Annotated in this window: 58 protein-coding genes and 3 tRNA genes (1 of these 61 only partly in view); 15 read left to right on the top strand and 46 right to left on the bottom strand. The window is 45.4% G+C overall.

All coding sequences use genetic code 11. The features are described 5' to 3' along the window. The first annotated feature begins 226 nt into the window (after positions 1-226). Both HBAL_RS06585 and HBAL_RS06580 read left to right on the top strand, forming a co-directional pair. Positions 227-300: transfer RNA gene (locus tag HBAL_RS06585), tRNA-Cys, on the top strand. A gap of 434 nt (positions 301-734) precedes the next feature. Continuing rightward, a tRNA-Asn gene (locus HBAL_RS06580) sits at positions 735-810 on the top strand. 45 nt (positions 811-855) lie between these two features. Here the strand turns inward: HBAL_RS06580 and HBAL_RS06575 are convergent. Continuing rightward, the gene (locus tag HBAL_RS06575) at positions 856-1,332 is read right to left on the bottom strand and encodes a GtrA family protein (protein WP_041301457.1); all 477 of its coding nucleotides are present in this window, start codon (positions 1,330-1,332) and stop codon (positions 856-858) included. Between the two features lie 197 nt (positions 1,333-1,529). Between HBAL_RS06575 and HBAL_RS06570 the strand changes: the two genes are divergently transcribed. Next, on the top strand, positions 1,530-2,807 hold the full coding sequence (locus tag HBAL_RS06570) for a dipeptidase (protein WP_015827158.1): 1,278 nt from the start codon (positions 1,530-1,532) through the stop codon (positions 2,805-2,807). Positions 2,808-2,869: 62 nt separating this feature from the next. Here the strand turns inward: HBAL_RS06570 and HBAL_RS06565 are convergent, their stop codons facing one another. Then, positions 2,870-4,426, bottom strand: coding sequence for an HAL/PAL/TAL family ammonia-lyase (locus HBAL_RS06565; protein WP_015827157.1), 1,557 nt, complete (start codon positions 4,424-4,426; stop codon positions 2,870-2,872). A 302-nt stretch (positions 4,427-4,728) separates the two neighbouring features. On the opposite strand from HBAL_RS06565, the gene HBAL_RS06560 reads away from it, so the two are divergent. After that, complete coding sequence (locus tag HBAL_RS06560) at positions 4,729-5,172, top strand: rhodanese-like domain-containing protein (RefSeq protein ID WP_015827156.1); 444 nt, start codon at positions 4,729-4,731, stop codon at positions 5,170-5,172. Positions 5,173-5,178: 6 nt separating this feature from the next. On the opposite strand, the gene HBAL_RS06555 is transcribed toward HBAL_RS06560, so the two are convergent. The 6 genes from HBAL_RS06555 to HBAL_RS06530 all read right to left on the bottom strand — a co-directional run bounded on the left by HBAL_RS06555 (position 5,179) and on the right by HBAL_RS06530 (position 9,464). Then, positions 5,179-6,846: an ApeI family dehydratase gene (locus tag HBAL_RS06555; protein WP_015827155.1), complete on the bottom strand. Its 1,668-nt coding sequence runs from the start codon at positions 6,844-6,846 to the stop codon at positions 5,179-5,181. An 18-nt stretch (positions 6,847-6,864) separates the two neighbouring features. Further along, on the bottom strand, positions 6,865-7,416 hold the full coding sequence (locus tag HBAL_RS06550; protein WP_015827154.1) for a COG4648 family protein: 552 nt from the start codon (positions 7,414-7,416) through the stop codon (positions 6,865-6,867). Positions 7,417-7,512: 96 nt separating this feature from the next. Further along, entirely contained in the window at positions 7,513-7,758 is a 246-nt protein-coding gene (locus HBAL_RS06545) for an acyl carrier protein (RefSeq protein ID WP_015827153.1), read from the bottom strand. Between the two features lie 13 nt (positions 7,759-7,771). Continuing rightward, positions 7,772-8,029: a phosphopantetheine-binding protein gene (locus tag HBAL_RS06540; RefSeq protein WP_015827152.1), complete on the bottom strand. Its 258-nt coding sequence runs from the start codon at positions 8,027-8,029 to the stop codon at positions 7,772-7,774. After that, on the bottom strand, positions 8,026-8,829 hold the full coding sequence (locus HBAL_RS06535; protein ID WP_015827151.1) for a lysophospholipid acyltransferase family protein: 804 nt from the start codon (positions 8,827-8,829) through the stop codon (positions 8,026-8,028). Before HBAL_RS06535 ends, HBAL_RS06540 begins: the two co-directional genes overlap by 4 nt. Beyond that, positions 8,817-9,464, bottom strand: a complete 648-nt coding sequence (locus HBAL_RS06530; protein ID WP_015827150.1) for a beta-ketoacyl synthase chain length factor — start codon at positions 9,462-9,464, stop codon at positions 8,817-8,819. Before HBAL_RS06530 ends, HBAL_RS06535 begins: the two co-directional genes overlap by 13 nt. Positions 9,465-9,619: 155 nt before the next feature. Between HBAL_RS06530 and HBAL_RS06525 the strand changes: the two genes are divergently transcribed. Beyond that, positions 9,620-10,156, top strand: a complete 537-nt coding sequence (locus tag HBAL_RS06525; protein ID WP_015827149.1) for a 4'-phosphopantetheinyl transferase superfamily protein — start codon at positions 9,620-9,622, stop codon at positions 10,154-10,156. Here the strand turns inward: HBAL_RS06525 and HBAL_RS06520 are convergent. Beyond that, complete coding sequence (locus tag HBAL_RS06520) at positions 10,143-10,910, bottom strand: glycosyltransferase family 2 protein (RefSeq protein ID WP_015827148.1); 768 nt, start codon at positions 10,908-10,910, stop codon at positions 10,143-10,145. The genes HBAL_RS06525 and HBAL_RS06520 overlap by 14 nt on opposite strands. A gap of 130 nt (positions 10,911-11,040) precedes the next feature. On the opposite strand from HBAL_RS06520, the gene HBAL_RS06515 reads away from it, so the two are divergent. Beyond that, positions 11,041-11,490, top strand: coding sequence for a hypothetical protein (locus tag HBAL_RS06515; RefSeq protein ID WP_015827147.1), 450 nt, complete (start codon positions 11,041-11,043; stop codon positions 11,488-11,490). A 103-nt stretch (positions 11,491-11,593) separates the two neighbouring features. After that, positions 11,594-12,022: a hypothetical protein gene (locus HBAL_RS06510; protein ID WP_015827146.1), complete on the top strand. Its 429-nt coding sequence runs from the start codon at positions 11,594-11,596 to the stop codon at positions 12,020-12,022. A gap of 68 nt (positions 12,023-12,090) precedes the next feature. Here HBAL_RS06510 and HBAL_RS06505 read toward each other — a convergent pair whose 3' ends face one another. Genes HBAL_RS06505 through HBAL_RS06455 form a run of 11 tightly spaced genes read right to left on the bottom strand, consistent with a single transcriptional unit; the run spans position 12,091 to position 22,613 of the window. After that, the gene (locus HBAL_RS06505) at positions 12,091-12,993 is read right to left on the bottom strand and encodes a MipA/OmpV family protein (protein WP_015827145.1); all 903 of its coding nucleotides are present in this window, start codon (positions 12,991-12,993) and stop codon (positions 12,091-12,093) included. 27 nt (positions 12,994-13,020) lie between these two features. After that, the gene (locus tag HBAL_RS06500; RefSeq protein WP_015827144.1) at positions 13,021-14,247 is read right to left on the bottom strand and encodes a beta-ketoacyl-ACP synthase; all 1,227 of its coding nucleotides are present in this window, start codon (positions 14,245-14,247) and stop codon (positions 13,021-13,023) included. Further along, positions 14,247-14,990 carry a 3-oxoacyl-ACP reductase FabG gene (gene fabG, locus HBAL_RS06495; protein WP_015827143.1) on the bottom strand — a complete coding sequence of 248 codons (744 nt, stop codon included), beginning with the start codon at positions 14,988-14,990 and terminating at the stop codon, positions 14,247-14,249. Before fabG ends, HBAL_RS06500 begins: the two co-directional genes overlap by 1 nt. Beyond that, complete coding sequence (locus HBAL_RS06490) at positions 14,990-15,460, bottom strand: ApeP family dehydratase (RefSeq protein WP_015827142.1); 471 nt, start codon at positions 15,458-15,460, stop codon at positions 14,990-14,992. Before HBAL_RS06490 ends, fabG begins: the two co-directional genes overlap by 1 nt. A gap of 2 nt (positions 15,461-15,462) precedes the next feature. After that, positions 15,463-16,623: a beta-ketoacyl-ACP synthase gene (locus HBAL_RS06485; RefSeq protein ID WP_015827141.1), complete on the bottom strand. Its 1,161-nt coding sequence runs from the start codon at positions 16,621-16,623 to the stop codon at positions 15,463-15,465. After that, positions 16,620-17,231, bottom strand: coding sequence for a DUF3261 domain-containing protein (locus HBAL_RS06480; protein ID WP_015827140.1), 612 nt, complete (start codon positions 17,229-17,231; stop codon positions 16,620-16,622). Before HBAL_RS06480 ends, HBAL_RS06485 begins: the two co-directional genes overlap by 4 nt. Further along, entirely contained in the window at positions 17,231-18,475 is a 1,245-nt protein-coding gene (locus tag HBAL_RS06475) for an NAD(P)/FAD-dependent oxidoreductase (protein ID WP_015827139.1), read from the bottom strand. The genes HBAL_RS06480 and HBAL_RS06475 overlap by 1 nt, the downstream gene beginning before the upstream one ends. Further along, on the bottom strand, positions 18,465-20,705 hold the full coding sequence (locus HBAL_RS06470) for an MMPL family transporter (protein WP_015827138.1): 2,241 nt from the start codon (positions 20,703-20,705) through the stop codon (positions 18,465-18,467). Before HBAL_RS06470 ends, HBAL_RS06475 begins: the two co-directional genes overlap by 11 nt. A 2-nt stretch (positions 20,706-20,707) precedes the next feature. Further along, positions 20,708-21,262, bottom strand: coding sequence for an outer membrane lipoprotein carrier protein LolA (locus HBAL_RS06465; RefSeq protein ID WP_015827137.1), 555 nt, complete (start codon positions 21,260-21,262; stop codon positions 20,708-20,710). Beyond that, positions 21,259-21,681, bottom strand: a complete 423-nt coding sequence (locus tag HBAL_RS06460) for an acyl-CoA thioesterase (protein WP_015827136.1) — start codon at positions 21,679-21,681, stop codon at positions 21,259-21,261. Before HBAL_RS06460 ends, HBAL_RS06465 begins: the two co-directional genes overlap by 4 nt. Before the next feature lie 26 nt (positions 21,682-21,707). After that, on the bottom strand, positions 21,708-22,613 hold the full coding sequence (locus HBAL_RS06455) for an LpxL/LpxP family acyltransferase (RefSeq protein WP_233356758.1): 906 nt from the start codon (positions 22,611-22,613) through the stop codon (positions 21,708-21,710). A gap of 420 nt (positions 22,614-23,033) precedes the next feature. Here HBAL_RS06455 and HBAL_RS06450 point away from each other — a divergent pair, with 420 nt between their 5' ends. After that, positions 23,034-23,537: a hypothetical protein gene (locus HBAL_RS06450; RefSeq protein ID WP_015827134.1), complete on the top strand. Its 504-nt coding sequence runs from the start codon at positions 23,034-23,036 to the stop codon at positions 23,535-23,537. Between the two features lie 80 nt (positions 23,538-23,617). Here HBAL_RS06450 and HBAL_RS06445 read toward each other — a convergent pair. Next, positions 23,618-23,694: transfer RNA gene (locus HBAL_RS06445), tRNA-His, on the bottom strand. Between the two features lie 85 nt (positions 23,695-23,779). After that, positions 23,780-24,631 (bottom strand): M48 family metallopeptidase, encoded by an 852-nt coding sequence (locus HBAL_RS06440; protein WP_049763129.1) that lies wholly within the window; start codon positions 24,629-24,631, stop codon positions 23,780-23,782. Between the two features lie 221 nt (positions 24,632-24,852). On the opposite strand from HBAL_RS06440, the gene HBAL_RS16695 reads away from it, so the two are divergent. From HBAL_RS16695 to HBAL_RS06415, 6 genes are all read left to right on the top strand, one after another. Continuing rightward, positions 24,853-25,074 carry a hypothetical protein gene (locus HBAL_RS16695; protein WP_015827132.1) on the top strand — a complete coding sequence of 74 codons (222 nt, stop codon included), beginning with the start codon at positions 24,853-24,855 and terminating at the stop codon, positions 25,072-25,074. A gap of 98 nt (positions 25,075-25,172) precedes the next feature. After that, positions 25,173-25,739, top strand: a complete 567-nt coding sequence (locus HBAL_RS06435; protein ID WP_015827131.1) for a hypothetical protein — start codon at positions 25,173-25,175, stop codon at positions 25,737-25,739. A 271-nt stretch (positions 25,740-26,010) separates the two neighbouring features. Further along, positions 26,011-28,653: an aminopeptidase N gene (pepN, locus tag HBAL_RS06430; protein ID WP_015827130.1), complete on the top strand. Its 2,643-nt coding sequence runs from the start codon at positions 26,011-26,013 to the stop codon at positions 28,651-28,653. A gap of 271 nt (positions 28,654-28,924) precedes the next feature. Then, positions 28,925-30,049: an EAL domain-containing protein gene (locus HBAL_RS06425; RefSeq protein ID WP_015827129.1), complete on the top strand. Its 1,125-nt coding sequence runs from the start codon at positions 28,925-28,927 to the stop codon at positions 30,047-30,049. Between the two features lie 17 nt (positions 30,050-30,066). Continuing rightward, positions 30,067-30,588, top strand: a complete 522-nt coding sequence (locus tag HBAL_RS06420) for a response regulator (RefSeq protein ID WP_015827128.1) — start codon at positions 30,067-30,069, stop codon at positions 30,586-30,588. 125 nt (positions 30,589-30,713) lie between these two features. Further along, positions 30,714-32,972 carry a PAS domain-containing sensor histidine kinase gene (locus HBAL_RS06415; protein WP_015827127.1) on the top strand — a complete coding sequence of 753 codons (2,259 nt, stop codon included), beginning with the start codon at positions 30,714-30,716 and terminating at the stop codon, positions 32,970-32,972. Position 32,973: 1 nt separating this feature from the next. Here HBAL_RS06415 and HBAL_RS06410 read toward each other — a convergent pair whose 3' ends face one another. The 23 genes from HBAL_RS06410 to HBAL_RS06300 form a co-directional block, all read right to left on the bottom strand. Further along, positions 32,974-33,588 (bottom strand): periplasmic heavy metal sensor, encoded by a 615-nt coding sequence (locus tag HBAL_RS06410; protein WP_015827126.1) that lies wholly within the window; start codon positions 33,586-33,588, stop codon positions 32,974-32,976. Between the two features lie 4 nt (positions 33,589-33,592). After that, positions 33,593-34,066: a hypothetical protein gene (locus tag HBAL_RS06405; protein WP_015827125.1), complete on the bottom strand. Its 474-nt coding sequence runs from the start codon at positions 34,064-34,066 to the stop codon at positions 33,593-33,595. A 15-nt stretch (positions 34,067-34,081) separates the two neighbouring features. Then, positions 34,082-34,678: an RNA polymerase sigma factor gene (locus tag HBAL_RS06400; protein WP_015827124.1), complete on the bottom strand. Its 597-nt coding sequence runs from the start codon at positions 34,676-34,678 to the stop codon at positions 34,082-34,084. Between the two features lie 68 nt (positions 34,679-34,746). Continuing rightward, complete coding sequence (locus HBAL_RS06395) at positions 34,747-35,523, bottom strand: EF-hand domain-containing protein (protein ID WP_015827123.1); 777 nt, start codon at positions 35,521-35,523, stop codon at positions 34,747-34,749. Between the two features lie 49 nt (positions 35,524-35,572). Beyond that, entirely contained in the window at positions 35,573-38,407 is a 2,835-nt protein-coding gene (locus tag HBAL_RS06390; RefSeq protein WP_015827122.1) for a bifunctional [glutamine synthetase] adenylyltransferase/[glutamine synthetase]-adenylyl-L-tyrosine phosphorylase, read from the bottom strand. Positions 38,408-38,461: 54 nt separating this feature from the next. Continuing rightward, positions 38,462-39,859 (bottom strand): sensor histidine kinase, encoded by a 1,398-nt coding sequence (locus tag HBAL_RS06385; RefSeq protein ID WP_015827121.1) that lies wholly within the window; start codon positions 39,857-39,859, stop codon positions 38,462-38,464. 5 nt (positions 39,860-39,864) lie between these two features. Beyond that, positions 39,865-40,536, bottom strand: a complete 672-nt coding sequence (locus tag HBAL_RS06380; protein ID WP_015827120.1) for a response regulator transcription factor — start codon at positions 40,534-40,536, stop codon at positions 39,865-39,867. Positions 40,537-40,559: 23 nt separating this feature from the next. Next, positions 40,560-42,119, bottom strand: a complete 1,560-nt coding sequence (locus HBAL_RS06375) for a Do family serine endopeptidase (RefSeq protein ID WP_015827119.1) — start codon at positions 42,117-42,119, stop codon at positions 40,560-40,562. Positions 42,120-42,201: 82 nt separating this feature from the next. Further along, positions 42,202-43,413 (bottom strand): bifunctional alpha/beta hydrolase/OsmC family protein, encoded by a 1,212-nt coding sequence (locus HBAL_RS06370; RefSeq protein WP_015827118.1) that lies wholly within the window; start codon positions 43,411-43,413, stop codon positions 42,202-42,204. Positions 43,414-43,490: 77 nt separating this feature from the next. Further along, complete coding sequence (locus HBAL_RS06365; protein ID WP_015827117.1) at positions 43,491-43,910, bottom strand: cytochrome c-type biogenesis protein; 420 nt, start codon at positions 43,908-43,910, stop codon at positions 43,491-43,493. After that, positions 43,907-45,853 (bottom strand): heme lyase CcmF/NrfE family subunit, encoded by a 1,947-nt coding sequence (locus tag HBAL_RS06360; protein WP_015827116.1) that lies wholly within the window; start codon positions 45,851-45,853, stop codon positions 43,907-43,909. Before HBAL_RS06360 ends, HBAL_RS06365 begins: the two co-directional genes overlap by 4 nt. Then, positions 45,853-46,320 carry a cytochrome c maturation protein CcmE gene (locus HBAL_RS06355; protein ID WP_015827115.1) on the bottom strand — a complete coding sequence of 156 codons (468 nt, stop codon included), beginning with the start codon at positions 46,318-46,320 and terminating at the stop codon, positions 45,853-45,855. The genes HBAL_RS06360 and HBAL_RS06355 overlap by 1 nt, the downstream gene beginning before the upstream one ends. A gap of 80 nt (positions 46,321-46,400) precedes the next feature. After that, complete coding sequence (locus HBAL_RS06350; RefSeq protein WP_015827114.1) at positions 46,401-47,108, bottom strand: tetratricopeptide repeat protein; 708 nt, start codon at positions 47,106-47,108, stop codon at positions 46,401-46,403. Positions 47,109-47,120: 12 nt separating this feature from the next. Further along, entirely contained in the window at positions 47,121-48,536 is a 1,416-nt protein-coding gene (locus HBAL_RS06345) for an ATP-binding protein (RefSeq protein ID WP_233356757.1), read from the bottom strand. Between the two features lie 49 nt (positions 48,537-48,585). Continuing rightward, the gene (locus HBAL_RS06340) at positions 48,586-49,257 is read right to left on the bottom strand and encodes a response regulator transcription factor (protein WP_015827112.1); all 672 of its coding nucleotides are present in this window, start codon (positions 49,255-49,257) and stop codon (positions 48,586-48,588) included. 3 nt (positions 49,258-49,260) lie between these two features. After that, complete coding sequence (locus tag HBAL_RS06335; protein WP_233356756.1) at positions 49,261-49,548, bottom strand: PepSY domain-containing protein; 288 nt, start codon at positions 49,546-49,548, stop codon at positions 49,261-49,263. A 151-nt stretch (positions 49,549-49,699) separates the two neighbouring features. After that, entirely contained in the window at positions 49,700-50,662 is a 963-nt protein-coding gene (locus HBAL_RS06330; RefSeq protein WP_015827110.1) for a DnaJ C-terminal domain-containing protein, read from the bottom strand. A 70-nt stretch (positions 50,663-50,732) separates the two neighbouring features. Then, positions 50,733-54,539 carry a baseplate multidomain protein megatron gene (locus tag HBAL_RS06325; protein ID WP_015827109.1) on the bottom strand — a complete coding sequence of 1,269 codons (3,807 nt, stop codon included), beginning with the start codon at positions 54,537-54,539 and terminating at the stop codon, positions 50,733-50,735. Positions 54,540-54,566: 27 nt separating this feature from the next. Then, complete coding sequence (locus HBAL_RS06320) at positions 54,567-55,010, bottom strand: C40 family peptidase (protein WP_015827108.1); 444 nt, start codon at positions 55,008-55,010, stop codon at positions 54,567-54,569. Next, a complete protein-coding gene (locus HBAL_RS06315; protein ID WP_015827107.1) occupies positions 55,010-55,663 on the bottom strand; it encodes a DUF2163 domain-containing protein in 654 nt (217 codons plus the stop codon). The genes HBAL_RS06320 and HBAL_RS06315 overlap by 1 nt, the downstream gene beginning before the upstream one ends. Before the next feature lie 11 nt (positions 55,664-55,674). Further along, positions 55,675-56,304 (bottom strand): DUF2460 domain-containing protein, encoded by a 630-nt coding sequence (locus HBAL_RS06310; RefSeq protein WP_015827106.1) that lies wholly within the window; start codon positions 56,302-56,304, stop codon positions 55,675-55,677. Next, complete coding sequence (locus tag HBAL_RS06305; protein WP_015827105.1) at positions 56,301-56,597, bottom strand: hypothetical protein; 297 nt, start codon at positions 56,595-56,597, stop codon at positions 56,301-56,303. The genes HBAL_RS06310 and HBAL_RS06305 overlap by 4 nt, the downstream gene beginning before the upstream one ends. A 1-nt stretch (position 56,598) precedes the next feature. Continuing rightward, a complete protein-coding gene (locus HBAL_RS06300) occupies positions 56,599-57,015 on the bottom strand; it encodes a phage major tail protein, TP901-1 family (RefSeq protein WP_015827104.1) in 417 nt (138 codons plus the stop codon). A gap of 120 nt (positions 57,016-57,135) precedes the next feature. On the opposite strand from HBAL_RS06300, the gene HBAL_RS06295 reads away from it, so the two are divergent. After that, positions 57,136-57,648 (top strand): SRPBCC family protein, encoded by a 513-nt coding sequence (locus HBAL_RS06295; protein ID WP_015827103.1) that lies wholly within the window; start codon positions 57,136-57,138, stop codon positions 57,646-57,648. A 6-nt stretch (positions 57,649-57,654) separates the two neighbouring features. Here HBAL_RS06295 and HBAL_RS06290 read toward each other — a convergent pair whose 3' ends face one another. After that, positions 57,655-57,671, bottom strand: the end of a protein-coding gene (locus HBAL_RS06290) for a DUF3168 domain-containing protein (RefSeq protein ID WP_015827102.1). The gene runs 415 nt beyond the window's last position; the window shows 17 of its 432 coding nt (coding positions 416-432); its start codon lies off the right edge, out of view; the stop codon is at positions 57,655-57,657.

Here is a 57,671-nt window from a genome sequence, read left to right as displayed (position 1 = left end):
AGCCACACTGCACAAACGCAGAAAATCAACACAACCCCCTCACAAATTCCACAATGGATAGAGACTGGTTCGACACAGATTTAGCAATTTTCAGTATAAAACTGGATAAAAAGCCTTCACTAATTAGTAAAAGCTGATAAGTAAGCTCCCTCACTATCGATAGCTTCTGTTGTCGAATCTTGATTGGCAACTAAGCTGCTGGTCAATATAATGATTTCAATGGTTAGGCCGCGTGGCGGAGTGGTTACGCAGCGGATTGCAAATCCGTGTACTCCGGTTCGAGTCCGGACGTGGCCTCCATTGTAAATCTTCTATGCGTCATTTGAAATTTTAACGCATTCCAATCCCGCTCAATCTAATTTTCCATTTATCAAGCTAATCTTGCGGCTCTTGTTTTGACATAAAACAAGAAACTCAAGCTTATTTGCATATTCACAAAACTGCACAGGCTTCAAAGTTAACAAATAATTCTGAAAACTGATAAAATTAAAACGAAATTTTAGGGAAATTCAATAATTTAACCACTCATTAACCCAAATGGAGCATATTGCCTATGTCTTCTCTGAAGACACCCACCATCACCCAACGCCTTGACGGGAGCTTTTTCTAGCTCCCGTTTTTTTTGTGCCGTTTTTAGGTGAAAATCCAATTTTTTTTAAAAGAAATGCATTTTGAGGCAAATTAGGGATTGCACATATTTGGAACGCTAGATATACCGCGTCCTCTAACGTTGTTCCGCGATAGCTCAGTTGGTAGAGCAATCGACTGTTAATCGATTGGTCGCAGGTTCGAGTCCTGCTCGCGGAGCCATTTCCTTTCAGATTTTGAAAGGATGATTTATCTCTCCCTCAAAATCTATCTTTGCGGCTTTGGTTTGAAAACAAATAGCATTGTCATCGTAAAATTGAATACCAATCCAACCAAAGTGCCCGGAATAACAGCGAGTAACGGCCCCCACTCTACATATTGCTGTACACCAACAACTTCATCTAAGCCTGTTCCTAACGCCTGAATCCAGTCTTTAAATGGAGACAGATAGACGAATGTTAAATAGGTGAGATAATTCGCTGCGCCGCCTAATGCATTTGCTGAGAAGAATCGAACGAATCCATTGATCCAATTTATTTGCTTTGCCTCACTGGCGAAAACAAATTGACGATTTAACGAATATGTCGCGCAAACAGCGACCAGAAATGAAATAATGCGAGCATATATTGGGTTAAGAAGGTTCAAAACAGCAGACAACACAGCAATGTCTACAAACAACCCAACCAAACCAACCATGCAAAAGCCAAATAGTTTCCGCAGTGTTTGCCTAATCGCCTGTTTCATCAACAATACCCAATCTATGAACTGCCTTAGAGGTATTAAATACTACGCGGCGAAGTCATTTGCTTTCCACTCACGACGCTAGTTTCTTCTATTTGAAAAATCTTGTGTCGTTTGCGTTCTGAACTCTTGAGATTACGCTACACTGTCTTCAACTTGCCAGTAAGCGCTCGCTAATTCATGATCAAGGAACAGGTCGCATGCACCGGAAACATACCCGTAATACCAAACTCTATTCCAAATTATTGCTATCAGCCTGCACAACCCTATTTATGAGTGGATGCACTAGCGTAAACACTAATCTAGAAATGCAATCTCCGCAGACTGAAGCCAGAAAACTACATAATCAATTTGTCGTCATGGACACGCATTTAGATACGCCCGCTAATCTTGCAAAACCCGGCTTCGATATCACCCAACGTCACGACCCTATTTTAGATTATTCTCAAGTCGACCTCCCACGAATGGTTGAAGGCGGTTTGGATGGTGGTTTCTGGGTTATTTACACACAGCAAGGCCCGCTAAACGATCTTGGTTACCAAACAGCGAGAGATCATGCTCTCATGCGCGCCATCGCCATACAGCGCATGTTAGCCGCTTATCCTGAGCATTTTGAAATAGCGACGAAGTCCGACGATGCTGCTCGCATAAAATCAGAAGGAAAACGCATTGTTTATCAAAGCATAGAGAACTCATACCCTTTGGGTGAAGATATTTCCTTGCTGCGTACATTCTATAATTTTGGTGTCCGTATGGTTGGTCCGGTCCACTTTGCTAACAACCAATTTGCAGACAGCGGTACTGATCTAACGGGACCAAAATGGAATGGTCTTTCTCCCTTAGGTAAAGAGCTTGTCAAAGAAGCAAACCGGCTTGGCATGATCCTCGATGCATCCCATGCGCATGACCTCACATTTGACGATATGGTAGAGCGGTCCGCAACGCCTATAATCCTCTCTCATTCCGGCACCAAATCCCTGTATGACCACCCGAGAAACCTTGATGATGAGCGGCTAAAAACACTAGCGGCATCGGGCGGAGTCATTCAAATGAATGCGCTAGGCGCATATCTAAAAGAACTGCAAGAGCAACCTTTCCGCAAAAAATCTTATGCCGATCTACGCGAAGAATCAGCATTATACGGCTCAAACCCAACACCAGAGCAAAGCGCACTTTTACTAGAAAAACGGCGCAAGATTGATGCAGAATTTCCAGCTGATATGGCCGACTTTGAAGACTTTGCAGAGCAGCTTTTATATGTCCTAAAGCTTATCGGCCCTGATCATGTAGGTATTGGTGCAGACTGGGATGGTGGCGGAGGCGTGATAGGTATGCGCGATATCGCAGCCTTTCCCCTCATCACAGAACGATTATTAGCTGAGGGATATACTCAAGAAGATCTTGAAAAGATTTGGGGCGGCAATGTCTTGCGTTTAATGGAAGCTGCTGAAGATTATGCCGCGTCACTAAAAAACTAGCTATTTTAAAAGGGCCAAACAAAACAAAGCGTTTGGCTCTTTTTATTGTCTTTAATTTCAGCTTAGAAGGACACGCTCAACTCGCCTGTCAGTAGTTTAGCTGTCACATCACGAAGTATAACATCCATTGGTTGATCTTCTGTGATGAATGGCGCAAGAGCGCGCACCTTTTCAACTTGCGCAAGGACACGCGGACCAACCATCAGCTCTGTTAAATCACCAGATTTTAAGCGCAATTCAATCGCTTGAGTGGCTGCCATCATATGCGCCGCTGCAACTTGCGCTGTCAGCTCGTTCACGCGCAATGCATCACGCGCTGCAATCGTGCCCATGCTAACCTTATCTTGGTTATGGCACTCAGTAGAGCGAGAGAAAACAGACGCCGGCATAGTAAGTTTACACGCTTCAGCGGTCCACGCAGACACACCGATCTGAACTGCTTTAAAGCCATGATTTATGGGAGCACGTTCCCCAGTTGCACCTGACAAATTAGATGGCAAACCATTGGAATACCGCGTATCCACCAAAGTGGCGAGTTGACGGTCCATAAGATCGGCAAGATTGGCGACTTGTGTTTTTAGCGTATCTGCCACCATACACACATGCCCACCATAAAAATGGCCACCATGAAGAACATCACCCGTCTCAGGGTCAAATAGTGGGTTATCATTTGATGAGTTGATCTCAGTATTGAGAACTGATTCTAGCATTGGCATCGCATCTTGCAACACACCAATCACATGCGGTGCACAGCGTGTTGAATAACGATCCTGCATGCGGACCGCTTCATGGTTTTCCTGCATGGGGGCAAGATCTTCACGAATGCGCTGGGCCACTAACATCTGACCTTGGTGTGGCTTGGCATTAAACAAGCGTGCATCAAAGTGGCGCGTATTTCCGAGGATACTCAGGGAACACATAGATGTTAGCCGCGTCGCCGCTGCCATTAATCGTTTGGATTGTTCTAGCGCGATACCAGCAAGCGCTGACATCACAGCCGTACCATTCATGATCGCAAGTGCTTCTTTAGGCTGAAGAATGATTTCCTGTAGCCCTTCTTGCGCAAACGCTTCACGCGATAATTTAATCTCACCTTTGTGCAATACATCGCGCTCACCCGCCAATGCACCAGCAATATAAGAAAGCGGCGTTAGATCACCTGAAGCTCCCACTGATCCTTCAGAAGGAATACACGGCAAAATATCAAGTCGCAGCATGTTAGCTAGCAACTCAACCAAATCCATAGACACACCCGACCAACCGCGCACCAATGTTACCAGACGCACAGCCAGCGTTGCACGTGTTTCTTCTGGCGTTAGAAAACGCCCCATGCCGCAACCATGAAAGCGCGACAAATGCAATGGAAGCTCAGCGACTAATTCAGGCGGGACAGCGCGAACAACGCTATCGCCATAGCCCGTCGTTACACCGTAAATTTTACCATCATTCTTGAGCAGATCAGTGACGTGTTTGGCTGAATTATTGATCACAGCCAACACATCAGGATTCGTTGAAAGGCGTGGTTGAACCCGCTGCGACGCTAAATCATCCAGAATTGCCGTGTCCAATTGCGCTTCACCAAAAGTGAAACTTGGAAAATCACCAGTATCAGCAGCCATCGTCTTATTCCATTCCCTACCCAAAACACCCTAAATCTGAATGTGATGGGGTATTCTTGCTCTACAAATCAGCACACCCAACACAACGAGGCTTCCCATCTCTGTGCGATGTACGAAAGTTCAGCGCTCTTCATACGCCTGAGAAAGAAAAAAGAACACCCCATCAAATTGATATGGGTTTGGATTTTCCAACTAAGTTAAATTTTGACAGAACACATTCAAAATCAATGAAATTTGCCTTGTTCTTGCCCTGCTCTCCAGCCAAAATAAACAATTAAGATTTTAAAAATCGGGATGTAACCATGAAGCCCCATCGATCCAAACGATTCATTCTTGCAGCAATAACTAGTGTTATCGCCAGCTTAACATTCATGACCGCCACGGCTGAAACAGAGCTTATTTCTGTTGAAGATGCTTATGAAAAGTCCATCAATGGTGAAGTTATTCTCGTCGACATACGCACACCACAAGAATGGACACGGACTGGCACCCCATTATCGGCCCGTCTTGTAACGCTGCAAAGCGAGAGATTTTTATCAACAATCAATGCTCTACAAGCGGAAAGGCCCGATGCTTCAGTTGCACTTATCTGTCGCTCTGGCACCAGATCGACACGCGCAGCCCAAATTCTGGAAGAAGCTGGCATAAAGCATATTTACAACGTCAAAGAAGGTGTTGAAGGCAGCCCAAATGGAACAAGCTGGATATCCAAAGGTCTGCCACTTGATCGCTTCCCACTTGAATAATGTTGGCTAACCTATCGTTCCAGATGAAAGTTTATCTTCACCGCGCTTGAATGCGAAATTTAGTTTTTCAGTCTCAGGCTTAAAACCCAGTGTTAGAATTATATCATCATGTGGTTGGATAACCTGTTGAAATTTCATGCGATTGACGTTGAAACTAGCCGGTGAGGCTGCCCAAATTTCTTCAGCAAGACGCGCTGCAATGTGTGTTTGGGCAACTCCCGGCAATATAGGATTTTCTTTAAAATGTCCCTCAAACCAAGGCAGATGTGGTTTAGCAGTGAAGCGAATTTCAGCGTCAAAACCCTCAACTTGAAGATATGACGGAGCCAACACTTCCAGCAACCGCACGCTTTCAAATACGCTTTGCATTTCCGCGACAACCCGTTTGGATTGACTGTTTGTTGGAATATGGCTGACAAAACGCATACGTTTTGGCCATTCGGCAGGCTCTAAATTATCACTCAATAATTTGCGCAGATAACGCGACATTTTGAATGAGCCTAGCTTTCCTAACTCAAGCTGGCCTTCTTGAGTAAGACAAACTAACGCACTCAAGCGGTCTCGGCCATTTTGAGACGTCATAATGACAGCGCAGTCACCAACCATTGGATGAGACGACAACGCTTCTTCTACACGCGGCAGCGATACGCGTTTACCCTCAACTTTCACAATCCGATCAATACGTCCCAAAAGAACAAACCGACCGTCTTCGCCAATCTCGACGCGATCTCCCATTTTTACTGGCTCAGCATCAGGAATAAAGGGGGATGTCACCATCAGCTCGCCTTGAATGCCCAAACTTAGTTTTACTCCGGCGACAGGTGTCCACGGTTCATTTTCAACGTCACGCTGACGCCATGCAACGCCGCCTGTCTCAGTGCTGCCAAGAATTTCAAGTGGCTGCACACCCAATAATTTAGCCGTCGCAAACGAATCATCAGCTTTCAGTGGACCACCCGAAGAAAGAATATAGGCTGGTTGCGTGTGCGATATCGCCCCCTTTTCCGGCAAACGCGATAAATGCGCCGGGCTAGAAACGATGAGGGTTTTAGGTGATACGACATCCATCAGTGCTTCCCAAGAGAGAGCCATATCATCTTGGGCTGTGATGTTACCCAATACAGGCAATGCCAGCCTGAATATCAAACCATAAATATGCTGATGTGAAACACTGCCGGCTATATGGTCAATGTCATTGGCAAACCAATCAACCCAAACTTTAGCTTCAGCTTCTACTACGCTTATCGGTTTCACAATTTGCTTTGGTGCACCCGAAGAACCTGACGTAAAAAATGTAAGTAGCGGGTCATTTTCATTTGAGGGCGCAAACTCTGCATTATTGCTCAGATCGGCCCAATCAAACATTAGCGCGCCATCAACAGCATCACTCATCAGTTGATCGCCTGTTGCGCCGATTTGAGCAAGATAATCTGAACCTGCTTGAGGTAAAACAATGAGGTCATTTCCAGCCAGCACCGCTGCAATAAACGCCGCGCAAAACACTGACGCCGAACGCGTATAAACATATGTTTTATCGCTGGTCGCTTTTTGCTGTTTTGCAAGCAAACTCGCCATTGATCTTATCTGGCCATAGGTGATGTCACCATGAGAAACAGACCGAAAAACAACTTGCCCCGCATCCCTAGCAAGAAGTGCATCAATAATTTTCGTCAAAACCTACGACCTCATGCTTTATTCGGCTTTTCGAATAAACTTGCGATAAACTAATTCACTCAAGAATAAAATGCCCATCAACGCATAGGCAATTGCACCATTATAGATCGCCCACACCTCGGTGCTGGCATACAAAACTGTCCATAAAGCGACGACTAAATTCAATGCGATAAACACACACCACAATATGGTGACTTTGTAGGTGTATCTGACAGCATGAGGCGGCAAATCAGGTTCTGCTAAACGCGCAAACCGTTCAATCATAGATGGCGGTCTTATCAGTGAAACTAAAAACGCCACCAAAATCGCGCCCCCCATAAAGACTGGATAGAGTCGAATGGATAATTCCTGATCATAAACTGCTGTGACGCTGATACCGATAATTGCTGCAATGCTTGCGACAATCATAGACAATGGCGCAGATTTGCCACCTAGCCACAATCTAAATGTCAGCGCGAACACCAACGCTAAGATGAGCCAAATCGGAGAAAAATGCTTTAACAGCACAACTGCAATCAATGGATAAATTATCATAAGCCCAGCTATAATGACACTGGCAAAGCGTTTCATAAATTTCCACTTTCAATCTTCAACATAAAAGCCGGAAACCTATTCCAACACTGATCCTTTATCCCTAGCGGATATGCAAATAATCAATCAAAAAAACTATTTTTCTGTAAGTTCGATGACGAGACCAACAAGATCATCAACAGTAACAACATTTTCAAACTGCTCAGGTGAAACTTTCTGACCCGTCGTTTCTTGAAGTTGAACCATCATATCAACTGCATCAATACTATCCAAACCAAGGTCATCCATCAGCTTAGCTTCAGGTTTGATTTCAGCTTCAGAAATTTCAAAAATCTCAATCAGGTTTTTGCTAATTTCAGCGTAGGCTTCATCTTTAGTCATACGTCTCAAACTCCTATCGGCGCATTTCAATTAATTCGGCCAATAGGCGAATATTTTGAAAGTATTTTTGAAGCTTTTCGTCTTTGGGCTCAAGCTTTACACCATATTTCTTTTGAACCGCGACGCCCAATTCCAATGCATCAATCGAGTCCAAAGCGATGCCGTCATCGGAAAATAGATCATCCTCTACACCGATTTCATCTTCTGTAAGATCTTCCAAGTTCAGCACTTCAATAATCAATGCTCTTAATTCGATTTCAAGCTCTGTCATACTTGAAGTTCCTTCTCGATCTTATTTTGAACGTCCAAAGCTAAACGCCTAGCACCAATAACAGCACGGTCATTACCATAATCGACGGCAGTATCAATGACGTCATGGACGCGAATTATCCAGTGCGACTTTTTGGCGGGAATTGAATACCAGGGCTCACCTTTTCTCAGGCTTGGCGGAGTGACTTCTATCGTGACAACCAGTACTGGCGCTTTACTCTTCAATGCCACATAGGAAAAACCGCGTTGGTATTTAACTTTCTGTCCAATGGGCGTGCGAGAACCTTCTGGAAAAACACACAAATTCGCTCCTTCACTCAAGGCATCTGAACACGCTTGGATAAGCGCCTCAGGATCACCTGTATTGGGAATGTAATTAGAGGATCTGATAACGCCGCCCATAAAAGGATTAGTCGCCACACTATTTTTCACCACAGCGCGTGTCCGCCGCATGAAAGCCATCATAAACACCACATCTAATAAAGACGGATGATTCGCTACGACAACTGTCCCACGACAGTTTTTTAGCTTTTCAGCACCATGTATTTCATAGGACACAGTGCCCATTAATTGCATAAATTCGATAAACAAACGAAACGCCCAATGGACAGAAGCTTGGGAAATTTTAGCTCGTTTATCGCTATCCCACACAAATAATCGCATGAGCGGAAAATAGACCAAGGCTAGGATTAAGCCACCAATACCAAAAAACAGAAATGACAGACCAGTCGTTACCAACCGGATTGACCGCCCTATTGTCCATGGCGCTTTCGTTCTTGGTCCAATATCTAAATTTTCCATTGGATCTCACTCACACCATCACTTATCGCCTCAAGACATGAAAGTGCGCCAGCACTACCACCTTCAATTTGATGAGATGGTCCACTTTCACCAATGGTGACTTCTTCCAGCAATAACGCAAACTGAACATCTTTATCTGTATCGCCAAATTCAGCATATTCCTGCGTCAGATGGCAATCAGAATACATAAATACGATGGAGGTAGCGCCATCCTTGATGCGCGCGTAACATTCTGTCAGTCCTTCCAAAAGAGATCTCTCACCAGCGGCAATTGCTGTGTGACCACCATGATTTTTCGTCAACTGACTGGCAACGCCGACAGCAGCATTATGCACTGACAATGAGAATGATGTTGGAGAAAGTGCTTCATCTTGGTTGATGAATTTAAGCAGCTCAAGTGTGTTCGTCATAGCCCCATAGCGCGATGCTAAAACAATCGCACTATCGCCCAAGCCATTTTCTTGACTTTCATCCAGCCCCATAAGGCATGCTGCCACGCCGCGCTCAAGGTCAGATAATCGCCTAACTGCTCTTTTCGGCAATTGTGTAAATGGCTTTAAACTTCCAAAAGGTTTCAAAACTTCTTGTTCTCTAACAAGACCGCTAAAACCCTTCACTGCCAAGTGTACATTCATTCTCATCCGCCCCGTTTACAAGCGAAACGCTTGCCAAGACACGTTGTACCCCACATCATGTCTTTCGTGTCTATGGGAATAGCTTGTCCCCATCAACTCAATCCCCTATTGCTATAGAGACGTGCGCTTGCTTGCAAGAAGATGAGTCAAATCTGATGAAAGTATATGTTGGGTTATGCCTCTCAAACCAGCTAACAACCCGCCATGGCGTTAAGCTACAGCGCCGCTGGACAGATATTGCACAAAATGCAGCAACGTCTTGCTTGTCCAAACCGGAAAGAAACAATGTGAGTCGATCTCATTGCCGCGGCATTTGTGGTGCAGCTGTGATTGGGGCTGATCAACTCATAGGTTTTGATATTGAATATACGGATCCGCGCAGAAATTGGCCCGCCATACTATCGCGTTTTTGTGATGATAAAGATCTGACATCCTCATCAGCCCAAGCATTGTGCAAAGGTTGGACGTATCTAGAAGCCTATTTCAAAGCATTTGGTACATACCCAGAGCCAAAAGAATTGTTGGAAGTCATCAATGCGCCGAATGGCGAAACAGAAGGTTTGACTTCCACACACTTTGGTTGGCGGTATCACATGCCAATCGCCGATGCGTTTTTTTTTACAGTGCTAGGCCAAGGCCATATTAACGGCATTGAAATTCTGCCACTGATTACTGCACCTAATTTGGCTTAGGATATTTATTGCTCATCAAACGACGCATCATCCGTACCGGCACGCGAATAGGGGCTTGTATGGCTAGTCTTGTATGCATGGCAGTGATACGGACATTATCCCAGAGCATGCGGAAATTAGACACATTTTCTTCTGGATAAATCACTTTGGTCGGATGCTCGACAACTCTTAATCCACGCCAGTTTAATTGGACCAGCATTTCAGTATCAAAATCCATGCGAGCCCCAATAAATTCATGACGAACCACATGCACAGCATCACTCACAGGATAGACACGAAACCCACACATTGAATCGTTAATTTCAAGAGAAAGTGTTTCTATGCGTACCCAAAAATGTGTAATTTCACGTCCAATTTTGCGTCCCTTAGGTATGGTATGATCATAAACTGGGACACCACAAATCACTGCTTCAGGATTTTGTTTGGCTAAATGTATGAGGTGTGGCAATTGGCTAATATCATGCTGACCATCTGCATCTATCTGTAGCGCATGGCTCCAGCCTGCTTTTTGAGCCGCAAGAAAACCTTGCTTAACTGCGCCTCCTTTCCCTCCATTTTCTTGTAGGCGAATAACGTCCACCCCACGCATTGGTTCTCGTTGGGATTCAATGACTTCCGCTAGTTCAGGTGAATTGCCATCATCAATGATTATTACAGGACAATTTTGTGCGACCAATTGATCTACAATCGCAGGCAATGCTTTGACATGACGATAAGTTGGAACGATGGCTCCAATCTGAAATTCTGACATCATATCAAACAATACCGATAATTATGACTGAAATTTAAGGTTGCTTAGACAAGGAGATCGTCAATTTGCCCCCATCTTGTCAAGATTGAACTCTATATACACATATAAATCAGAAGTAATAACGGTAGACCCTATGAAAATTTCATTCAAAACTCTTGCTACAAGCATTTCTTCAATGTGCGTTGTCATGGCCGCAGCAGCCCCTGTTGCACACGCAAAATCTGACATTCAGCTTTATTCAATTGAAGAACTCCTTGCGAGTGAAGATTTTCAAACAAGACTTGGAGATTTTAAATTTACGTTCGGAAGTGAAGTCCTTGGAACTCCACTGGGCATTGCCAACGTTAAACACGCTACCAATGGCATCGGAAAAACAGATAAAAGCGCATGCCAATGGGCGATGATATCTGCTCTGCTTGCTTTGAAAGAAGAAGCCCAAAAACTAGATGGAATTGCTGTTGAAGCAATAATGTCCACAGCAACAAGTGCAGATTATGTTTCAGCAACACACTATCAGTGTCTAACAGGGCACACAAATTCCCGTGTTCTGCTCAAAGGAACAATTGTTGGACTGAATGAATAAACTTAACAGCGCAAAGATTTGCCTTTAACATGCCGTTTTTCCAGCTTATAAGCTGGTTTAGCACAATTGAATATCTATCATTGTTAAATTTTGGGGAAATGACGTGTCCATAAAATCACTTGTATTAGCCACATCTGCAGTCGTTCTTTTTTCTGGAGTGCCAACTGCTCAAGCTGCCTCTAAACCTTATGTTTTCTCTGTTGCTGACTTCATGGCGAAGGAAGAAAACAAATCAGCGCTTGATGGTTTTCAATTTGTTTGGGGTAAATCAGCATCAGGGTCCCAGATTGGCGACGTATCAACTGGTGGGCGCCCTGCAAACGGGTTTCACAAAGATATCCAAGCATCATGCGAACGCGCTTTGCTCAACTCCTTAATTGCAATGAAAGATCTTGCGATTTCAAAAGGGGCTAGCAAAGTAACAGGTATTCACTCATCTCAAGGTACTGATTTCAACCCAGCAACTGAGTATGTTTGTTACAAAAATAAATTCGTCGCAAAAACACCTCTGAACGGAACAGCTTCGAACTAAGTCATTCAAAAATAAATAAATTTAAGCCCCAGCATACATATTTGCTGGGGCTTTTTTATCAATTTGAACTACATATCATCATTGCGAGCGGCGCGTTTGCTTTTGAAAGCTTTCCAGACAAAAGAGACACTCGCTGCATGGGTGAAATCTTCTTGCAATAGAGGACTATCTTCATTGGCCGCACCGGAAAATGAACGGCCTTGATATGTCAGGAATATTTGAAAGTCATCGGTAAGTTCACGTGTCCAAGATGCTCGAAAACCGGTAGAGACATACCCTGCTTTCCCTTCATGATAACCTCGATCAGCCGTCACAAATTGCGGACCGACTCCATACCAGTAATCATTCAGGCCCTCATCACCAAAAGTCGCAAATAGTGTGGTTGACCAACCGGAACGCAAATCTCCACCATATTTGCGTTGATACACTAATTGTGGCTCTGCAATGTAACCAACATGTTCAATTCCTGTGAAGTCAGTGGCAGCCACGGCACGAATTGGTGTGCGCAATTTGAGGCTTTTGCGTCCATCTACTGTCCAACCAGTGTCGGCAAAATTCACAATCAGTTGCGGACCAATCTGCAAAAGATAATCAAGGTCCGGCATGCCTTCTCGCACCCCACCTTCTGTGGAATTCGCAGAGTAAACGGCATCAAGAGACAGATCTAATTCAAAGCGCTGATTTTCAGCTGCGATTGCACGCGCAACACCATATTCGCCAAAGCGGATTTTTTCACCGCGATAAATAACTAAGGGCGCTACAACACCATTACCTGAATTATCAGATGCACCTGGATAATCTGGGCCATATAATCCCGTTCCGCCAATTCGCACTTCCCATAAGGGTTCGTCGGGGACATAATTGTTTTTTTCTTCGACTGTTTGAGCAGATATACTTAAATTACCCGACACAAGCATGGCGGATGCGCAAAGCAATGCGCCTGAAATAAAAGCCTTCGATGTCTTCGCCATGTTTTCCCCTTGCAAACATTCGTTTTATTATTCGTAATTGGCCACGACCAAAGACGTATTTATGCCGCCAAAGGCAAAATTACTTGATGAAAATGCATTCTTGGAAACCTTACGTGTTTCACCCTTCACATAATCAAGCTGCGCACATTTGGGGTCAACATTTGAGAGATTTGCAATTGGGGAAATTAGCCCCTCTTTGAGTTGCTCAATACCAAGCCAAGTCTCAATTGCACCACAAGCACCGAGTGTGTGCCCAAAATTTCCTTTGAGTGTATGAAAAGGCACTTTGTCACCAAAGACAGCATGCGTCGCATGGCTCTCCTCCACATCACCTGTTGCTGTTCCCGTTCCATGCCCTGATACGAATGAAAGATCGTCCGCGCTCATGCCTGCTTGGGACATGGCTTGAAGCATCACAGTTTCCTGCGTTTTACGATTTGGTTGAGAAATGTGCTGACCATCGCAATTGGTCGAGAAACCTACAATCTCGGCTACAGGTTTTGCACCGCGTGCAAGCGCGTGCTCTAGCTCTTCTAAGATAAGGACTCCAGCTGCCTCACCAATGACCAAGCCATCACGGCTTTCGTCAAAAGGACGCACAGCATGTTGTGGATCATCATTGCGTGTAGAAGTCGCATATAGGCGGTCAAATACCATCGTCATAGTCGGACAAAACTCATCCGATCCACCTGCCATCATCAAATCTTGCGCGCCAGATCGGATCGCTTCAAACGCATAGCCAATGCCTTGCGCGCCAGATGTACAAGCAGAAGATGTTGTATAGACACGCCCTTGCAAGCCAAAATACACACCCATATTCACGGGCGCTGTGTGGCTCATCATTCGAATATAGCTGGTTGCGTTTAAACCTCTTGCTTTTCCTTTTTCGAGAAACTCGACAAAATCAAGCGTGGCCGGCGTTGACCCATAAGACGAACCAGCGGCAACGCCCATGCGACCACTTTTAACCACCGGATCGTCAGTAAGACCGGCATCTGCAAGTGCATGTTCGCCTGTTTTGACCATCATCACAGCAAGGCGCCCCATGGAGCGGCGAGCTTGTCGCGGATAGGCTTTTTCATGCACAAAATGATCGGCAGGCCCACCAAGGCGCGTCGACATGTCAACGAGGTATTCCCACTCAGGCATATAGCGAATACCCGTTTGGGAAGCATTTAATTTGGGGCTTATCTGGGCAAAACTATCACCAAGTGACGTCATACCTGCCATACCTGTTACAACAACGCGGCGCATTAGATCAGCCCTCCATTCACCCCAATCACCTGACGGGTAATATAGGCCGCTTCAGGTTGAAACAAGAAAGCAACTGTTGCAGCAACTTCATCGACAGACCCCGCGCGTTTCATCGGGATAGCGGCCATTACTTCAGGGCGAACATCTTCTGTCATGGACGTTTCAATAAGGCCCGGAGCAACTGCATTGACCGTAATTTTGCGGCTAGCTAGCTCCACTGCCAGTGCTTTGGCTGCACCGATCAATCCAGCTTTTGCCGCTGAATAATTTACCTGTCCACGATTTCCCATAACACCAGAAACAGACGCCATCACAACAATGCGTCCACCTTTGCGCTTACGCACCATTGGCATGGTGAGGGGATGTACAACATTATAAAAACCATCCAACGTCGTGCGGATCACATCATCCCAATCATCGCCTTCTATGGCAGGGAATGCGTTATCTCGGGTGATACCGGCATTTGAAACAATACCCCAAAAAGGGCCATGGGATTCTAGTTCTGCTTCAAGGATAGATTTCGCGCCTGCACGGTCATTTACGTCAAAGCCGATGATATTACCTTTACCGCCATTGGCTGTAATATGCGCGAGCGTTTCAACAGCACCGTCTTTATCACGCCCGTAATGGACTGTGACGTGAAACCCCATAGCGCCCAATCGTATCGCAACACCGCGCCCAATACCTTTGGAAGCACCAGTGACAAGCACCCGCTTTTCCAGATTTGAATTTTCTTGGGACATTACTCGCTCCCACTTTGTTGTATAAACGCTTCCGGATTTGCTGGGCTAAACACATTTATTATCCCATGTGCCAATTTTTGACCGTGAATATCTTGGATTAAACAGTCAAAAGATAGCATTTCCCCCTCGGATAACAGTGCTTTTGCTTTGACTGTCAACTCTTCACCTTCAAGAAACCAATCTCGTTCCACCGTGTATTTACGACACCCCAGTAAGAAACCAATTTTAGGACCGTCTCCATTTTGGTGTCGGCTATATCCGTCCTGCACAGCAATTGATTGCGCCATAATCTCAAAACCGACATATGCAGGCACACCATGGCCAGCCACATAAAATAGATTATTTTTATCAATCACATGCTTTGAGACAATTTCGCCTTCTTCCCAGCTAACAATTTCATCGACCAAAAGCATGGGAGGATCATGTGGAGCCAGTAATTCCGGCGATGGATAAATGACACTGTTATTCATACTCAGGCCTTCTCGATAATCAGCGCAATATTACTACCACCAAATGCATAGCTTGCACTCAAAGTGGCTGTTATAGGTTGATCTGGCTGGCTCTGAACAGAGGTTAAATTTATTGGCGCTAGATCATCATCCCACTGCCCATCATAGATATGCGGGGGATAAATTTGCTCATCTAGGGCGATTATATTGATTGCAGCTTGCAATGCACCAGCAGCGCCCAATGTGTGGCCTGTCATGCCTTTAGTGGACGCACAGGGCATATTGGGGCCAAACACACGGTTCACAAGTGTTGACTCCATTGCATCATTGAGTGGTGTTGATGTGCCGTGCATGTGCACAAAGTTTATATTTTCTGGTTTAAGGTTTGCGCGGGACATGGCCTCGTTCAAGGCTAATTCTGCACCTGCACCAGAAGGCTCCGGAGATGACATATGATAGGCATCTGAGCTTTCGCCCCACCCAGATAATTTCCATGGACCAACATCTTTTGAGACAATAAATAATGCCCCGCCTTCACCTATATTAATGCCGCATCTGTTTTTGCTAAATGGCGCACACATTTGGGAAGACACACTATCAAGTGCACTAAAACCATTTGTTGTTAAACGCGATAACGAATCAACACCGCCGCAAATGACAGCATCTGCTAAACCTGCATTGATGAATCGTGCTGCCGCAGCCAAAGCTTTTGAACCTGACGTGCAGGCCGTTGAAACAGTGTGGCATGGACCGGTAAAACCAATGCTGTTTTTTAAAAATTGCGCTGTGTCGCCTAATTCCTGATTAGTGAAATCATAATCGTCATCCCATTCACCGTTTTTGATGCGATCATCAAGCGGATTGATAGCTTCTTCCACGCCGGTTGTGCTGGTGCCGATTATACCGGCGACACGCTCAGAGCCATATTTTGCGAGTGTTTGTGCGATCTCTTCCTGCATTTGTGAAATCAGATAGGCTGTGATCTGATTGGTTCGCGTTTCACCGCTTTGATCATTGGGTAAATCAGTTGCAAGCGCGGCGACTTTTGTCGTTGCACCACCAGCCAATTGTGCGTCCTTATCTGGACGCGGCGGTAGAGCAGACTTTAAGCTTTTTAAGGTTTCATCTCGGTTCATGCCTAGTCGAGAGCATGTTGAAAATGCGTTGATATAAATCGTACTCATTTGGCTGTCATTGCATCGCTATAAATTGTCAGAGAGTAACCAAGGTCAAAATTGGTCAAAACACAATGATCGCGTCCGCGCTCATCCTTGGTGTAATAGCGAATTTCCACTATTTGACGGGTATCATTATATATTTGGCGTAGTCCCGCTTCCTGATTGACATAAACACCTTCTGGCAAAGCGGTTTGCACTGCCTTTTGAGGCCAAAACACAAGATAGATATCAGCCAACATATTCAAACCAGACAGCGCTTCAGGTGCAAAGCTGGAACGCGTTTCCAGCATGTCTTGCGCTGTCCAATCAACTTCCATTATGCGAGGCCCATTGGCCAACATGGTGACAACATTGACGTGATCTTCGCGGGCAGAAAGTACAGCCTGTAAAGCTTGCACACGATCCTCGTGGCGCGCGATCAGTGTTTGCATTGCGTTCATCTCGCCTGGAAAATTAGGCGATGCGGGCAAGGTCAGTTCCACACCTTTACCGATAAATGCTTTTGCTGCTTCTGACGCAATTCCGGTATCTTGCGCAATGGATTGCGTGGATTGACACCCAGTGCCAAAAATAGCGCAGGCAAGAATAACCCCAATAATTCCCCGATTGTGCATTAAGCGTCTTCTTTTGTCAGCGCATCCATCAACCGGAAAAACCGCTTAGGATCTTTCACAATTGGGTTTTTACGATCCCACGCATATCCGGCCAGAATTGCTGTGAAATGACGGGTAATATCTTCAGATCGGTTTTCCATGAAAATCATGCGCTGAAGCAAGCCATCATACCACGCATTTACACATGATCTAAAGGCTTCGACACCGCGTTTTAGCTCAACTTCAAAATCTTCCTGCCAATCAACTTCTTCACCACGCAATTGAGCATCAATGAGATCAGCTGCCAGTGTCGCCGATTTCATGGCAATCGTGACACCTGAAGAAAAGACTGGATCAAGAAATTCAGCTGCATTGCCTAGCAATACATATTTATCGCCATAGAGATTTTTCACATTGGCTGAAAAGCCTACAATTTCATTTGTTGGACGCGCTTCGACAGCATTTTTAAGGAAGTCCGCCATCATTCCCGATGATTTTACAAAATAATCAAGACGAGCTTCGGGCGTGTCTCCAGCTTTTTCTATTGTCTCGTTTACGCCCACCACACCGATTGACGACAATCCGTTTGCAAGCGGGATCAACCATAACCAAATTTGAGGGTCTTCTTGGTGCACAGAAATTAGGATCTTGTTTCGGTCAAAATCTGGATGTGTGATATTGTCGGTGACATGTTTAAAACAAGAGCGACGCTTGGTTTGATCAGACGGTGCTTCAAGATCAAGTAAACGCGGCAACACACGACCAAAGCCAGATGCATCTATAACAAATTTAGCACGCACAGCGCGGCTCTCGCCTGCTTCATTTTTGACAATCAGTTCAGCGTGATCAGCAGTTTCGCTTGTCGGTTCAAATGAGGTTACAGTATCGCCAAAAGATACATGCGTGCCTTTTGATGCTGCCCCATCGATAAGGATTTTATCAAATTTCTCTCGCTGCACCTGATAAACAGTGCCGGGTCCAGGGGAAGATTTATCTGGGAAATATATGTCTTCATACTTGCCATCCATCGTAAAAGCAGCACCATCTTTGAATTGAAACCCTTCAGCTTCAACGGCTTCAAGCAATCCAGCCTGCTCGATAAATTCCACACAATGAGGCAGCAAGCTTTCACCTATGGAAAAGCGTGGAAAATGTTGGCGTTCAAACACTTTCACATTCCAGCCCTTTTGAACCAGAATGGAAGCAGCTACTGCCCCTGAAGGACCTGCACCAATAATGGCAACGTCACAGACTTCATTTTGCATTCAATGCTTCCTTCTGAGCCAAATAATACGGCAATGTTGAAAAGATTAGAGCGCAAATCACACCGACTGCAACAGTAATCCCAAAACTTCGTACAGGTAATGTGTCACTTAGCGCTAAAAGCCCCATCGACAATAATGTGGTGACGGTGCCAACCAGAACAGAAGCTTTGGTCCACGCTTCTTTGCTACGCCCTGCTTCCCACATGAATGCTGAATAATCCACTCCCACACCAAACAGCACCATTGCCCCCGCCATTGAAAAGAAAGTTATTGGCATTCCAAATAATGCTGGAAGATAAATACCACACAACATTGCGCAGGCCGGTGCGATCACAACACTTAAAGCGCCTGATTTTCGATACACAATAAAGACGAAAACCAAAGCCACACATACAGCTATCATGAGCGAACGCGCGGCAAGTTTTCTATACGATGCAAACGCATGAGAATACGCATTTGCAGTATCAACGACGATCGCATTTTCAGAAGATGGATAGTCAATTCCGCCGCTTAGGCGTGCGATAAGATAAACTTTGTCGTTTGCTTCCACATATAGATCAGACAACCATGATGGTTTATCTGCAGTTACATCTTCTATTGCTTGGGTTGCCTTCAATCCTAATTGTGCACGCTGAAGTTTGCCAAGGGGCTTCTCTAAGAATTCATCCAATTTTTGTCGATTGACTTCTCGCCTTTGATTTGAAGGATCAAAGCGCGTCAATGCTAGATTTGATGCTGGTTCTGGGCTTTTTTCTTTTAGTTGAGCAGACAGATTATCTAGATAGGCTTCTTCATTTTGTTTCGCTTCTTCTAAATCATCTCCCTGCGAAACAAGAAATACCTGAGATGATACAGACCCGACCACCTCATTTAGTTGTTTCTCTTGCTTCATCAGCTCCTCATTGCGTGGCTGATATTGCCGTACATCATCCAAAGGTTTGGCAAAAATGAACCCGATGCTGCTTAAAAGAATAATGATACTTGCAAGCAATGCCGCATTTTTTGAAACAGGTAATAGTTTCATTGATAATGCCAGTGCACGCATCCAGCGCAGACGCAATGCATCTTCATTTTTGTGAGGCGGTTTATCAAAGGGAAGAAAGATAAAAAGAACGAGTGCCCACGCGGTAAAAACACCCGTCACGGCAAAGACCGCCAATTGACGAAACATTGGCACACCTAAAAACATCAGGCCGGTAAAACCAGCTGCTGTTGTTAGCATGGATACAGTCATTGGCCGCCAAAGGTGTGTTTTTCGCTGTTGCATGTCGGGCCATCCATTCCCAACGCCACTCGCCATCGCATGAACAGCATAATCTGCGACAACCCCCACAAGCATAGCCGCAAAAACAAGCACCAACATATGAATTTGTGAAAAAACGAGCAAAGTCGCAGCCAAACCGGATGCACATGATAATATGATGAGACTGGCCACAATAAACACATTGGACATGCGACCAAATACAAAGCCAAACAAAGCGACAACCCCCAATAAACCCAAGCCGCCTATAAAGCTCATTTCTGCTTTGGCTGAATTAGCCCCATGATTTGCATGAAACACCGCCCCCGTTCGGGCCAATGTTAGGTTTTGCTTCAACCATTCATCTTCCCATTCAGAAACAATTGACTGGAGCTTTTCCTGAGTATCCATTCGATAGGCGGATTGGTTCAGTTTGCCTGTCATCAAAGTTTGATGAGCATCTACTTTTGCGGCTCCTTGAGAGAGACAATCTGCCAGTCGCAAGGTCAGTAAAAATGGATCAGATTGTAGCAATCCTCCGGTTATGGGTGAGCCAACACCATATACCCTTGCTAATGCCTGATTCCGAATTGATTGTGCTGTTTCCTCGCCAAATTCATCAGCATGTTCACACAAAATTTCATTGCGATTAGCAAATATCCAGCGTCCTAATTCTTCATGGTCTGCATCATCGCTAATAAATAGGTCAGCAGATAAAAGACGTTGCTTTAAATCATCAGCCGCCGCCGCATTTTTACCTGTTTCACCAACATCGGAAATCAGGAAAACAACTCTGTTTGCGGCAACTTCACCAGATTGCGTCATCGCTGCTTTTACAGCGGGAGCAAGAGAATTATTCGGTAATATAGATTGTATGTTTGTATCAATGGGAGCGCCGCTAGAAAACCGAACCGCTATGAAGATCAGGCTAGCCACCAGCCATATGGCGCACAATACTGCACCAATCCTAATCTTACCCCCCAACAACACGTTTATTCCTCAGCAAATTTGACAAGAATCTGATCGCCATTGGCTTGCACTACATTGATTGAATCAATCTTCATGCAGCCAGTCACATCAATCTTTGTAACATGTTTAGCCATATCTTCCGCTTTGGGTGCAAGAGATACCCCCCAACCGTCATTAATTTCAAAGTCAGTAACAGTGTAATTGGCATCAGCACCCGTCAAATCGCCCTTTAAGAGCTGGATCAAACCACTTTGCGACAAAATAGGGTTTGAAGCCCCAACAGCTCCAACCTCTTGCGCTGGACCACCTTCTATAGACTGCGTCATACCATTTGGAGAAATAACTGTCGTAATCTCGATTGGGTCCAATACAGTCCATTCAATCGCATCAGCGGAGACATTGACTATACCTTGGGATACTAGGCTTTGCTCAATCCCCTCCAAGCGGCGTTCTTGCGTAAATTTACGACTGCCAATTTCCTGAGCAACACTTTGCGGCGCAAGACATTGATTGTCTGCTGCTGCAGGCTCTGATTGTGCTGCCAAAAGAAACGCAAAACCAATAATCAAAGATGTCATTTAAGAAACGGCTCCAGTTTTTTACGAAACACGTCTGGCGTTTCCCATAACATGTTGTTCGTTTTGATATCGACAGCGACATGCGTCGTATAGGCTTTACACAATCGCTTGTTTGTTTCTTTGTTTCTGATTTCAAAGTCAATTTTAAGGCGGTTTTCCCATTCTGTCAGTCCCGCAACAATGATAATCTTCTCACGCAAGACAATGGGATGCGCATAGCGAATATTCATTTCAATCACCGGCCAAGCAAAACCAGATGCCTTCATCTCTTCATAGCCATATGCGATTTCGTCTAACAGTTTGACGCGGCCTAATTCAAAAAAACGTGGATAATTTCCATGCCAGACAATATTCATCGGGTCGATGTCGTGAAATTGCGCTTCACTTTGCGTTTCAACTTTGACAATTGCCCGTCTCATAAAATGACTATTCCCAACTATTTTTCTTAATTCAAGACAGAATCAGAGTCCGCCGCGCTAGAGTGAGAGCTATCAGAGCTTGTCTCTTTGGTCTGCCCAGAAAAATCACCCCAGAAATCGTAAAAATTGAACCATTGCTTAGGTGCCATGGCCAAAGCTTCTTTCAATAATTCTGCATATTGCTGCGCATAAGCTTGCAACGCTTGTGATCTATCTTTTCTCGGTAAAAATACTGGATCAGCAAAATGACGAAACATGATAGAAAATGATGGCTGCTGATTGGTGCGAATGCAGGATAAAAAATAGACAGGACATTTGAGGGCAGCCCCTAAAATATATGGTCCGATCGGAAATGGCGCTTTGCCTCCAAGAAAATCCACGTCCACTGTGCTATTTTTTGCGGTGCCATGCGGTGGTGGCCGATCCGCTGCCATCACTATCCATTCACCTTCGTCTACGCGAGAAGACAATTGCATCGCAACGGAAATATCTATGTCATCAACTTGCACAAGTCGAACGGTCGAATGTTTTGAAAACTGATTTATGACCGAATTAAACTGCTCTGCATTTTTTGTATGCATCAAAACAGTCACGGAAAAACGTTTATTCACAGTGGCGACAGCACGGATTAATTCAGGGTTTCCAAGATGGCCAGTCAGGACTAGTGCCCCTCTGCCTGTATTCTTGGCGGCATCAAATTCACCATCATCAACCCCTGCAACATGCGTATTGTTGATTTCCCCTGTCCAGCTGGCAAGTTTATCAAGCATGGAACCTGCAAATGCCATAAAATGTAAAAATCCAGTCAGAAAACTAGGTTTCTTGGCCATCAAGCCCTGCTCGTAGGCACGATTTAGATAGGCTCTTGAAGCACGTCTTTGCTGAACACCACTTAAATAAAAGAAAAAGACAACTGGAGACAGCAGGATCATAGAGACTCTTCTACCGAACAATCTGTAAATCTTGGCAGATATCAAAATACCTAGCCTTGTCCCTCTTTCAGACTGGGACGCCCAATTTTCAGATTTGTAATCACCCATTCTGAAAGTTAGATCCTCACTTAAACACTCTGATTTCAGATAGTTCTTAAATCACACAAGCAAAATTGTCGAAGAAAAAAGGTTGCAAATTTATGGTCATCAAAAGGTTACCAAAATAGGCAGAGACTTTCTTTTGTTAAACATCGGCTTCTTAACGTTAATAGTCTATACCTGTATTTGAAGACCAGACTGACTACGTTGCAGCCCACGCACAAAGAGAACCTTATTAAAAAGGTCCAGTGTGTGGGCGTAACGTTACTCTCAAATAATGGATAATCGTCCAATATCTAATGGACGGGAGGAATATTTGTCGTGCGTTACTTTGTTGATTGTGAATTCAATAGTTTTGGCGGAGAAATTATCTCAATCGCAATCGCCCCTGAGCACGGCACGCCTTTATATCTTGCATTACCCAAAGCCGAAATAAATACACTTGTTTCCAGCGATAAAATCGATCCATGGGTCGCAGATTATGTTCTGCCTGTTATATCAGCGAACGGCCTATCTCCAACTCATATGGACCGCGCACAATGGGGAATGGAATTGCAGCGCCTTCTCCGAGGCGATAACAACATAATATTTGTTGCTGATTGGCCTGAAGATATTTCACACCTTATGAATATTATGATGATATCTCCCGGAAGCATGATTAATCTTCCTAGTTTTAATGTAGAAATGCGCCGTGTGGATGCATATTTCACAAATCTAGAAGGTGCCGTACGTCACAACGCGCTTTGGGATGCATTAAGCTTACGCAATTTCTATCTTCATGAATGTGGGAAAGAATCGGTGCAACAGATTAAACGCCGTGCCTGAAACATTTCTATGAAACATAAAAAAGCCTCCAAGACATGTGTCTAAGGAGGCTTTTTTTATAATCATCTACGCTTGAAGAATGGTACCGCCTCCGGGTCTCGAACCTGGGACCTCCTGGTCCACAACCAGGCGCTCTAACCTACTGAGCTAAGACGGCACATTTCTTCAACTGCGAAAGTTGAGGTGCGGGTAATAAATCGAATGCGCGAACTCTGCAAGCCCGAATTTGCGCAAATTTCAATTTACATGACTGCATAGCCTTTAGAATTGATATAGTTTGTCAATTCACGCACCCGTGTACTCGCGCTTGGGTGTGTCGACATCCATTCTGGTGGTGCACCTTCACTGCCCTGACCCATTTTTTCCCAGAGACGCACAGATTCTTTAACGTCGTATCCAGCCTTATACATAGAATCAACGCCAAGAAGGTCAGCTTCCAACTCGTGTTTACGTGAGTAAGGAAGAATGATTCCCAATGAAAGTCCGGCTCCAGCAGCAGCCATCACCATTTGTTGTTCCGTGCTGCTCATATCAGATGTTCCAACCGCAACAGTTGTTCCAACAAGAGCAACTTGTCCAAGCGTTTGCTGACTCATACGTTCATTGGAGTGACGCCCTTCGACATGTCCGACTTCGTGTCCAAGAACAGCAGCGATTTGATCATCATTATCTGAATAATCCATCAGACCTTTATAAAACCCAACTTTACCACCCGGCATTACAAAAGCATTTTTTTGATCGGAATCAAAAACAACAAATTCCCAATCTGCTTGTGCAAGTGAAGGTGTACGTTCTGAAGCAACTGTGCGAATTCTTTCGCCGATACGCAATAAGCGCGCATTCGCTGCACGATCACTTGAAATCGGTGTTTCTTGTTTGGTTTGCGCCCAAGCGCTGGCTGACATCTCAACTAATTGAGAATCAGACATGAAAGTTAATTGAGATCGACCCGTAGCTGGGTTTGTTGAACATCCGGACACACTTGCTCCAGAAAAAGCAACAATAGTACCGGCCCAAAGGCCTCTTACAACGTCTCGACGATGCAATTGTATTGGCCCATTCGCGCTTTGCACGATTTGGTGATTGTCACACATTTCCCAATCCCTCCTAAAACTAGATATGTTAGGTTTACCATAAAGTTCATTTTGGAAAACCCATTTATACTCGCTACTTACAACAAAACTATCAAGTGATGCATGAATAGAGGATGAGCGTAGGACTATAGTCTATGTCGCAAGAAACTAATTAATGCCGTTTAATTGAACAATATCAATGAAGGTGACTGAGATCATCATTAGAAAATGGGGAGCATATTTTGTCACAACCACTAGGAAAACAACTTTTAGGATTTAGAATCCTGACCAAGAAACGTGCTTATCTTGCATTGGGGCTCGTAATGTTGCCTTGGTATGCTTTGAGTAGTTTTCGTGAACTCACTCACGGTCCGCTAGGCGTTGCAGATGCTTATGCAGTCATTGGGCTGCTCATTGCCATAGCTGTGTTATTCGTAGGTTGGAAAATGCCATCCGATTCCTGATTTTATCTTATAAGTTTCGTACAAATTTTCTGGTATAACTCAACGCCAATCTAAAACCTTTTTGATACTCTGATCTAAATCATTGAGGGATTAGAGATATGGCCAAAGCGTCGTTTCATAAAAATCAAAAAGTATTTGTGAAGCCAGTCGGCACATGGGCGGTCGTTGAAAAAGTGATTCCTCAGTGGGTCAAGGGCCTAGATGAGCCTTTGAAAATCCATTATGATGTCGGTTTAGGTCGGGAATTTGCAGCCACAGAATTGACCGCTGACAAAACAAATGGACCAACAGACTCAATCGGTGACCTCGAAAGTTGGCGCGTTATTCGTGAGAAAAACCGGTGGAAAGAATCTGAGCAGGCAACAGATCATCCTCACCCTGGCACTTTCCCAAAGGTTGTTACAGACGAAAAAGACTGGGGTGGTTGGCGCGTGCCAAGTGCAGAGTATGATCGCGATCCTTTAAAAATCGAATTTCAAGCTCGGATAATCTGCGCAGCACCGCAACTTATGAAACTGGCTAAAGTTCTGTCACGTTGTGTGGCTCAAGATCCTGATGATCTTCCCAATGATATTGTTCAACTTGCTAAACAAGGAACGTCATTGCTCAGAACAATTTACGACACCCCCAATTCAGCCGCTGAAAAACCTCAGGCTGCTGAGTAAGCCTAGCCTGTTCCAATATTAACCTTAATCGGTTTCAAAAAGCGTCAAAAAATTACTAGTTTCAATGTAATTTACACCTAAATTACATTCTAATTATTAGCCAAATCGCTCTATTTAGAACATTTTTTTTGCATTTAAGTGATTTGCTCCCTGATTTACCATACAATTATTCTGGAGCGGGTTTAAATTTCATAGAAAAACAGATATCTGCGTTAATGAGTATGCTCTTAAAAATTTGATCGAAGAGCATCCATTACGGAGTTAAGACATCATGCGTACTGACACGCCCCCACCGGTCCGTCTCACAGACTACCGCCCATATCCTTTTGTCATAAAGCATGTCCACTTAGACTTCTTTCTGGAGCCGACAAAAACACGCGTTCGCAACAAGATGACCGGTAAAAGATCATTTGGCGAACATGCTTTGATGAATTTAGACGGTGAAAACCTTAAACTCATTTCTATAGCAATAAACGGTCTTGCTGTTCCTGAGGAGGAATATGAAATAACTCCTGAAGGCATTAGCATTCACATGCCTGCTGGCGAATTTTGTCTAGAAATCGAAACTGAAATATCACCAGAAACAAATACACAGCTTTCAGGGCTATACATGTCGGGTGGTCGTTTTTGCACTCAGTGTGAGGCTGAAGGGTTTCGCCGCATAACATATTACCCTGATCGTCCTGATGTCCTTGCTCCGTTTGATGTTCGCATGGAAGCAGATAAAGACGCCTACCCTTATTTGCTCTCCAACGGTAACCCAGTTCGAAGTGGAAATATCGGAACAGATCGCCATTTTGCAATATGGTCAGACCCACACCCAAAGCCTTCTTATCTTTTTGCATTGGTCGCGGGTGATTTTGATGTCTACACTGACAGCTTCACCACAATGTCAGGAAAAGAAACACCATTAGCGATCTATGTTGATAAGGGCGACAGCGATCGCTCTGCATATGCTATGGATGCATTGAAACGCTCCATGTCGTGGGATGAAGATGTATTTGGCCGTGAATATGATCTGGATGTTTTCAATATTGTAGCCGTACGTGACTTCAACTTTGGAGCCATGGAAAACAAAGGGTTGAACATATTCAACGCAGCCTATGTTTTAGCAGATGGCCAAACGGCAACTGATGCAGATTTTGAAGCAATAGAAAGCATTGTTGCACACGAATATTTTCACAATTGGACCGGAAACCGCATTACTTGTCGTGACTGGTTTCAACTTTGCTTGAAAGAAGGTTTGACCGTCTATCGTGATCAAGAATTTTCTGCGGATATGCGTTCGCGCTCAGTGACGCGCATCAAGGACGTCATTAGACTTCGCTCTCGCCAGTTTGCAGAAGACGCTGGTCCACTAGCCCATGCTGTACGGCCAGATGAATATGCTCGCATAGATAATTTATATACTGCAACAGTATATGAAAAAGGTGCTGAGCTCATTCGTATGTTGCGTGTTTTAATTGGTGACACTGCATTCTTTGCAGGTCTAAACCGCTATTTCGATAGCTACGACGGGAAAGCTGCTACAATTGAAGATTTTTTAAATGCAATGCAGCTATCGACGTCTGAAGACTTACGCAATTTTGCAAGATGGTATTCACAATCAGGGACACCCACTGTCACAGCCAAAGGCGTACACGACACAATTGCTCGCACCTACACTCTGACCTTAAAACAGCACACATCTGCAACTCCTGGACAGCCCGATAAAATCGCACTCCCAATACCTCTGAAAACAGCTTTATTTTCAGGAAAGGGACGGCGTCTTTCAACAAAGCTCAACGGCCAAGCCAATGATGAACACTTGTTGATTTTACGTGATTTTGAACAGGACTTCGTCTTCACCGATGTCAGTTCTGCACCGATTCATTCACTCAATCGCGGTTTTTCAGCTCCAGTAAGACTTGTGGATGGCCTCAATGATGCAAATCGCTCTGCACTCGCAGCAGCTGACAATGACCCCTTTGCGCAATGGGAAGGTTTACAAACCTTAGCGCGCAACATCTTGCTGGAAATGTCAAAAGACGAAGACGGCGATCACAAAGATAGTTTAAGTGCATTCATCGATGCAATTGATGAAGCCTATACAGCAACAATTGATGATCCTGCTTTTGCAGCCTTAATCCTGCGCATGCCAACTGTTGGAGAACTTATTCTTGATCAAAAAGACGCTGATCCTTCAAAATTACATGCAACAAGATTGAAATTGAAGCGCGCTATTGCGCGACACATGCAAGGATCACTCGTCGCAACAGTGCAACACTCAGATACAGGTGTGTTTGATCCATCAGCTGCTGCTGCCGGACGACGTGCCTTGAAAGCTGCAGCGATTGATCTGCTTTCAGGATTACAGGACGAGCATGCAGATCGTATTTATGAAAGTTTCTTATCTGCCCCAACAATGACTGAAAAACTTTCTGCATTAAATGCTTTGGCAAATGTTGAAAATGGCGGCCCTAGCGGAGAATATTTCGATAAAGCTCTACTGGCATTTGAGGAAGAGTGGAAAGACACCCCTATCGTCATGGACAAATGGTTCTCAGTGCAGGCTATGTCTATCAGGGCTGATTTGCGTGCGCGATTACATCGCCTGTGCAGTCACCCAGATTTTGATTTTAAGAATCCAAACCGCGTGCGCGCTGTCGCTGCTGCTTTTGCAATGAATAATCCGGTTGGATTTCATGCACCTGATGGATGGGGATATGAGTTCCTGACAGACATAATATTGAAAGTGGATGGTCTAAACCCCGCCCTTTCTGCACGCCTTACAACATCTTTTGAAAGCTGGAGACGCTTTTCACCTGATCGCCAAGCGCACGCAGAAAAACAATTGCGCAGACTGGATGACGCTAATCTTTCCAAAAATGCTCAAGACATTATCACGCGAGCACTTGCTCTTAGTAGTAATTAAGAACAAGACTGCATGTGGTGTAAACTCCATGCAGTTTGCAAACCTGAACAGGTATTAACCTTGGCGCGCGAGCGTGTAATTTTAACAGTGATGAATCGTCTAAATTCGTATCAATTTGGAACATTAAACCACTGATTTTATATATATTAATTTATCGAGCAGATATCGTAAGATAATAAAGTCAGTAAACCAAAAATTTCACCCTTTACCTTTAACCATCTTCAACGTCGATATTGTAGAGACTTACATAATAAAAAATGTGAGACACACAATGCAATCGACTATCAAGACCACAAACAGAAAAGACATCATCGCAAACTCAGCGAATGACCTTTTTCTAGAAGCTGACGCAAATGGGACCATTATTTTTGCGGAAGGTGACGGCCACCTTCTCAATACGGTGGATGTGCGAATGCTGGTGCTCTCAAATTTATTTCAACTTATAAACGTCCCGGATTTATCACAGCTGCAAGCCTGTTTCGCGACGCTTTCTCCCGGAGATAGAGCAACTTTTGATGACATGAGTTTTGCACCAAGTGGTCGACGAATTACCGTTCAACGTTGCCAAAACAATCAGGCAATTTATCGCCTAGCCTTTGCCGACCTTACATGTCACACGATCATGAAAGATCAGCAAATCGATGAACATTTGGTTCGCGCCTTCAGAAGCGCAATTGCCTCTCCCGAATTGAAAGCCGCCCGACAACCCATTGTCTGCACGCAAACAGGACAATTGAGACACTATGAAATTCTTGCACGGTTCCCATTTGAGGGTTCGCCCTACCCAATGATCGTTGCGGCTGAACGGCGTGGGATTATTTCAGAACTAGATTGTATTATGTTGGATGCAGCTTGCCAACGCATGTCTCACCCGACTGGTCACAACCTAAAACTAGCTGTCAACATTTCAGGTCAATCCATCCAAAAAACGGATATTGCTGCCGAACTCAATCGCATCGTTCAAGCTTACGAATTTGATAAAAGACAACTTATTCTCGAAATAACCGAATCATCTGAAATGCACGATATAGATACAGCAGCAAATGCAGTCGAACTCCTTAAACGAAGCAATGTTAAAATCGTGCTGGATGACTTTGGTGCAGGCGCAGCGTCATTTGGTTACTTGCGAGCATTAAACGTCGATGGTGTGAAATTTGATGGTTGTTTTTTGAATGGACAAGTGTCCAACGAACGAAATACTGCACTAATGCGCGCTATTTCCAGCATGTGTAGGGAGTTAGGCATGTCTGTTGTTGGTGAGCGCGTTGAAAATGAATTTGATCGGCAAACTCTTCTCAATGCAGGTGTCATGCTCGCACAAGGCTTCCACTTTGGCCGCCCTGAGATAGACCCTACATTTTTTGCAAACCGAAAGCACAAACAACAAGCCGCCTAACGCCAAGAGACGTCTCAATGTCGAAAAGAAACCTAGATAGAATACGCGTCCTTATTGTGGATGATAATCATCACATGATAAATATCATCAAAACGCTCTTGCGTGGGTTTGGTATAAAGAACTTCGACTCAGCAAGTGATGCAGTGGAAGCCTTTGAAATTGTAAACAGTGAACCAATTGATTTTATCATCGTCGATTATCACATGGAAATACTTGATGGTGCCGATTTTGTAAGATTGGTTCGCAACGCGCCCGACAGCAATAATCCTTTTATTCCTATAATCATGCTTACAGCTTATTCAGAACGCTCCAAAGTAGAAGGTGCCCGTGATGCTGGCGTATCGGAGTTTCTTGCCAAACCAGTTACCTCTTCTGACCTTTACGCCAAAGTTGCATCAATCATAAATTCACCTCGTCCATTCGTGCGAACAAACAGCTATTTTGGACCAGATAGAAGACGTCATGACAACATCGATTTCAGAGGCGAAGACAAACGCCAAAAACCAGATCAGGATAATGATCTAAACTTGGATTTTTGAGCTGCCACTAAATATTTCATTATACAAATTAGTGAGATTTTAACTCACAAATTAATACACTATTAAGGCTTTCGGAGTGTTTCGAATCTTGTGCATTATCAATTCGCACAATGGAGACAAATGTCTTGGCCAAGACAAGAAAAAATAAATCAGACATCCACAAACCTGCTAAGGTCTCGAAAGCTGTGCCAGTTCCCGGTCGCGTGCTTTTAATGCTGTTTGCTGCTTTTGCCGGAACGCTAGGGCTAAAAGCGTGGCAGGAACGCCTTGGACAAAATGACGATCTAATGGCGCTACAGGCGCGTGAGGCTATGGCCATAGGTGGATATGTCAGATCTGAGCTTGTCGCCTCTCAAACAAAGATGGAATTGATTTTAAAACGCGGTGGGACGTCTGCTCAGGCCTTATCCGGTGCAGGGCTCGCAAAAATTTCTCAAACCACTGCAAATTCAGCGCAAAACGGTAGCAAGCTTATCGATACAAACTTTGCAGCACTGTATGCTCAAGATTCTTCAGGAAATTGGTGGGAAGGACGTTTGCCAATAACAAAGCTGACCCCAACGCCGGAAGGAAACAGATCATTTAGGCTCGCTAATTCTACGCATTCAGATTTAGGAGCGAATGTAAAACGAATCGGTATGACGCGCCAAGTAAATGCCTGTGCTCCTGTTGGTGACACGCAAATTGCTGCATGTGTTTCCAACGAAGTGGAGCTAATTGGAACTGAAGACTATAATCTAATCCTTATATATCTACTGTTACTAGCTGCTCCAGGATTGGCTGTTATCGGTCTTGTTGGAACCATCAAGACAAATACTGAGCTGCTAAACCTTGAAATAAAAGCAAAAAAAGAAATTGAAACGCATTGGCGAGAGTTGGAAATTGGGGGGCAAAATGGATATTGGACATGGAACCGCGAAACAGGTTTATTCAGTCTACGCACCAAAACAGCCGAAATGCTTGGCCTCATCGATAATAGCGACCTATCCCTTCAGCAGTTTCAGGAACTCATACACCCGGGCAATCAAAAAAATGTTCTCTATGAGCTAGAAAAAGCCAAACACAACAAATCCTTTCAAGTATCCTTCAAAGGCAATGGCAGCTTTAGTTCGCGATATTTCGAAATGCAGGGTGGCCCATTTCAAGATGGTCTATCCGGCATAATGACTGACACAACTGAACGCGTGAGAGCGGAAGCCCGCTCTCGTATGTCAGAACATTTGGCCCGTTCCGTAGCTGACGCATACCCAGGCCCTTTTGCATCTTGGGATCAGCGCCATAGACTATTGTTATGGAACCGCCATTTTGCTCGCCTATTCAATCTTCCTGAGAATGTTTTAAAAGCCGGCACATCATATGATGTTGTCATGGCTGAAGCCGCAAAGCAGATTCGTATTGAACGTCCGGTTCCAGGTAGCGACAATGGTCGCGAAATTCTCTTGCTTTCTGATATTTGGCTGAACTTTTATGATCGCCCCACAGCTGGAGGCGGACTTGTTACTGTTGGCCTCGACATTTCATCAATCAAAAACCATCAAGAATCCCTACTCGGAAAAGAGAAAAAACTACGCCGACTGGTGCTAGAACTAGATCGGATGCAAGGTCAATCAGAAGAACACGCGCGCAAATATGCAGAAGAAAAAACAAAAGCTGAAAAAGCCAGTCAGGCAAAATCAGTTTTCCTAGCAAACATGAGCCACGAGCTTAGAACACCCTTAAACGCCATCAATGGTTTTTCTGAAATGCTCATCAAAGAAATTTATGGCCCGCTAGGTGATGAACGATATATTGGATATGCCGAAGATATACTTTCTTCTGGGCAGCACCTATTAGATATGATCAATGACATTCTGGACATGGCCAAAATCGAAGCGGGTAAAATGTCAATTTCTACGCGCGAAATAGATCCTGTTGAAGCCGTTGATTCAGCCGTTCGTATGATCCGCCGACGCGCAGCTGACAAAGACATAGACCTAAATCTAACTGTAAAAGATGATATTCCAGACATCGAAGGCGATCATCGCGCTATAAAACAGATGGTCTTAAATTTGGTCTCGAACGCGATTAAATTTACAGATCCAGGAGGTTATATAAATATTTCTGTTGTCAAAGAAAATGCATTTGTCCGCGTATCAGTGGCAGACAATGGAATTGGAATACCCAAACAAGATATACCTCGCCTTGCGCAACCATTTGAGCAATCGTCTGCAGATGAAAACCGCAATAGTAAAGGTAGTGGTCTTGGGCTTTCACTCACCAAATCATTCGCCGAAATGCATGGTGGACGCCTTGAAATAGAAAGTGAGTTTGGAGAAGGCACGACTGTTAGCTTCTTACTCCCAGTCGACCCTCCCAAAATGATCAAATCTGAATACGCTGCCTAACTTATTCTTCAAATCGGCCCTCTGGAGGGGGCTCTGGAGGAAAATCCATATTTTCAGGTGGTGGTGGCATTCTTCCCTCATGATCTGGACCATCAGGAGGAGACGGTCTGAAGCCCTCTTCTTCTCTTTGAGAATCCCGTTTCATCTTCAAAGGTTTGCGGTTTCTCAGTAGAAACGAATCAGCTAAAGCCACACGCGCTTCGGGAGGCAATGTTTCCATCACATCCAGTATTCCTGTTGTAGCGAGCGTTTTAAGTTCAGAATCAACTCTCATAAATTCATTGATTCCCAACTCAACCTGCCCCCGATCAAATGGTTCAGCGCGTATCGCGTTTAAAACTTCCAGATGCTTTGCATGCATGGTGGCGCGTTCAGCTTTACTGCTACGCCAATGCTCTTTCATCGTACGAAAAAGCTTTTCTCGGTCCGCTTTTTCCAACTGACCAAATACGCGTTCAATATGAGGCCTCTCTCTAGATGTGTTTGGAGGTTTTTCATCAATTCCTATTCCATTATTTCCTAGAAATTGACCTCCAACGATACCAATCAATGCAGCATTCACAGCAAGAGACCCAGCAAGCAGAAACGAAACCTTTTTATTTTTTTTCTGTTCCATTTTCTCACTCATCGCTTATGTCTTCAACATTTAACCATTGCTCAGTATCCAAGTTTGAAAGTTCATCTGCTGACGCATAAGACAACATTGAATTTACAACACTCAATTCTGCTTGTTCTGCCGCTTGCGCATACCCAACACTGGCACCACCAACCAAAGATGCGCTGATTAACCCAGCAGCCATCCATTTGGAAGCTCGGAAAGATTTCAACTTTTCTATAAAACTCGGTGCAGACTTTGTTTCACCAGCCATGGGCATCAAATCAATGAGCTTTGCCTCTAACGCCACACTAATTTCAGGCATGTCGGCCTGATCGCCTAAGAAAGAGTCAAATGTGCTTTCAAGTTCGATCGCACGTTTAAGCTCTAAGTCTTCACTCCGAAAGAAACTTTCCGCAGAAGAACGAACGCCTTCGGGCCAACGCTTTACATCTGCACCATATATTTCCAAATATTCTAAAAACTGTTCTTTATTCATCTTCTACCTCCTTTCTTATCCATCAAATCCTGTTGCTCGACCTTGTGCATTCGAGACCAATAACTCCTCGCGGTCCATTTGGAGCAATTCCTTTAACTTTCGTCGGCCACGCGATAACAAACTTTCTAATGCATCCACGCTGACCTCCATCACTTCTGCCGCCTCAATGTTAGAAATCTCTTCAAAATAACATAGACTGAGAGCAGCCCTCTGACGGTCGGGCAATTGTTCCATAGCGCGTTTTAGCAATTCACTTCTCGATTCGGCCTCTAAACGTTGTGCTGGTGTTTCAGATTCGTCAGCAACCTCTGGAACAGTGTCAACATTTCCCATTTTCGGCTTACGAAGCCTGTCCAAGCAAGTATTAACAGTTACGCGGTGTAACCATGTTGTAAATTTTGCTTTTCCAGATTCCCATTTTGCCGCACTTTTCCAAACCTTTAAGAAAACATCCTGTGTCACATCTTCTGCTTCAGCTTCATTTACCATCATTCGTCGGGCAATATTTAGAACACGCTGACTATGACGACGTACTAATACAGAAGCAGCTTGACGGTCTCCGCCTCCGACTTTTTCAACCAAAATATCATCTGATATCGACTCGAACTGCATTTGAAATCAAAATATCCTAGTTGAAAAAATCTTCACTGATTCAAATTAACCAGTATGGCGACGAAAGGCTACTTGCAATTTTTCGCGTGGTCTTTACGCGGTCCATCATTCCCGCCTTTTCTGTCATGCTTCATCATTTTAGATTCGCTAAACTCTTCGAGTGATACTACACCATCTGCGTCTGCATCTATTTTTTCAAAATGCTTTGACTGCATTTCAGCTTTTCGTTTAACGCGCTCTGCTTCATGAAAACTTGTAATCTCTTCACTTGTAAGCTTGCCGTCTGAATTTGCATCAATTGCTTCAAATTTTGCACGCTTAGCTGCATCTTTCTCAGCATCAGATAATTTGCCATCACCGTCCGCATCAAATTTTTCGATCATTTCAGCACGCATTTGCTTTTGGCCTTTTTGGGACCACTGACCTTTGCTTTTGCCTTTGTGTTTTGACATTTTTCGCATTCCATTATCGAATTCTTCTAATGAGGCAACACCGTCACCATCTTTATCAATCCGACTGAAATGACGTGCAGCCATCTCTTCTTTGCGTTGATCCATACGCGATTGGTTATAGGCGGTTAATTCTTCTAGTGTCACACCACCGCTTTTATCTGCATCAGCCGCATCAAAACGCATTTTCTTAATCGCTGCTTTTTCAGTATCTGATAGTTCACCATTGCCATCAGTATCAAATTCAGCGATGCGTTCCATCCATTTTTCTTTAACGGCCTCACATCTGTCCTTGCCATCTTTGTCACCTTCACGCTGACCGGCAGCGGCAGTTGAAACAGCAGCTAGAGCTATAAAAGCTGTAGTTGTAAGTGCTAGTATTTTTGAGCGTTTCATTTGTCTAAACTCCTCTTTGGTGTTTGATATATATTTAACGCCCGCACCCTCAACTATCCGTCGCCAATGGCCCTATTTTATTTCGCCTAATACTAGAAACTTTTTCCTGATATTTCTTAAGTAATTCATTTAATTCAACAAAATCACTTACCCCACCACATGCACTAAGCCATTTCTTCAGGCCCGTTGAAGCTAATTCCTCATCAAACTGATCTGAAACAGCAATCCTTAACGCCTGCTGCAAGTTAACTTGAAGACTATATGCTTGGGTTAGTAGGGTTGCTTCCTCGGGTTGCAAAATGTTCGCTTCCTGCAAAGCCTGTATCGCTTCAAGGGTATTGGGCCGTATCACACTGGGAACCGCTCTCGCATTTTGCAATATAGCTTGCTGAACAACAAACTCGATATCCAGCAATCCGCCTTCGGCTAATTTCAAATCCCAATGACTATTTGGCTTTCTCTCTTTGGCCAGACGTTGACGCATATTCAGAATATCTTCTTCAAGACCTTCAAAATCCGAGCGCACTTTTAAAGAAGCACAGGCGATAGCTTTCACCCGCGCCGCCAGTTCTCGATCTCCAGCAACAATGCGAAGCCTTGTCAGCGCCATATATTCCCACGTCCATGCATCGCCCTGATAATATTTTTCAAACGACGTCACTTTTACAGCAACAGGACCAGCCTTTCCCGAAGGTCGCAATTGCATATCCACTTCATACAACTCACCCTCTTCAGTTGGAGCGGAAAGCGCAGCAATCAATCTTTGTGTAAAACGGGCAGCAAGATCATTCGGGTGAGGAGGGTTTCCCGGATCATAAATGACGATGATATCCAGGTCAGATGTCGCTGAAAGCTCTTTTCCTCCTAGCTTGCCAAATGCACCAATCACCCATTTTCCTGGCCATTCGCCAAACTTAAGTTGAACCTCTTCTAACGCGACCTGCGCCATGACCGAAATTGAAGCATCCGCCAATCGCGTGTATGCAGGCCCAGCATCACTAGCATTGGCTTGACCTCTTAGAATTTGATATCCAATTCGCAAAGTTTCTTCACGGTGGAACCGACGCGCGGCGTTCATCCGTCCCTCAAAATCATCTTCAGAATTAACAACCTTTTCCAGCGCCATCAGGACTGCTTCGGAGCTATCCTGATTTAAAGGTGCATTGAATGAATTGTCTAACATGCCATCAAGAAGAGCTGGCTGCCGTGCTAAATCATTCGCCAACTTAGGTGCATAAGCCATAGCTGAAATGAGATCTTCAGAGAATTTGGTTTCTGCAAGCATTAGCGAGAAAACCTGCACGCCACCTCTCAAACCGCTAATAAAATCAGAAAAACGGCTCAAAGCAGTATCAGGCTGACCTGTTTCAGCAATCCACTCCAATAAACGTGGTGTAAGTGATGTCAAAAGCTGTTGCCCACGTACTGTGCGCGTTGCTGGAAGTCCTCCGCGATGCCAATTCCTAATTCTGTTAATCACACCGCCGGGGTCAGAAAAACCCATTTCTTCAAGCGTTTTTAGTGTCCCCGGGTCATCATCCACGCCAGTAAAAACCAGATTGCCACTATCGCCCGATAATCTCTCTTCTTGCGCAAAAAGATCAGAATAAATGCCGTGAACAAATCTTCGAACAGCTAATAGATCACTCTCAAACAAATCTTGATTATCACCATATCCCATCAATATGGCGACCTCTCGTCGCCTATCATCACGGTCTTGTAGTGTATGGCTTTGCTCATCATTATGCATTTGGATGCGGTGTTCGACATTCCTCAAAAAGGCATAAGCTTTTTTTAGTTCTTCGCCATTCTGAGAAGACACAGCTTTCAATTTAACAAGCTCATCAAGCGCTTCATCGGTGCGCCGAACCCTTAAATTAGGATGGCGACCACCAAGGATAAGTTGTTGTGTTTGTGCAAAAAACTCTATTTCACGAATTCCGCCGCGCCCAAGTTTGACATCAAATTCCTTAATATCGAGCGTTTCATGGCCACCAGTCGCATGTATCTGACGTTTTATCGCGTGAATGTCTCCAATTGCCCAATAATCTAAATGGCGCCTCCAGATATATGGTTCCAGCTCTTCAAAAAAAGCATCCCCTGCAACAGCATCACCCGCGCAAACCCGCCCTTTTATGTAGGCCATACGCTCCCAGTTCTGTCCGACACGCTCATAATAATTGAGTGCAGTCTGAGTCGACAAAGCAACAGCATTTGAAGACGGGTCCGGCCTCAAACGCAAATCGACTCGAAAGACATATCCATGCTCGTCTCGAGTTTCCATGAGCTGTGCAAAATCTTGCGTAATGCGCACAGCCGCTTCCTTTGCTGACCTTGCATTTGCATCAAATCGATTAGGATCAAACAAAACAACTAGATCAACATCTGAGGAATAATTTAGCTCATAGGCACCCATTTTCCCCATAGCAATGGCAAACAGCCCCGTCTCTTCTAGACTAGTTTTAGGGTTCACCCATTCTCTATCCGCAGCAACTTGATACGCACACCAAAGAGCCGCTTGTGTACATTTTTCTGCCAACACAGTGATGGCATGTGTGACTTGGTTGACATCCCATAATCCGGACAAATCAGCGAGCGCTATTGCTAGATGCCCTTTTGCCTTTGCCTGTCTCAATGTTTTGCTGACTATCTCACGGTCAGTGTTTGCGGCCATTGCTTCATTGAGCAACTCGAGGCTCAACTGAAAAGCTGCATCCGCACCATCATCTGCTATTGAATCGAAAACGTTAGGATATCTTGTCAGTAAATTACAAAGGTAGGGCGTATGACTTAAAAATTTCGACGCGGCCTCACGACTATCTAAAATACTTTTGACCGGCCGACATGATAATTCAACAAGAGTTCTGTCTGGAACGGGTATCATCTTATAACGCCTTTGCACTGACTCGTCTTATTCAAGCTTATGCTAGCGCGATGTTCACGCAGAAGCGAGAGTAAGGCTCACTTTTAGCCCCGGCGTCGGATACCCAGGAAGCCCCTCTGATAGTTCAAGTCGCCCTTGGTGCATTTCCGTGACAGCAGCCACCAGTGACAATCCAAGTCCAGATCCTGGCTCCGTGCGTGCCTCTTCCAATCTGAAAAATCGTTCTAATACTTTTTCTCTATTTTCTTCAGGAATACCCGGTCCACTATCAAGAACAGACAGCTCTACCTCTCCATTCCGTCTACGTCGAAGAACAAGCTTAACTGCACCGCCTGCTGGTGTATATTTCACAGCATTATCCATGAGGTTAAAAATAAGCTGCATGATCAGTGACTTATCAGCATGAAGCTCTAAATTCGATTTGATATCAGAACTAAAGGCTAACTGGGCCTCTTCACACACAGCTTCGTAAATCTCAGCAACTTCTACAACTTGTTCACTTAGACTAAAACGATCAAACGTCCCCGATTGACCACCTTGAACCTTTGACAGCCGCAAAATCGCATTAAAGGTTTCTAGGACGCGGTCCACTTCCTCAATAGAATACTCAAGCGCACCTTCAAAATCTTGTCGATCTCCTGTTTGAGCTAGAGAAGATTCCAAATGGTTCCGCAAACGCGCCAATGGCGATCGTAAATCATGCGCAATCGCATCGCCCGAATACCGAGACGCAATCATCAGCCTTTCAAGTTTGGTCAACATCGCATTCAAACGCTCAGCCAACCTGTCGAACTCATCTCCAGACCCATAAACAGTTGCCCGGCGTGACAAATCACCAGCCATGACATCTTCAGTTGTACGCGCTAGCGATTCAACTCGCCGTGAGACGGATCGCGATACAATCACCCCTCCCACCATGGAAAGAACCAAACCAGCAATAGCTGCCGTCCACACCACATCTGTAATGCGTTTCACCATCTCCCCGCGTTCACCGATATCATATGCGACGAGCAAAACAGTATTGTCAGGAAATGTCTTTATGCGTCCTTCTGCTCTATTTCTTTGTACAACACCCGCGTAATTTCGAGAGTCATATGAAAATGGCACATACAGCTCACCCGCTAAAGGGGCTTCCGCCGGCAGGAAATCAAAATCACCAGCGATTTTCTCTCCATCCGGACCAACCAGAAGATATAAAAACGCACCTCTAGAGGAAGACCTCTCCGATACTGACTGACTCAAACGAGAAAAACCGCCGCTTGTGTAAGCGGCGGTCAAAGCATTTATCTCGGAATTGAGGGCGTCAGTATCATCGCGCTCTAATCGTCCTGCCGTGGCTGAGAATAGATAAAGTAACAGCGCACCAGCAAAAAGAATAAATAACGCCGTATGCACCAAAGCCAACCGGAATGTTGTCGTCCGGGTGAACGCTGGTAGACGAGATAAATTCACAATCCCTAGGCCTGAAGTCTATACCCTGCACCACGCACTGTGTGCAAAAGCGCAACTTCAAAGTCCTTATCAATCTTGCTGCGCAAACGGGAAATATGCACATCAATCACATTTGTCTGCGGATCAAAATGATAATCCCAGACTTTCTCAAGCAGCATTGTTCTTGTAACCACTTGATCGGCATTTCTCATAAGAAATTCCAACAAACGGAACTCACGCGGCTGAAGGTCTATTTTGACCTCACCTCTAAAAACAGTGCGTGCTAGGAGATCCATGACAAGATCCCCTACTTGTAATTTTGTCGTAGGAGCTTCACTAGAAGCGCGTCTTCCAAGTGCTTCAACACGCGCAATTAATTCACTCGGCGCAAAAGGCTTACACAGATAATCATCGCCACCAGCTTTTAGACCTTCGACGCGATTTTCAACATCACCTAGAGCCGTCAGAAACAATGCCGGTGTGTTACCACCCGTATCACGATAGGTTGTTAACATCTCGATACCATTCATCTTTGGCATCATACGATCAACAACCATAGCATCGAATTCATCAGACTGAGCACGACTGAGACCAGCCTCGCCATCATTCTCAACGGCAACGTCGTGCCCAGCTTCGCTGAGCACTTTTCTGACGAAATCCGCTGCTTCTATATCATCTTCAATGACGAGTACGCGCAAAGCGAGCTCTCCCATTCTATAAATTACTTAAGGTCTTCAATTTCAACCGGTAGGAAAATAGTCGCGCGGCCTTTGCGAACAGCCACAAGAATATTCTTCTTACCTTCTTTTTTAGCATTTTTGATCACGCTAGCCAAATCATCCGCAGATTTCAACGTCGTGCCCTGTGCTTCAAGAAGAGCATCACCTTTTGCAATTCCAGCTTCTGCAAAGGCAGAATTACGGTTCAAATCAAGAACGAGAACACCATTTTCATTCTCTTTTAAACCAAATAATTCGAACTCTGGTTTGGACAATGGTTTGACAGTCAAACCATGGACCAACGCACCTTCAGGCGCTACTTCGTCCTCTTTCTCACCTTCAGATTCTGAACCACCACGGTTGAATGCACTATCAACATCTGATGGACGAACACCAACTGTCACAGAGACTGTTTTCTCTTTACCATCTCTGATCAATTTGAATTCATTTTTACTTTCAGCGATTAACCCACCGACAAGACGGGTTAGCTCACGGCTATCTTTAACGGCGAGACCATTTACCGACAGGATGACATCACCACGCTCAATTCCGCCTTTTTCAGCAGGGCTGCCAACTTGGACATCAGCAACAAGTGCGCCTTTTTCATTTTTCAAGCCTTGAGATTCGGCCATTTCCACAGTCATTGATTGGATAGAAACCCCCAACCAGCCGCGTGTAACCTTACCGTCTTTAATCAATATATCGGTAATCTCTTTTGCGACAGTCGATTCAATCGCAAAACCAATTCCTACACTACCGCCAGACGGTGAATAAATTGCCGTGTTCACACCAATCACTTTACCATAGAGGTCAAATGTCGGACCACCGGAATTACCACGGTTAATTGATGCATCCACTTGGATGTAGTTTGAATAGTTAGAACCATTCATTTCACGACTAATAGCAGATACGATACCCGCGGTCGCTGTTCCTCCAAGACCAAACGGGTTACCAACAGCGACAACCCAGTCGCCTACACGTGGAGGCGCACCAAGTTCAAACTCAACATATGGGTATTTCCCGCCTTCTTTGACCTTCAGCACGGCCAGATCGGTTAGCTCATCAAGACCGATAATCTCAGCTTCCAACTCATCACCATTGGACAATGTGATCGTCACTTCAGAAGCGTTTTCTACAACGTGATTATTGGTTACGATATACCCTGTATCCGAGATAAAAAATCCAGATCCAAGTGAACGTCCTTCGCGAGGTGCTGGACCTTCATCTTCTTCACTTTCGCCTTCTTCGCCCTCACCGCGTCCTTGACGATCCATAAAGTCATCAAAGCCTGGAATGTTGCGGAAACGCTCAAACAGCTCACCATATTGTTCTGGCGCTTCTATTTCTGTTGTCACTTGCACAGTCACAACGGCAGGATTCACTTTTTCAATCAGATCAGCAAAACTAAGTGGCGCACCGACAGGCGCTTGAACAACGATTGGTTTTGCATCGGCAATTTTCGACCCAACCGGGGATAAAATAAGGCCACCAACTGCCGCGCTGCCTAGCAATGCCATGGCTAAAGACATTTTCAAAGTGCGGCTTTTTCCGGTCGTTTTCATCTGTATTCCTCTTTATTCACTTCAGAACATTCTAGATGTCGAATGTGTAATATATATCTTTGAGTAAAAAATTATGATCGCTTCATGTCGATTCTGTGGTATGAATAGAACTTACCCTATGTAAAGTACGGTGTACGGGACATTTATCCGCAATTTCCATCATTTTTGTCCGCTGTTCAGCATTTAAATCACCTAAAATAGTAATTTCACGATTAAAAACATCCAAATCGCTAGAATCAACTTCATTTCGTGATTTTTCGTGTGTTACTGAGACAGAAACTTTATCAACTGGCCAGCCTTTTCTTTGAGCATACATGCGCAATGTCATAGACGTACATGCCCCAAGCGCAGCATTCATATATTGATATGGTGTGGGACCAGCACCGTCTCCGCCCACATCAACAGGTTCATCTGCAACGCCGCGATAATCACCCGTCACCACCCAGTTCTCATAACTTCCACGTTGAGTTTCTTCGACAACGACTGGCTCATTCCCATTTACAGGTTCAACAGAAGCTTTGTCTTTTCTGGCCGCAATTGCGTAATGCGTTGCCCACGCGGCGATAACACCAGCCACATATTTAGCATCTTCACGATCTGTCAAAAGATGATCTGAATCATCGAGCGATACAAAACTTTTTGGATGCATAGCCGCCATAAAGATATCATTCGCATTTTCGATACCAACGGTTTGATCTATGGGAGAATGCATCACCAGTAACGGGCGCTTCATATTTCGAACAGATTCGATTACCCGTGCGTCTTCTACATCATCAAGAAACTGCTTTTTAATTTTAAAGGTACGGCCAGCTAATTGAACATCCGCTTCACCTTTGGTCTCAATTTCTGAAATCTGGGAGCCGAAATTCTCAGTGACATGCTTGGCGCAAGACGGTGCTGCAATAGATACAAATGCTTTGACCGTTGGCAACTTACTAGCCGCAGCAAGCACAGCTGCCCCGCCAAGGGAATGCCCAATCGCCAGTGTAGGAGCCATGCCTTGCTCTTCCATCCACTGGGAAGCTGCCACAAGGTCATCAATATTTGAGGAGAAAGTAGTGTCTGAAAAATCACCTTCAGAAAACCCAAGTCCGGTGAAGTCAAACCGCAGCACACCAACACCTAACTGCACGAGCTGGCGGGCAATACGAGCTGTCGCAAATTGGTCTTTCGAGCAAGCAAAACAGTGTGCAAAAATAGCAAAGCCGCGCGGCGTTCCAGCTGGCAATTCAAACCTTGCAGCTAGCTTATGACCAAGCGAACCGGGTATTTGAACTTGTGATCTATGTGCCATTGTCTTTTTACTCCACTTTCAGCCCTAGCGTTACCATAAAGTGGTAGAGCAAAACAGTTTAACAAGGCCCGCTCTTATCAATCTAGAGTATCATTTTCGTGATCAGCCACCATGTCAGGCTTTAGCGGTGCCAGGTTGCGCTTTTTACGTGCACGTATTGCCATAAACAAAACCCCCGCCCCCCAAGCAAGCAAGACAAACGGGAAAGCCCATAAGAATGCACCGCCGCCACTCGCTTTAGGACGAAAAAGCACAAACTCACCATAACGCTCAGAAAAATAAGACCGGACTTCAACATCACTGGCACCGTCTTGGATCTGCTTCCTCACAAGATGGCGCATATCTCCTGCAATTTCAGAAGCAGACTGAGATATTGGCTCATTCTCACACGACACGCATCTGATTTCACGCATCAATAATTGCGCGCGGGCTTCAAGATCCGCATCCTGTAGCGGCGCATCTGAAAGCGCAGCAGCCAATACCAAAGCAAGCATCATGATACAGCTGCCCCTTCTATACTGTTATCTGAAGTCGGCTCTTCTTTTGATGATGATACACGCTTCCCGCGTTGAGCGGCAAAAGCTAAAAAACCACCCAACGCAATGAGACCAACACCACCAAAAACAAAATCAATCATCGGGTTTATGGAGATACGAATTGTCCAACCATTTAATTCTCCCCGAACAGGATCACCCAACGCAACATATAAATCACCAACCAGAGATTTTCGGATGGCAACTTCCGTCGTGGGCATCCCAGATGCCGGATAATACCGTTTTTCCGGGTTTAATTCTGTTTCTCGTTTTCCGTTCACAGCCATAATGGAAGCACGATCAGAATAGAAATTTGGTCCTTCAGAATTAACAACGCCGTTAAAAGTGAAAGACCAATCGCCAAGCTCGACAACTTGCCCTTGAGTGACCGCAAATGTACGCTCAATTCGTCCATTTGTTTCAACAACGGCACCAATCACAAACAATCCAAGCCCAATGTGCGCAATCGTAAGTCCCCACACACCAAGCGGCAGCTTAAACACGCGCGTCAAACCACCAGCGCCAACACGTTTGATAAGATCTGTAATTGTTCCACCAATCAACCAGACACCAACAGCGACACCAAACACAGCCCAAAGCTTGCCTGAGAAAAACACAAATGTTGCCGCCCCAGCCGCAATAGCAATCGCGCCAGCCACGATTAAACGTTTCACAACAGGTGACATATCAGCCGCTCGCCACGTCATTGCCTGTGCAAATGGCGGCGCGAGAAACAGTATGCCCATTAAAGGTGCCAGCGTCAGATCAAAATAAGGTGTCCCAACAGATAATTTCTCACCCGTCACCACCTCCATCGCCAAAGGATAAAGCGTGCCCACAAGAACAGTTGCTGCAGCAACAGATAAAAACAAATTATTGAGGATAAGCGCGCCTTCGCGACTAACAGGATCAAACTCACTACCAGATTTCAATCCGGGACCACGCCAAGCAAAAAGTGAGAATGCAAAACCCGAAACCAATAACAAGCCAATTAGCAATAAACGACCACGCTCAGGGTCCAGCGCAAACGCATGCACCGAAGTCAACACGCCTGAACGCACCAAAAATGCCCCAAGAATTGATAGGCAGAATGTCAAAACTGACAAAAACACTGTCCACGATGCCATTGAACCACGCTTTTGCGTCACGATAATGGAGTGCACCAAAGCAGCCCCCACCAGCCAAGGCATAAGGGAAGCATTTTCAACAGGGTCCCAGAACCACCAACCACCCCAGCCAAGCTCATAATAAGCCCAGATCGCACCAAGTGAGATTCCTATCGTTAAGCCAGACCAAGCAAACAACGCCCATGGCCGCGCACGTTTCGCCCAGCTTGCGCCAACTTCATTGAGCAATAGACCTGCTGCTGCGAGCGAAAAGACAAAAGAAAAACCAACATACCCCAAATACAAAAATGGCGGGTGAAATGCCAAAGCAGGATCTTGCAAAAGCGGATTTAAGCCGGTGCCGTCAAACGGTGCAGGGTCAAGGCGCGTGAAAGGTGAAGATGCAAAAAGCAAATAAGTCAGCGACAAGAAAGATAATCCCCCCTGGACACCAATTGCTTTCGTCTTCAACGCACTTGGTTTCATCAAACCAACAGCTGCCGCCCCAAAGCCCAACATGATCATACACCATAAAAGCATTGATCCTTCATGATTTCCCCACGTTCCGGCGAATTTGTAGAAAGTAGGCTTTAAAGAATGCGAATGCTTGACCACAAGTTCTAGAGAAAAATCTGATCCCAAAAAAGCGCGAACTAACGTAAAAAATGCCACAACGCTTGCTGCCATCGCAACAAGTATCGACCGGTTAGTTTCTTGCGCTTTACCCCAAACACCAAAGACAGCCGCCAATAATGACGCGCCCAGAGCAAGAAATAAACTGATATGGCCAAATTCTATCATTAGACGCCTTCATCATTATATTGTGCAGCTTTCGCGGCGGCTTCACCACCAGCAGCTTTTAAAGCATCATACGCTTCTTTAGGCATGTAGCTTTCATCATGACGCGCGACTAGGCGTGTTGCCTGAAGACTACCATCAACCTGAATGATGCCTTCGGCGACAATTCCTTGTCCTTCTTCAAAAAGGTCTGGCGGCAAATCATCATACGCAACATTGACGCCGTATTCACCATCTGTGATTTCAAACTTTATCAATGTACCCGGGCCGCGTTCTATTGAATCAACCCCTACCAATCCACCAATGCGAACCCGCTCACCAACTGTCACAACATTACCAGTCACGATCTCTGTCGGCGTTCTAGAATAACTCGCATTATCTCCTAGTGCAGACATCACAAGCGCAACTGCTCCAACCAACAGAACACCTGCTACACCGATCAACCATGCTCTTTGGGAACGCGCACGCATGAATTATCTTCCTCTATCCAAACCTTAGACATACCCACTTCTGATCAAAGGACTACATCAACTATATGTGATGACCAGCATCAGTCTTTTTCTGATGGATTGTCCTCGTTTTCAGAGGCTATATCATCCGTCATTTCTTCTTTTTGTCTGGCAACATTTGCCATTGCCTGCTGCAATAAATCTACTTGGGATTTAAGTTCCATTGCTTCTGGCGAGCCTTCGGGCATCATGGATTGTGCTTGCGCCCACCAATCTCTCGCGCCATCACGATCACCATCCAGCCAAAATCTCATACCCGGCATAAAGGCAGCTTTCACATCAGCCGTATTCGCTGAAAAAGCTGCGATATATATTTGCTGTGCTTGCTCCGTCACGCGCCCACCCTGTTGAGCAACCAAAGCATCCGCCATAGGTGTCAGAACATCAACAAATTTAGGGTCTCGGCGTAGAGCTGATTGATAAGCCCGCAATGCCTCATCCGGTTTTCCCTGCTGCATAAGAATATCACCGATAAACTTATGAGATTGCGGATCTTCCGGGTCCACTTTGGCACGCTGTTGCAACAAAGCTATCCACTGATCACCCGAAATATCTTTGGGTTCCATTTTTCTCATTTCATCAAGTCGTTGATGCAATGGTCTGTCGCCAATGGAGGGAGATCCGATAAATCCGTAACATGTCACAGCTATGGTCATAGCAATTAATACACCCGCTCGCATGCGCCATGTATTGCCGACCCAATACGCCAAGCCCAAACCAACAATTATTCCGATGAAGATGTGCAGCATATTCTAACTTTTCTATGTCGCAGCTGGCAAAATGAGATGCGCACGCAAACCACCAAACGGGCTATTATCCAATGCAAAAGAACCACCATACATTTCCGCTAATTCCTTCACGATAGACAGCCCTAATCCTGTTCCTGGTTCTGTTTCGTCTAGTCTCTGTCCACGTTGCACGGCAATCTCTCGTTCAGCTGGCTTCAAACCAGGCCCATCATCATCAACAAAAACAATCAATTGGTCGTTTTTCACACGTATCGTCACGCGCATACGGCGCTTGCACCATTTGGCTGCATTTTCTAAAAGATTGCCAACAAGGTCATCTAAATCCTGACGTTCGCCTTTAAAAACAGCATCTTCATCAATATCAATTTCAACCGCCAAATTCTTGTCGCGATGAATACGTTCAAGCAAAATCGCAATATCTTCGACAGTCGGTTCTACTTCAGTTCTAGCTCCCAATACTTCTGCACGCGCCGCTGCTTGTGCGCGTTTCAAATAGTGATCAACATTCTGCCACATCGCTTTTGCATGCTGCTTAACCATCGCTGAATAGGCTTCATCACCACCTGTTTCATTCATCAATACAGCAATGGGATTTTTCAGGGCATGTGCCAAATTGCCCACATGTGTGCGCGCGCGGTCCACAACTTCCTGATTGTGATCGAGAACACGGTTCATATCTTCAACCAAAGGCTCGATCTCAGTGGAATATTCTCCGATTAGACGCGTTTCTCTGCCATCTCGAATCGCATCAAGATTCTCACGTATCCGCCGCAAAGGTGCTAATCCGTGATGTATCAGAAAACCAATCGCAACCAGCATCCCAGACAACATCAATCCAACAACGGCAACCAAGCGGTGACGTAGCGCAGTTTCAGCACTAAGCGCTGCTTCGCTATTAATAGCCGCAAACAATGCAACCGGCGTTTCACGGTCTGGCAGCAATACCGCCCTCAACGCCACGCGGATTGGTTTGTCGTCAGGATCTAGATCATTGTGATAAAAAACTTGCCCCAGATTTGTGTAAGCTTCCTCGATATGCGTCATATCAACCGGCAGTCCACCATCCCATATACTTCGAGATAAAACCGGTTCTTGAACGTTTAAATCCCGATCAAGATCAAGATATCCATAATACCACCCAGACAATACGCGTTGAAATCGTGGGTCATTCGGCAACAAATTCTGATCAAGCACAATCGTACCATCAGGATCAGAATTTAACGCATTTGTGAGTGTCTGAATGGTTGCTTCCAACTCACCATTTAAAAGTGCTTCTGTTTCCTTGCGATAACTACCGCCCAAAAACAATGTCGCCGATACGACGATCAAAACACTCATGATGAATGTAAGCGTGACTAGTCTGCCAGCAATGGATGCCCATACCTTGCGATAAATAAAACGCAAACATTTCTTGAAACCTTGAGCCACAATTTTGCCAGCCAGACCGTTCTAGTTAAAAATCGCTATTTTAAAACGATTATTCATTTGCAGCTGGATCGACCAATCTATACCCAAGACCTCGTTCAGTTAGAATGCGATCAGATCCAATTTTTTTACGCAAACGCCCCACAAATACTTCGATTGTATTGGAATCACGGTCAAAATCTTGGTCATAAATGTGCTCCACAAGTTCCGTGCGTGGCACAACACGTCCTTGATAATGCATCATATAACTCAGCACACGATATTCATGTGCTGTTAGCTTGATAGGTTGGCCGCCAACAGTGGCCCTTGCCGAGCTCGTATCAACCCGCAAATCACCCAATTCTAAAGCCGAACTTGCATGTCCAGCAGAGCGGCGCAGCAAAGCACGCAAACGTGCCAATAATTCTTCGGTAATGAATGGCTTGGTCAGATAATCATCTGCACCAGCATCAAATCCAGCAACCTTCTCGCTCCAGCGATCTCGCGCTGTCAAGATAAGAACAGGCATGACTTTACCTTCAGCCCGCCATTTTTCGAGAACACGCACACCATCCATTTTGGGAAGTCCCAAATCCAGAATGACAGCATCATATGGCTCAGTTTCGCCGAGATAGTGACCATCCTCACCGTCGACAGCCAGATCGACTGCGTATCCAGCTTCCGATAATGATGTTTTCAACTGACGTCCCAAATCTGGGTCATCCTCAACGACTAAAAGGCGCATATTTTATTCTCCGCGTATGTGCAGGATTTTGCCTGATAAAGCATCTACTTTGATGAGCAGACGTTTTCCTTCGCCATCCATCCAAGTCACTTTATAATGATACCCGCCATCATCCTGAGAGTACATAGCAGCATCAATCAATTGCCCGTTATACCTATCTCTTAATTGACGACTTATCTTAGCAAAAGGAACAGTCCGTCCAGATTGCGCAGCATTACGCGCTTCAGTTTGAGGAACAAGCGAATCGCCAGCCCAAGCCTGAGCTTGAGCAGGTGATATAACAACTGCCATTAACGTGGCGAAAAAGGAAAAAAAGCGCATCATGCGAACAATGTTTAACCTGTTCGCGCTGAACACTATCTGAACGAAATTCATATGCTAGCCACGACCTATCTTGCTGCCTAAAATGAAGAATGTCGCAAGTAAAACACCAAGTTATGAACTAATCCCTGACGTTTTTATCCCGACCGCGCCAAGTTTTCAAAAAATCTTTTAAATCAGCGTCTGGTTTATCTGGTAAAGTAACCAGTAAACGGACCAATAAATCACCCGGTTTATCTTTGCTTTGCACGCCTTTACCTTTCAGGCGCAGAACATTACCACTATTTGCACCCGCAGCGATGTTCAAAGATACTTCGCCCGATGGCGTCGGCACCTTAACGCGTGCACCTTCAACCGCTTCAGCAAGTGAAATTCTCAGATCCATTCTAACATTTTTACCTGAACGTTCATAATCTGGATGACTACGAACGCCAATTTCAACTAGAGCGTCTCCGGGGTTCATTCCCCCTGCACCGGGCTCACCTTGAGACTTTAATCGAAGCGTCTGACCAGGTTCAACACCAGCTGGAATATTCACATTCAATGAACGCCCATCTGCCATGCTCACGCGTTTACGCGCACCATTTATGGCATCTAGGAAGTCAATCTCAAGTTTATAGCGAACATCGGCACCCTTGGATGCGCCATAACCAAATCCACCACCGGGAGCAGCGCCACGCGCTCGGCCACCTTGTCCAAACATGCCGCCAAACAGATCTTCAAACACATCTGCGCCTGCACGTCCGCCACCTGAATGCGTTCCAGAAAAACCATTAAATCCATCAGCACCCGGACGACCAGAAAATCCTTGCGGACCTGCACCGCCCCCATATCCACCTCTAAATTGAGGCGCTTTCTCATTTCCGTCAGCATCAATCGCGCCGCGATCATACAGCGCTCTTTTATCAGGATCAGATAACAAAGAAAAAGCTGCACTCACCCGCTTAAAGCGCGCCTCTGCAGGCGCATCATTAGGCCGCACATCAGGGTGCAGCTCTTTTGCAAGTTTGCGGTAAGCAGATTTTATTTCTTTATCAGTCGCACTCTTGGCAACGCCCAATGCGGCATACGGATCCCAGCTCAACGTCAAATTCCTTTACTTATACTCATAGAAGGAATTAGACGCGAAAACACAAAAATGGAAGCAATTCTATTTAAATTTCAATAGAAGTTGTTGCTGGATACCCATAAAGGCCGTCAATTCCCATTTGTCTGACTTCAATATAGATTATCCCTTTTTCAGGGAAATCAATATCTATCAGATCATTCGTGTATAAAAATTGTGTATCATCTAGTTTCCATTCACGAACAGCACTTCCGTCGTGATAAACAATCACTTGAAAATCTAAATCAGCCTCCAGCGGCACGTCCGCTTGCCCCCAGACGTCCCCATCACTGCGCGCTCTTTGCGTCCAAGACAAACTTATCCCTTCCTCTCCAAGCAAAGCTCTCAAATGACATGGCCGCCATTGGGTAAATGTTTTTTTCTGCCAGATAAACCCACCATCAACAGGCTCATCAGACAAAATACTCACACCATTCGCTCTCCAAAAAATTTCCAGACCATTCTCATTATTTTTCAAATCCAAACGTGTTTCTCGTCCATCCAGAAAAATAATGTGACCATTGGGCTTTATCCCGCCAATTTGCTCAGAATCACTTCCTTGTTGCCCACGCAATAATCGACTGATTCTATATGTTCGCTCTGAAATTAGCTCTGCATTTTGAAACTGGATCAATTCCCATCCGTCTTCACATTCGATAAATGCAGCGTTGGCTCCATTTAAAACACCAAGGCGCGAAGCGTTTTCTAAAACGCCCCAATCCAATTTCAAATCAACAGATTGATCTAACCACCGCCCAGATGGACCGGCAGGCAAAGATGATAAGATCCGTCCCATTATGCTAGGGTAAGATAATGTTGCTCGTTCACTGAACAAATCCCCCTCAGCCCCAACTTCGATGGAGACATCACCGCCCCATGGGGTTGCGCTTATAAATACGAAAGGCCGCGCATCATTTTCCTGATCAGGCAAGGGCGGACCATCCACAATCACGATTTTAGGGCGCATTTTAAAAGCGGCTACTTTACCAACAATAGGTTGAGACCCTGCAAGGTTTTTCATTGGCTGCGCAGAATGCTGAAGCAATTGCAAAGACAGCTGATCACCCATGACAGTTTTTTCAACGGTCCACATCTCCGCATCATTGGTAAAATGCAGTATATCGCCAACTTCAATGTTGGCGAAACTCAAACTTGTCGACACCTGAGCCGATTTATTCGAAGCTACCAATTTTTGATTTAAATTGCTGACCAACCGACCGGCCATTCCATCATCAAGCGCGAGCGCCAAAGACACATCTTTGATGTCATCGCCTGAAACAATTTCAGATTCAGAAATTGCAATCGCAGGCATATAATCATTTGCTGCATCAATATATTTAAGACGCAGATTTATGGCTTCAGCTTCCATCGCTTTGCGCCGCCGCTCAAACATACCATCAGCAGTCTGAAATTCATCCAATTCCACCTGCCACTCATGCCGCTCACCATTGTCAAACTTCAGAAGATTATCACCATGATTGCAGCGCAAACCAAAAGCCGTTTTCAACGGCTCAAGACTATCGCGAATACTCAACGCATTATCGAGCTTATATCCACTCACCAACCCGACTAACCCTCTCGTATCAACATCAACATCCACGATTGATGTCAGATCATCAACAACATCCTTTAGCCAAGCCAGACCAACGCGCCCGTTCAGCCAATGGCCCACATTCCAGTTTGCGCCATCTCCCCACACATCATCGCGTTGAGGCCAAGCAGGAAAAGGCCGCGCATCCCATGCCCAAATCGATACACCATACTCATCGAGCATATCTTCGCTGCGCCAATAATTACAAAACGCCTCAATAGCCGTACGCTGCACCACATCATCGCGCGCGCCCGAAGAATAATGCGGCAAGGCATTCTCTGAGCTTTTAGGATCATAAAACACATTTGGCTGATTTGGGCCCATATCCACAGCAGAACACCCAAACTCCACAAATCTCACAGGCTTGCTGGCGGACAGCCATGGAGTAGGTTGCTCAGCTTTCACTCCACCCATTCGCGGATAATGCGCGTTTGCATGCCAGCCTCGAATATCTTTCTGACGATAAGTCCAATGCTCGCCATATCCGCCATCAAATATTGGCGTTCTTATTTGATCCGCGCGATCTTCATCATTGGCATAATACCAATCATAAGCTTCACCGCCTTCAATATTGACAGCAAGATAGGCAGGATCATGTATAGATTTCCACCCTGCCTCATTATCTGCGTGTCCTGAAGTTGGCCGCCAGTCTGCCATTGGCGGATACCAGTCCACACCGATGAAATCGATATCCTCACTCGCCCATAAAGCATCTAATGGAAAGTCGGTATCGTTCAAACCATCAGGCGGCACATAAGCGCCATATTCGGTCCAGTCTGCAGCGTAGGATAGCTTACACAAACCACCCACAATCGCGCGTACTTCTGCTGCCAATTGCACCATATGCCCCGCCATAGGATACACTCCTCGCGCCGAGCGTATCCGCGACAAGCCAATCATCTCCGAACCGATCAAAAATGCATGCACACCACCCGCACGTCGCACAAGGTCTGCGTAATGAAGAATGAACCGGCGATATCGCCAATCCTCAGCTCCCACATAGCCGCTTTGAGTATAATCAACCGCCGATGCTTGCCCAAAGAAAGCATCCACTTGCGTCGCTGCCTGCGCCGTCATATCCGCGCCATTAGAACAGGTGATACGACCCCGCCACGGAAACGCAGCTTGCTCCGCACTCCCATACGGATCAGCCAGGCCATTTCCCGCCGGTATATCCATAAACAAAAACGGATACAGCGTCACAGCAATCCCTCTAGCTTTTAGCGCAGCTATCGCTTGCAACACCGACGCATCATCGGGCGTGCCTCCATAATTGGACCGCCCTTCACCATCCTGACTAATCAGATAGGCCGTCCCGCGATGCATGCCCGCAACATGCCATTGCATCGGGGCCGTTTCCTTTTCACGTATCTCGACACCGGGCCGGATTGTGCATTGGCCACATCGCAAATCATCGCCAAACCACCCCACAATCAAATTGACATGTTTTAGATTTGGCAGGTCAGCAATGGCTTGTTCTAAGGACGCGATAAAATTTGCCTCGCCGCTTCCATTATGCATGTTCTCGGGCGTCTCTTCACCTTCACCAATCACTCGCCGCACGATCTGGCTTGCATACACAAACTCACCCGATCCCGGTATAAGATTGACCGATGTGATCGCATCTTCCATGCGTGCGATCTCATCCTCGCGGCGATCAGCACTTCGCATCACTTCAAATGAAAGCTGCGGCATACGCATGCCGTAGGCATCCAAAGGCAAGTCTTCAAATACAATATAAGCCAAGCCGCGATAGGCCGGTGCCACGCCTTCCACCGCTTCAATCAAAGCATCAGGCATTTGATCCAAACTGCCCGTATGCAATCGCCAATTTATTTGAGAGAGATCCATCTCCTCGCCATTGGCCCATATGCGAGACACACGGGAGACTTCCCTTTCACATAGCCCTACAGCAAAGCTCAGAGAATAGGTATAACTTGTCTGGCTTGGCCCGCCCTTACCCCCTTGCTTTTGCGTGTGCTCTTTAAACCGCGCCGCCCATATAACATTGCCGCCCAACCGCATACGTCCAAACACGCGTGGAATGCCTGCACCTTCTCGGCTTTCAGTGACATGCACATCATTGATACGCGGACCTTCCAGCCTCGGTGCAAAAATATAAGAATCGACCGCAGCCCCTGCCACGGCCCCAACAAACTGACCAATCGCAGCACCCGAGACTTGCTGCCCAAACACGGACACGCCATTGGGCAATAATGCCGAGCCAACGCTTTGGCCCAGTGTTGAAAAAACGAGCTGAGCCATAAGGGCGCTGCCTTTCTATTTTCGTGATTAGAAATTTGGAAATTGAAATGCCGCTGCAATACGGCGCGACCACCACGGCCCTAAATGCGTTTCAACAACGCTGCGCCCCCAATAGGCATGAATGATATTTGTGGCTTTGCCTTGCGAGACTTTGCTAACAATCGCCAGATGTTTTACCGGTGCGCCCAGCCCCATACGAAAAGCCAAAACATCACCAATCTGCGCACCTCCAATCGGTATTTCGATCAAGTGCCGACGTGCGGCTTCCAGCAAGGTTTCTTCTTGCAAATCTTCAGCCCAATTTGGCGTATAAGGCGGAGCCAATTCAGGTTCATCCCCAATCAATGCGCGCCACACACCGCGCACCAATCCAAGGCAATCACATCCAGCATGAAGACAGCTTGCCTGATGCTGATAAGGTGTACCTATCCATTTTCGCGCCTCTGCCACAATCAATGATGCATTTGCCATTAGCGAGCACCACCATCATTGATGCCATTCGCCGACGGTCCCGAAATGACCGCATCCATTCCCGGCAAATGCGGAAAACCTTGAAAATTGACTTGATTGGAAAACTTAGACTGACATGTCTCAAACGTTTTATCGCAAACGGCATCAGCATGAATGCCGCTAAGATCCACACCGCATCTCGCACTCCCCAAAGCCGCATCGCATTGCCCCGCATAGATGCGCCCGATACGTCGCTCAAGCTGCGCTTTCAAACACACGAGTTCGACATGAAAAGCCTGCGCTCCATGTGTGATCTCACCAAGATAACCAGACCAGACATGCATTTTCAGTTCTGGCATTTCCCAATCCACACGCCATACCGAAACAGACGCACCATCCCATAGCCCATTGGCCAAATCCGCTTGTGTTAGAAAATTGGCCGATAGCGCCCCATCACCCGAAACATAGCCAGGCGACAACTCGCTAGTATTGACGAAATTAACGCCGCTCAAAGCGCGATCTGGGTGATATTCAACGCCATCAATTTCCAGCAAACGATCATGATCACTCGCCCCAAAGACAGCGCCATCCTTTCGTTTAAATCTCCAACATAGACATGTTTTTGCAGCGCCGGTTTCAAGCCGGACGGCATATTCTTCATCTGTAATTTTCATGTATTTTTCTTCTAATCGATCAATTCGATAATCGGCGCAGATACCACGCGCCCAGCATTTAGATGATCTAGTGAGACAGCTAAAATATCTGTGTCAAAGCGCGCATGTAGATCAAATTCAAAACCTGCTGTGATGACGGTTTCATTGGTTGGCGCGATGTCGAATACTAACGCTTTTTCATCAGTATCATAATGCCAACCATCGTTTGTTTCTATCCCATCAAAACTCACGCGTATCGAAGATAAGACAGGTTTTAAGATAGACCTAGAAATGCTTTCACCACCGCTGTCATAGGTCTTAAGCAAGACAAACCGCGTTTGCGCCCCATCACCCACAGCAATCATTTGATCCAGTGGTGACACGTCTTCGCCCAATGCACATGATTTCCAATCTGTGATATCGCGAAACCGGAAAGAATGCAGCTTCCCGCGCCTTGCTTCAAAAAACGCGGTCAGCGTTTCTAAATCCTCATGCGATTGAATTGCCCCGCCAACATCCCAGCGCCGCCGGCTTCCAGCCCACAATCCATTTCGAAATTCTTTGCCCGAAGCCAATTGAGTAACCTGTGTTTTCCATTCAGGACCACCGGCAGCACCCAATGCAAATTTCATTGGCAGGCTAACATCATGAAATACACTCATGAAAAACGGCTCCCTTGCTGCACCAGCCCCGTCAACGCCTGTGCTAACTGACTAGAAGCTGCCCCAGATGATGAACCAACGCTTTGCTGTCCAATATTTTGCGTCTGAAGGCCCGCCAACACCTGCTTGAGCACCAGTTTGGCCATATCCAGCGCCAACTGTTCCGCCATATCCTTAAACTCAACTTCCCCCTGCGCCATGGCTCGCCGAATTTCAGTGCTCATCCTGATGCTTGCGCTATTTATAATTTCATCAATATCACTTTGAACGCGCAATCTTTGATCTTCATCCATCCTAAATTACCTCCAATGCAATTTCGCCAGCTGATTTTAGAATGATTGAAAAATCCAATTCTCCATCATGCTGGCCGCCATAATTGAGTTCGCTAATAAGAAATGCGCCGCGAATGATCGCAAAATCAGGAATAACTAACTCAAAATCCGGTGTTTCTAAGTCAAAGAAAGCAGCACTTAATCTCGCATCAGAGGCTGCATCCACAAACACACCTTCACCCGAAACATCCATTGATTTTTGACCGGCTCCCGCCATCAACTCGCGCCAGCCTGATGCCGATTCCACATGCGTTGCATCAATTCCAGGCGCACGAAACCTAAATTGCCGCTTACGAAGCCCTGCTAAGGTTTCGTAACTTTGGTCAGTATGATCCTTTCGGACGCGCAAAAGCACATCGCGCCCTTTATGAGCTGCCATATTCTGGTCTCCATTTTTGCTAATTTTCGGAATAAAACCACTATGTGACCTTTGAGGAACTTTCGCACCGCAACATTTCAGGTTACGCTTCAAAAAAACGAATAAGTGAGGAACCCCAAAATGAGCACAAACGAATTCAACTACACAATCTACATTGATGCTCCGCCGCAAAAAGTGTGGGATACGATCACAGAGCATGAAGGCCCACGAGATTGGTGGTCAGATACGCACATGCTCTCTACATTTAAATCAGGCTCAACCATCGTCTTTAGACGCGGTGAGAATGATGATGTTCAAGGAGAAGTCCTAGAATCCGAAGCGCCTCACAAACTCATCCACACATTCCGCGTTGGCGGTTTTGGGCCCATGTATCATGAAGGTGTTTCACTTGTGACCTTCCAGATAGAAACCAATGGACCTTCCACAATGCTCACTGTGAAACATCAGGGTTTCCCCGATAATTCTGCTGTTCTCAAAGGTGTCTCCAAAGGCTGGCCAGCTATCTTGTCATCGATGAAATCATATATCGAAACCGGTAAAGCCCTGCGCTATGCTGATTGGGGTGACCGCATCGAACAATCAAAAGTTCAAGACGATAGACCCGCAAACAAAGACAATTTCCAAGTTATCTAAGTCTAGTTAATCCAAGGGTGTTG

This window comes from Hirschia baltica ATCC 49814, assembly GCF_000023785.1.
In the GTDB taxonomy this organism is placed as follows: domain Bacteria; phylum Pseudomonadota; class Alphaproteobacteria; order Caulobacterales; family Hyphomonadaceae; genus Hirschia; species Hirschia baltica.
This window is presented reverse-complemented; position numbering and strand designations above follow the sequence as displayed.

Excerpts from the sequence above, each read along its gene's own strand:
- HBAL_RS06575 (WP_041301457.1), bottom strand. The coding sequence starts at position 1,332 with ATGAAACAGGCGATTAGGCAAACACTGCGGAAACTATTTGGCTTTTGC.
- HBAL_RS06570 (WP_015827158.1), top strand. The coding sequence starts at position 1,530 with ATGCACCGGAAACATACCCGTAATACCAAACTCTATTCCAAATTATTG.
- HBAL_RS06565 (WP_015827157.1), bottom strand. The coding sequence starts at position 4,426 with ATGGCTGCTGATACTGGTGATTTTCCAAGTTTCACTTTTGGTGAAGCG.
- HBAL_RS06560 (WP_015827156.1), top strand. The coding sequence starts at position 4,729 with ATGAAGCCCCATCGATCCAAACGATTCATTCTTGCAGCAATAACTAGT.
- HBAL_RS06550 (WP_015827154.1), bottom strand. The coding sequence starts at position 7,416 with ATGAAACGCTTTGCCAGTGTCATTATAGCTGGGCTTATGATAATTTAT.
- HBAL_RS06545 (WP_015827153.1), bottom strand. The coding sequence starts at position 7,758 with ATGACTAAAGATGAAGCCTACGCTGAAATTAGCAAAAACCTGATTGAG.
- HBAL_RS06540 (WP_015827152.1), bottom strand. The coding sequence starts at position 8,029 with ATGACAGAGCTTGAAATCGAATTAAGAGCATTGATTATTGAAGTGCTG.
- HBAL_RS06535 (WP_015827151.1), bottom strand. The coding sequence starts at position 8,829 with ATGGAAAATTTAGATATTGGACCAAGAACGAAAGCGCCATGGACAATA.
- HBAL_RS06530 (WP_015827150.1), bottom strand. The coding sequence starts at position 9,464 with ATGAATGTACACTTGGCAGTGAAGGGTTTTAGCGGTCTTGTTAGAGAA.
- HBAL_RS06525 (WP_015827149.1), top strand. The coding sequence starts at position 9,620 with ATGAAAGTATATGTTGGGTTATGCCTCTCAAACCAGCTAACAACCCGC.
- HBAL_RS06520 (WP_015827148.1), bottom strand. The coding sequence starts at position 10,910 with ATGATGTCAGAATTTCAGATTGGAGCCATCGTTCCAACTTATCGTCAT.
- HBAL_RS06515 (WP_015827147.1), top strand. The coding sequence starts at position 11,041 with ATGAAAATTTCATTCAAAACTCTTGCTACAAGCATTTCTTCAATGTGC.
- HBAL_RS06505 (WP_015827145.1), bottom strand. The coding sequence starts at position 12,993 with ATGGCGAAGACATCGAAGGCTTTTATTTCAGGCGCATTGCTTTGCGCA.
- HBAL_RS06500 (WP_015827144.1), bottom strand. The coding sequence starts at position 14,247 with ATGCGCCGCGTTGTTGTAACAGGTATGGCAGGTATGACGTCACTTGGT.
- fabG (WP_015827143.1), bottom strand. The coding sequence starts at position 14,990 with ATGTCCCAAGAAAATTCAAATCTGGAAAAGCGGGTGCTTGTCACTGGT.
- HBAL_RS06490 (WP_015827142.1), bottom strand. The coding sequence starts at position 15,460 with ATGAATAACAGTGTCATTTATCCATCGCCGGAATTACTGGCTCCACAT.
- HBAL_RS06485 (WP_015827141.1), bottom strand. The coding sequence starts at position 16,623 with ATGAGTACGATTTATATCAACGCATTTTCAACATGCTCTCGACTAGGC.
- HBAL_RS06480 (WP_015827140.1), bottom strand. The coding sequence starts at position 17,231 with ATGCACAATCGGGGAATTATTGGGGTTATTCTTGCCTGCGCTATTTTT.
- HBAL_RS06475 (WP_015827139.1), bottom strand. The coding sequence starts at position 18,475 with ATGCAAAATGAAGTCTGTGACGTTGCCATTATTGGTGCAGGTCCTTCA.
- HBAL_RS06465 (WP_015827137.1), bottom strand. The coding sequence starts at position 21,262 with ATGACATCTTTGATTATTGGTTTTGCGTTTCTTTTGGCAGCACAATCA.
- HBAL_RS06460 (WP_015827136.1), bottom strand. The coding sequence starts at position 21,681 with ATGAGACGGGCAATTGTCAAAGTTGAAACGCAAAGTGAAGCGCAATTT.
- HBAL_RS06455 (WP_233356758.1), bottom strand. The coding sequence starts at position 22,613 with ATGATCCTGCTGTCTCCAGTTGTCTTTTTCTTTTATTTAAGTGGTGTT.
- HBAL_RS06440 (WP_049763129.1), bottom strand. The coding sequence starts at position 24,631 with ATGTGTGACAATCACCAAATCGTGCAAAGCGCGAATGGGCCAATACAA.
- HBAL_RS06435 (WP_015827131.1), top strand. The coding sequence starts at position 25,173 with ATGGCCAAAGCGTCGTTTCATAAAAATCAAAAAGTATTTGTGAAGCCA.
- pepN (WP_015827130.1), top strand. The coding sequence starts at position 26,011 with ATGCGTACTGACACGCCCCCACCGGTCCGTCTCACAGACTACCGCCCA.
- HBAL_RS06425 (WP_015827129.1), top strand. The coding sequence starts at position 28,925 with ATGCAATCGACTATCAAGACCACAAACAGAAAAGACATCATCGCAAAC.
- HBAL_RS06420 (WP_015827128.1), top strand. The coding sequence starts at position 30,067 with ATGTCGAAAAGAAACCTAGATAGAATACGCGTCCTTATTGTGGATGAT.
- HBAL_RS06410 (WP_015827126.1), bottom strand. The coding sequence starts at position 33,588 with ATGGAACAGAAAAAAAATAAAAAGGTTTCGTTTCTGCTTGCTGGGTCT.
- HBAL_RS06405 (WP_015827125.1), bottom strand. The coding sequence starts at position 34,066 with ATGAATAAAGAACAGTTTTTAGAATATTTGGAAATATATGGTGCAGAT.
- HBAL_RS06400 (WP_015827124.1), bottom strand. The coding sequence starts at position 34,678 with ATGCAGTTCGAGTCGATATCAGATGATATTTTGGTTGAAAAAGTCGGA.
- HBAL_RS06395 (WP_015827123.1), bottom strand. The coding sequence starts at position 35,523 with ATGAAACGCTCAAAAATACTAGCACTTACAACTACAGCTTTTATAGCT.
- HBAL_RS06390 (WP_015827122.1), bottom strand. The coding sequence starts at position 38,407 with ATGATACCCGTTCCAGACAGAACTCTTGTTGAATTATCATGTCGGCCG.
- HBAL_RS06375 (WP_015827119.1), bottom strand. The coding sequence starts at position 42,119 with ATGAAAACGACCGGAAAAAGCCGCACTTTGAAAATGTCTTTAGCCATG.
- HBAL_RS06370 (WP_015827118.1), bottom strand. The coding sequence starts at position 43,413 with ATGGCACATAGATCACAAGTTCAAATACCCGGTTCGCTTGGTCATAAG.
- HBAL_RS06365 (WP_015827117.1), bottom strand. The coding sequence starts at position 43,910 with ATGATGCTTGCTTTGGTATTGGCTGCTGCGCTTTCAGATGCGCCGCTA.
- HBAL_RS06360 (WP_015827116.1), bottom strand. The coding sequence starts at position 45,853 with ATGATAGAATTTGGCCATATCAGTTTATTTCTTGCTCTGGGCGCGTCA.
- HBAL_RS06355 (WP_015827115.1), bottom strand. The coding sequence starts at position 46,320 with ATGCGTGCGCGTTCCCAAAGAGCATGGTTGATCGGTGTAGCAGGTGTT.
- HBAL_RS06350 (WP_015827114.1), bottom strand. The coding sequence starts at position 47,108 with ATGCTGCACATCTTCATCGGAATAATTGTTGGTTTGGGCTTGGCGTAT.
- HBAL_RS06340 (WP_015827112.1), bottom strand. The coding sequence starts at position 49,257 with ATGCGCCTTTTAGTCGTTGAGGATGACCCAGATTTGGGACGTCAGTTG.
- HBAL_RS06335 (WP_233356756.1), bottom strand. The coding sequence starts at position 49,548 with ATGGCAGTTGTTATATCACCTGCTCAAGCTCAGGCTTGGGCTGGCGAT.
- HBAL_RS06325 (WP_015827109.1), bottom strand. The coding sequence starts at position 54,539 with ATGGCTCAGCTCGTTTTTTCAACACTGGGCCAAAGCGTTGGCTCGGCA.
- HBAL_RS06320 (WP_015827108.1), bottom strand. The coding sequence starts at position 55,010 with ATGGCAAATGCATCATTGATTGTGGCAGAGGCGCGAAAATGGATAGGT.
- HBAL_RS06315 (WP_015827107.1), bottom strand. The coding sequence starts at position 55,663 with ATGAAAATTACAGATGAAGAATATGCCGTCCGGCTTGAAACCGGCGCT.
- HBAL_RS06310 (WP_015827106.1), bottom strand. The coding sequence starts at position 56,304 with ATGAGTGTATTTCATGATGTTAGCCTGCCAATGAAATTTGCATTGGGT.
- HBAL_RS06305 (WP_015827105.1), bottom strand. The coding sequence starts at position 56,597 with ATGGATGAAGATCAAAGATTGCGCGTTCAAAGTGATATTGATGAAATT.
- HBAL_RS06300 (WP_015827104.1), bottom strand. The coding sequence starts at position 57,015 with ATGGCAGCTCATAAAGGGCGCGATGTGCTTTTGCGCGTCCGAAAGGAT.
- HBAL_RS06295 (WP_015827103.1), top strand. The coding sequence starts at position 57,136 with ATGAGCACAAACGAATTCAACTACACAATCTACATTGATGCTCCGCCG.